This window comes from Actinotalea sp. Marseille-Q4924 (genome assembly GCF_916618755.1).
Taxonomy (GTDB): Bacteria; Actinomycetota; Actinomycetes; order Actinomycetales; family Cellulomonadaceae; genus Actinotalea.
On the sequence record NZ_CAKAKB010000005.1, the window covers coordinates 1 to 57,671 of the forward strand.

Here is a 57,671-nt window from a genome sequence, read left to right on the forward strand (position 1 = left end):
ACGTGACGCTGCCGACGACGACCGGTGTGGTCTACACCGAGGTGCGTGAGGGCAGCACGGTGACGGTGACCGCGGCCGCCGCGGAGGGCTACGTGCTGGCCGACGGTGCGATCACGGAGTGGGTGTTCGAGTTCACGGACGTCCCCTGCCAGCCGGGCACGGTCGAGATCCCGGTGCCCGCTGCGCCGGCTCCGGTCGGCCCGACCTGCTCGGCGCCGGGTTCGCTCACGCTGGTGGACGGCGCGTCCTTCACGTGGGCCGGACCGCGGGTCCTGGGCGCCGGCACGCACACGGTGACGGCGACGGCGAAGGACGGGTTCGTGTTCGTCGGCGGCAAGGCGACTGTGTCCTACACGGTCACGGTGCTTGCGGCGACCGGCTTCCAGTCGACCGACGCGAGCAAGCCGTGCTACGTGGCTCCCTCGACCGTGTCGAAGCCCGTGGTGCCCGCAAAGCCGGCTGCGGTGGTCGTGCCGCCGCGGCGCCCCACGCCCCAGCTCGCCGCCACCGGCGCCGAGGGTGTCCTGGCGGCCGGCGCCACGGCGGCCGCCCTGGCTCTCATGGGTGCCCTGGGCATCGCGTGGTCCCGACGGTCAGCGCGCAGCTGAGTGAGGTGTGTACGGAGGGGCGGGTCGCAGTCGCGGCCCGCCCCTCCGGCGTCCTACCAGCAGACCGCTGCAGCGGCGCGTCGGTATGCGTCCGCACAAGGAACGATCTTGGCGCAAGCGCCTGATCGGGTGAATCTCCTCATTCAGGGTGCAGGTGTGTATACCGCGGAATAGCGTCGATATCGGGCATCCCGCCCAGTACGGGTCGGGATCGTCGGAGATGGGCTGGCCGTTCGAGGGCGGGCGGAGATCGACGCGCACGGGGGCGCGGAGGTGTCCGGGCGCACATCACCATCGCAGCAGATGGTGGGGACGACACCTGGCTCCACGGGCGGCACCCGGACACCTACCGGGACCCGTTCGCCCGACCACCGGCCGACCGGCCGAGGGTCCGGCAGATCTGGGTGGGGGAACGCGATGAGACGAGTACTGGCAGTAGCGACAGCGGGGCTCATGGCCCTCGCTCTCGCAGGTCCCGCGGTCGCGACCGTGGGTACCGACGAGCAGTCCACCGACGGCGTCGTGGCCGTCGAGCCGGCACCGGTGGTGGAGGAAGCCCCCGCGGTGACCGAGGCCCCTCCGGCGGTCGAGGAAGCACCTCCCGCAGCCGAGGAGGCGCCGCCTGCAGTGCAGGAGGCAGCGCAGCCCGCCCCAGCCCCCGCCGCACAGGAAACCTCCGGTGAGGCTGCTGCCGCGATGGCCAAGCCCGCGGTCAAGCCTGCCGATCCCGGCAACTCCGGCAACGACAACGGCGGGGTCTGTCCTGACACCTTCGTCGAGGGCGTTGGCGGCTGGTTCAAGTACGACGGCCTGAACGGCGAGACGTTCTCCGTGCCCGCGATGGACGGCTACGTCGTCGCCGAGGTCTGCTACAAGGCCTCCACCGAGGTCGTCTACCTCGGCGCGGTCACCTCCGTCACCTCGACCGTGCTCAACGACAACGGCAAGGCCCAGGCCCTGAGCCACGTCTCCGTCCGTTACGTGCCGGTCACCCAGCCGACCGTCGTCACCCCGGGCATCCCGCAGTTCGTGGAGCTCTGCGGCACCGAGGACGACGACGTCGTCCTGCCGACCACCGCCGGCGTCGTCTACACCGAGACGTGGGACGGGCTGACCGTGACGGTCACCGCCACGGCAGCGGCCGGCTACACGTTGGCCGTGGGCGCCGTGACGAGCTGGACCCACACCTTCACCGACCTGCCGTGCGACTACGTGCCCGTCGTGGTGACACCCGAGGTGCCCGAGTTCGTCGACGAGTGCGGCACCGCCGACGACGAGGTGATCCTCCCCGAGGACACCGAGTACGTGACGTACGAGATGACCCGCGACGGCATGGTCGTCACCGTGACGGCCGTCCTCGTCAACGAGGCCGACGTCTTCGCCGACGGCGTGGACACCGAGTGGGAGTTCACGTTCACCGACGTCGCGTGCGACACCGACACGGTCGTCAAGGTCCCGCTGTGCCACGCGACGGGCTCCGAGACGAACCCGTACGTCTTCATCGAGGTCAGCGTCGCCGCGTTCTTCCAGGCCGGCCACATCGACCACGAGGACGACATCTTCGACTCCTTCACCTACGTGAAGCACGGTGAGACCCTCACGGTCGACGCCCAGGGCGACCTGTCCCTGCTGGAGAACGAGTGCGACACCGGCGGGGTCGTCGTCCCCGACGAGGTGACCCCGTCCGTGATGGTCGAGGACACCGTGTGCGTGCCTGGTGAGTTCCAGCTCATCGGTGGGTCCATCACCCTCGGCGACGAGGACGGCGTGACCTACGTCGTGACCCTGGACGGTGAGGAGGTCACCGACCTGACCGACCTGGAGCCGGGCCACTACGTCGTGACGGCCATGCTCGAGGACGGCTACGAGTTCGGCGAGCTCGGTGCCGGCTGGACGCTGGACGAGGACGGCAACGCCGTCTTCCACGTGATGATCACCGATCTCCCGTGCGAGCCCGGCCTCCTGGGCGTCACCCCGTCCGTGTCGGTCGTGGACGCCGTGTGCGTGCCCGGCGAGACGGAGCCCGTCGGTGGGTCCATCACCGTCGGCGACGAGGACGGCGTGACCTACGTCGTGACCATGGACGGGGAGGTCGTCACCGACCTCACCGACCTGGCGCCCGGCGAGTACACGGTCACCGCCATGCTCGACGAGGGCTACCAGTTCACGACGCTCGGCACGGGCTGGATGCTGGACGAGGACGGCAACGCCGTCTTCACCGTCGAGATCTCCAACCTGTCCTGCGGCGTCGTCGGTGGTGTCTTCGGGCCGATCGTGACCATCACCACGCCGATCTGCGTCGAGGAGGACGACGAGCTCTTCGGGGCCGTCGACATCACCCTCGACAACTCCGACTCCACCACAGCCGTCACGTTCGTGATCTGGGTGGACGAGGACGAGGTCGACGAGATCGAGCTCGCGGCCGGTGAGATGGAGACCGTCGAGCTGCTCTTCGAGGACGCCGCCACGTATGACGTCGTCGTCGAGGCGATCGGCGTCGACATCGAGGACACCGACACCTACGCGGTGTTCGAGACCACCATCGTCGTCGACTGCGCCGAGGACCAGCCGCAGAAGCCGGTCATCGTGACCCCGGTGGTCAAGCCGGTCGTCACCACGCCTGCCCGCCCGGCCGTGATCGTCTCGCCGACGATCCGCGGACCGCAGCGGCCGACGATGCTGGCGCAGACCGGCGTCGACGACACCACTCCGTGGCTGCTGGCCGGGGCTGCGGGCCTGATGGGCCTGGGCGGCATCGCCCTGGTCGTCGGCCGGCTCCGTGGCCGAGTGGAGGAGTGACCGCCCGCACCGGTCGCCCCTGAGGGCGTCGGTGTGAGGACAGGATGAGTGGAGGCCCCCGGTGCGTGACGCACCGGGGGCCTCCGTCCGTGCGCACGTAGACTTGCCCCACACCCCGTCCGATCCTCGGCCGGGGCCCGTCGTGCTGCCCCCGGCCTCTGACAGGACCCATGAACCTCACCGGTCTGCTGCCCCTCCTCCTCGCCGACCCGGCCGCCGCGCGCCTGCGCGAGCTGGCCGCGGCGAGCCCCGCCGCGCGGGAGGAGACCGTCGACGTCGTCGCGCCCGCCGGCACCCGGCCCCCGCTCCTGGCTGCCGTCGCGGCTGCGCTCGACGGGTCGACGGCGATCGGCACCTCCACGCCGCCCGTCACGGTGGTCGTCACCGCCACGACCCGTGACGCCGACGACCTGGCCGCCGCGCTGCGCTGCTTCCTCCCCGCCGACGACGTCGCGGTGCTGCCCGCGTGGGAGACGCTCCCGCACGAGCGGCTCTCGCCGCGCAGCGACACCGTGGCACGCCGTCTCGCCGTCTTCCGCCGGCTGGCGCACCCTGTGGCCGACGGCGGCCAGGCGGGCGCCATCCGCGTCCTCGCGGTCCCGGTGCGCGCGCTGCTCCAGCCCGTCGTCGAGGGTCTCGGCGAGCTCGAGCCCGTCTCGTTGCGCACGGGCGAGCGCGCCGACCTGCAGGACGTCGCCGAGCGACTCAGCGCTGCCGCCTACACGCGTGTCGACATGGTCGAGCGGCGCGGCGAGTTCGCCGTTCGCGGCGGCATCCTCGACGTCTTCCCGCCGACGGACGACCACCCGCTGCGCATCGAGTTCTGGGGCGACGAGATCGAGGAGATCCGCTGGTTCGCGGTCGCCGACCAGCGCAGCCTCGAGGTCGCCACCGAGGGTCTGTGGGCGCCGCCGTGCCGCGAGATCCTCCTGACCGACACCGTCCGGGGCCGCGCCGCCGCCCTCGCGCAGCAGCTCCCCGGCGCCGCCGAGATGCTCGAGAAGCTCGCGCACGGCATCGCCGTGGAGGGCATGGAGTCCCTCGCGCCCGTCCTCGTCGAGCGCATGGTGCCGGTCCTGGGGCTGCTGCCCGCCGGGTCGCTCGTCACCGTCGCCGACCCGGAGCGGGTCCGCCGTCGGGCGCACGACCTGCTCGCCACGAGCCAGGAGTTCCTGGATGCCGCGTGGACCGCGGCGGCTGCGGGCGGCAGTACCCCGATCGACCTCCGGGCGGCGTCGTTCGTCGAGTACGCCGACACGCGCGAGGACGCCCTGGCGCGCGGCCTCGGCTGGTGGTCCTTCAGCGCCTTCTCGCTCGAGGCAGCGGCGGCGCAGGACGACCTCCTTCCCGCCGCGGCGGGCCAGGACGGCCCCAGCACCGCCGCGCTCCAGGACGGCGCCCCGCGCGCGGCCGTCGTCGACGGCGACGAGGGGACCACCGTCGTCGTCGGTGCCCGGGACGTGCGCGGCTACCGCGGCGACGTGCCGGCGGCGGTCGCGGACCTGCGCACCCTGCAGCGCGAGGGCTGGCGTCTCGTCATGACGACCGAGGGCCACGGCCCGGCCCAGCGCATGGTCGAGCAGCTGACGGCCATGGAGGTCCCCGCCCGCCGGGTGGGCGAGGTGGCGGAGGCGCCGGAGGAGGGCGTCGTCGTCGTCACGCCCGCGCCGGGCGGCCGGGGCTTCGTCGCGCCGGCGCTCCGGCTCGCCGTCTTCAGCGAGTCCGACCTCACCGGGCGTGCGGGGACGTCCACCAAGGACATGCGGTCGATGCCGTCGCGGCGCCGCAACGTCGTCGACCCGCTCGCCCTGCGCCCGGGGGACTTCGTGGTGCACGAGCAGCACGGCGTCGGCCGGTTCGTCGAGCTGGTCCGGCGGACCGTCGGGACCGGCGCTGCCAAGGGCACGCGCGAGTACATGGTCATCGAGTACGCGTCGAGCAAGCGCGGGCAGCCCGGCGACCGCCTGTACGTCCCGACCGACCAGCTCGACCAGGTGACCAAGTACACCGGCGGGGAGTCCCCGACGCTCAACAAGATGGGCGGCTCGGACTGGGCGAGGACGAAGGGCCGCGCGCGCAAGGCCGTCAAGGAGATCGCGTCGGAGCTCATCCGCCTGTACTCCGCCCGCATGGCGACCTCCGGGCACGCGTTCAGCACGGACACCCCGTGGCAGGCCGAGCTCGAGGACGCGTTCGCCCACGTCGAGACCCCCGACCAGCTCGCCACGATCGACGAGGTCAAGGCGGACATGGAGAAGTCCGTGCCGATGGACCGGCTCGTCTGCGGCGACGTCGGCTACGGCAAGACGGAGATCGCCGTCCGCGCCGCGTTCAAGGCCGTCCAGGACGGCAAGCAGGTCGCCGTCCTGGTCCCGACGACGCTCCTCGTCCAGCAGCACCTCGACACCTTCTCCGAGCGGTACGCCCAGTTCCCCGTGACGGTCCGGGCGCTGTCCCGCTTCCAGTCCGACAAGGAGGCGAAGGAGGTCGTCGAGGGCATCTCGGACGGCACGGTCGACGTCGTCATCGGCACGCACCGCCTCATCACCGGGCAGGTCAGGTTCAAGGACCTCGGCCTGGTGGTCATCGACGAGGAGCAGCGGTTCGGCGTCGAGCACAAGGAGACGCTCAAGCAGCTGCGCACCGACGTCGACGTGCTGGCGATGAGCGCCACGCCGATCCCGCGGACGCTCGAGATGGCCGTCACGGGCATCCGGGAGATGTCCACGCTGGCGACGCCGCCGGAGGAGCGACACCCCGTCCTCACGTTCGTCGGGCCGTACGACGAGAAGCAGATCACCGCCGCGATCCGCCGCGAGCTGCTGCGCGAGGGCCAGGTCTTCTTCGTGCACAACAAGGTCGACAGCATCGAGCGGACGGCGGCGCGGCTGGCCGAGCTCGTCCCCGAGGCCCGGATCGCGACCGCGCACGGGAAGATGGGGGAGCACCAGCTCGAGCAGGTCATCGTCGACTTCTGGGAGAAGCGGTTCGACGTCCTCGTCTGCACGACGATCGTCGAGACGGGCCTGGACATCTCCAACGCCAACACGCTCATCCTCGACCGTGCCGACCGCATGGGCCTGTCCCAGCTGCACCAGCTGCGCGGACGCGTCGGCCGCGGTCGGGAGCGGGCGTACGCGTACTTCATGTACCCGCCCGAGCGGCCGCTCACCGAGACCGCGCACGACCGCCTCGCCACGATCGCCGCGAACACCGACCTGGGCTCCGGCATGCAGGTGGCCATGAAGGACCTGGAGATCCGCGGCGCGGGCAACCTGCTCGGAGGCGAGCAGTCCGGGCACATCGCCGGCGTGGGCTTCGACCTCTACGTCCGCATGGTGGGGGAGGCCGTCGCGGCCTTCCGCGGCGAGCCGGACACCCGCCCGGCCGAGGTCACCCTCGAGCTGCCCGTGGACGCGCACGTGCCGCACGAGTACATCGGGCACGAGCGCCTGCGCCTGGAGGCGTACCGCAAGATCGCCGACGCCACGACGGCCGAGCGGCTCGACGCCGTGCGCGCCGAGCTCGTCGACCGGTACGGGCTGCTGCCCGAGCCGGTCGACAACCTCTTCGAGGTGGCCGCGTTCCGCAACCTCGCCCGCGACACCGGACTCACGGACGTCACCGCGCAGGGCAAGTTCATCCGCTTCGCGCCCGTCGAGCTGCCCGAGTCGGCGCAGCTGCGGCTGCGGCGGCTGTACCCCGGCTCCATCCAGAAGCCGGCGATCCGCACGATCCTCGTGCCGTTCCCGACGACGGGCCGCATCGGCGGGAAGGCCCTCGCCGGCGGGGAGCTCCTCGCCTGGGCGCGGGACCTGGTCGACGGCGTGCTCCAGGGATCGATCGGCGCGGCGGCCCACGTCGCCCAGCCGACGACGACGGACGCCCGGTGACAGGGCCGGTCGGCCGCGCCGACCTGCGCTGGGCCTACGATGCTGGCGACGCTTCGACCCTGGAGGTACCCCGGTGAGCCTGACCACGCCGACGTGGAGCCGCACGCGGCGCCGTGCCGCCCGCACCGTCGCCGCCCTCGCGGTGGGCGCGGCGCTGCTGACCGGCTGCGCGCAGACGCCCGGCACCGCTGCGGTCGTCGACGGGCGGACGATCACGGAGGCGACGCTCCAGGAGGCGACCGCCGAGCTCGGGACGCTCATCCCCCAGGGCATCCCGACGCAGCAGGTGCTCATCAACCTCATCGCCGCGCCGTTCCTCCTGGACGCCGCCGCGGCGGCCGGTGCCGGGGTGTCCGAGGCCGAGGCCGTCCAGCTCGCCGAGCAGCTCGCCGCGCAGGCGGGTCTCGCGGAGACGCCGGAGCTCGGGGACGGCAGCCTCACAGTGCTGCGCTCCACGCTCGCGCAGCAGAAGCTCACGCAGTCGCCCGACGCCGCCGAGGTGTTCGCGTCCTTCGAGGAGGAGCTGACGAACGCCGACGTCGAGCTCAGCCCGCGCTACGGGAGCTTCGACCTGACCGCTCCGGGCGGCATCGTCGCCCCGGAGCGGCCCTGGATCGACGCGCGCTGACCCTCGTGCGCGAGTCCGTGGCAGACGCCGGGCCGACGGCCGACGGGCCTGCCGTGCCGCCCGCCGAGCCGTCCGCCGGCGCGGACCCTGAGGCGGGCGGTGGGATCGCGGATCTCGTCGCGGTCATGGACCGCCTCCGCTCGCCGGGCGGCTGCCCGTGGGACGCCGAGCAGACGCACGAGTCGCTCGTCCCCTACGCGGTGGAGGAGGTCGCCGAGGTCGTCGAGGCGGTCGAGACCGGCGACCGCGCGGGGCTGCGCGAGGAGCTCGGCGACCTGCTCCTGCAGGTGGTCTTCCACGCACGCGTCGCGCAGGACCACCCGGACGACCCCTTCGACATCGACGACGTCGCCCGCGGCATCGCGGCCAAGCTCCGTCGGCGGCACCCGCACGTCTTCGGTGACGTGACGGTCGCGGGCGCCGCGGAGGTCCACCGCAACTGGGACGCCATCAAGCAGACGGAGAAGAGCCGGGCGTCGGCGGTCGACGGGATCCCGCCCGCGCTGCCCGCGCTCGCCCGCGCGCAGAAGGTGCTGGGCCGCCTCCGGCGGGCCGGCCTGCCGGTCCCCGACCGCACCGCGCGGGACGCGCCCGACACCGCGCCCGACGACGCCGCGGCGGACCTCGGCGCCCGGCTGCTCGCGCTGGTGGTCGAGGCCGACGCCGCCGGTGTCGACGCCGAGCAGGTGCTCCGGGGGACGGTCCGTGAGCTCGAGGACCGCGTCCGTGCGACCGGCGCGTGAGCCCAACGTCCTGGATCCCGGCGACCGCCGGTTCTAAGGTCGCGTCGGTGGCGGCTGCCCCCGGCCGTGCAGTCGAGGAAGGCAGGCGATGAGGCGATGAGAGTCGGCGTCCCCCGGGAGCCGCGTCCCGGCGAGCGGCTGGTCGCCGCGACGCCCGCGACGGTCGCCCAGCTGCGCAAGCTCGGCTACGAGGTGCTCGTCGAGGCGGGCGCCGGCGTCGCCGCGTCCTTCCCCGACCAGGCGTACGCCGACGCCGGGGCCGCCGTCGTCGGCGCCGAGGAGGCGTGGGCGGCCGACGTCGTCACCACGGTCAACACCCCGCCGCACGATCGCCTCGCCCGGCTCATGCCGGGCCAGACGCTCGTCGCCATGCTCGGGCCGGCCGGGTCGCCGGGAGTCGTCGGCACGCTGGCCGAACGTGGTGCGACAGCCCTGGCGCTCGACGCCGTGCCCCGCATCTCCCGCGCGCAGGCGCTCGACGTGCTCAGCACGCTGTCCAACGTCGCCGGGTACCGCGCGGTCATCGAGGCCGCCGAGGAGTACGGCGGCATGTTCACCGGCCAGGTCACCGCCGCCGGGAAGACGGCGCCCGCGAACGTCTTCGTCATCGGCGCCGGCGTCGCCGGGCTGGCGGCCATCGGCGCCGCGGCCAGCCTCGGCGCGCAGGTCCGGGCGTTCGACGTGCGGCCCGAGGTCGGCGAGCAGATCGCGTCGATGGGCGGCCAGCCCGTGCGCGCGGAGGCGGCCCAGCAGCAGGTGTCCGCCGACGGCTACGCCGCCGCGCTGACCGAGGAGCAGGAGCTCCTGACCCGCCGCATGTACGCGGAGGAGACGGCACGCGCCGACGTCGTCGTCACGACGGCCCTGGTCCGCGGGCAGGCGCCGACCACGATCACGGCCGAGATGGTCGCTGCGATGCGACCCGGCAGCGTCGTCGTCGACCTCGCCGCGTCCGGCGGCGGCAACTGCGAGCTCACGGTGCCGGGGAAGCGCGTCGTCACCGACAACGGCGTCGTGGTGCTCGGCTACACCGACCTCACGAGCCGCATGCCGCGGCACACCTCGCAGCTGTTCGGTACCAACGTCGTCAACCTGCTGACCCTCCTCACGCCGGAGAAGGACGGCGAGCTGACCCTCGACCTCGAGGACCCCGTGCAGCGCGGCATGACCGTGACGCGGGCGGGCGAGGTGCTGTGGCCACCGCCGCCGGTGCAGGTCTCGGCGGCGATGGCGGCCCAGCCCGCCGTCGACCCCGTCGAGGCGGAGCGGCTGGCCGCCGAGGCACGGGCGACGGCAGCCGCCCAGGCGGCACGCCGCCGGACCCGCCGCACCGCGCTCACCGGGCTCGGCGCCGTGGCCCTGGCCCTCGCCCTCACGTTCGCGCCGGAGGAGACCCGTCAGCACCTCGTGGTGTTCGCGCTCGCGGTCGTCGTCGGCTACTACGTGATCTTCAACGTCACGCACGCGCTCCACACGCCGCTCATGGCCCAGACGAACGCGATCTCCGGGATCATCCTCGTCGGCGCGCTCCTGCAGATCGGCTCGGAGAACCTCGTCGTCTCCTCGATCGCCTTCGTCGCCGCGGCCGTGGCCAGCATCAACATCTTCGGCGGGTTCCTGGTCACGTACCGGATGCTCGGCATGTTCCGGAAGGGCGACTGACGTGCTCACCTCCCTCGCGCAGGCCGTGTACGTCGTCGCGGCGCTGCTGTTCATCGCGAGCCTCGCCGGCCTGTCCGGGCAGGCGACGGCGCGTCGCGGCAACGTCCTCGGCATGGTGGGCATGGGCCTCGCGCTCGGCGCGACGGTGCTCCTCGCCGCCGAGACCAGCGAGCGGCCCGTGCTCGTGACGCTCCTGCTCATCGCGCTCGTCTTCGCGATCGGGGCCACCGTCGGGATCTGGCGGGTCCGCAGCGTCGAGATGACGCAGATGCCCGAGCTCATCGCGATCCTGCACAGCTTCGTCGGTCTCGCCGCGGTGCTCGTCGGCTTCAACTCCTACCTCACCGAGGAGGCCGACGCCGTCCACCAGGTCGAGGTGTTCCTCGGGGTGTTCATCGGCGCCGTGACGTTCACCGGGTCGATCGTCGCCTACCTCAAGCTGGCGGGACGGCTCAGCTCGGCGCCGCTCGTCCTGCCCGGACGCAACCTGCTCAACCTGGCCGCCGTCGTCGTCTCCCTCGGCCTCATGGCGTGGTTCGTCGTACAGAACGCGCTCGTCCCGCTCGTCGCGATGACGGCGATCGCGCTCGTGCTCGGCTGGCACCTCGTGGCGGCGATCGGCGGCGGCGACATGCCCGTCGTCGTGTCGATGCTCAACTCGTACTCGGGCTGGGCGGCGGCCGCGGCGGGCTTCATGCTCGGCAACGACCTGCTCATCGTCACCGGCGCGCTCGTGGGCTCCTCCGGCGCGATCCTGTCGTACCTCATGTGCCGCGCGATGAACCGCTCGTTCATCAGCGTCATCCTCGGGGGCTTCGGCGTCGAGGGCGGGACCGTGGCGGCCGACGGCGAGCAGGGGGAGCACCGGGCGGTGCTCGCCCCGGAGGTCGCGCAGATGCTCACGGACGCACGGTCGGTCGTCATCACGCCCGGCTACGGGATGGCGGTGGCCAAGGCGCAGTACCCGGTCGCCGACCTCGTGACGCGGCTGCGGGCGCAGGGCATCCAGGTGCGGTTCGGCGTCCACCCGGTCGCCGGTCGTCTGCCCGGGCACATGAACGTGCTGCTCGCCGAGGCGAAGGTGCCGTACGACATCGTGCTGGAGATGGACGAGATCAACGACGACCTGGCGCAGACCGACGTCGTGCTCGTCATCGGCGCGAACGACACCGTCAACCCTGCGGCGCTGGAGGACCCGGGGTCGCCGATCGCCGGCATGCCGGTGCTGGAGGTGTGGAAGGCGAAGCAGGTGGTCGTCTTCAAGCGGTCGATGGCGACGGGCTACGCGGGGGTGCAGAACCCGCTGTTCTTCCGCGAGAACACGGCGATGCTCTTCGGCGACGCGAAGGACCAGGTCGAGGCGATCATCACGGCCCTGCAGACGCAGCCCGCACACGTCTGACGCCGCCCGCACGAGATCGGGCGGGTCCCATGAACGTCCCGCCCGGTGCGGCGGGATCCGCACTACTGTGGACCGCGGCCGGTTGACGACGACCGGCGGCAGGTCGGTCCGTCCGCCTCGCCGCTGGTCCGCGGAACCAGGACCAGCCCGGAGAAGATCCCCACCAGTCCGTACGAAGGAGCTTCCGTGGCCACAATCGAGGCCGTAGGCGCCCGCGAGATCCTCGACTCGCGCGGCAACCCCACCGTGGAGGTCGAGGTCGCCCTCGACGACGGCACGATCGCCCGCGCCGGTGTGCCCTCGGGCGCGTCGACCGGTGCGTTCGAGGCCGTCGAGCGTCGTGACGGCGACAAGGGCCGCTACCTCGGCAAGGGTGTCCAGGACGCGGTCAACGCCGTCATGGACGACATCGCGCCGGAGCTCATCGGGTTCGAGGCGAGCGAGCAGCGTCTCGTCGACCAGGCCCTCAAGGACCTGGACGGCACGCCCAACAAGGGCAAGCTGGGCGCGAACGCGATCCTCGGCGTCTCCCTCGCGGTGGCCAAGGCCGCGGCGGACTCCGCCGACCTGCCGCTGTTCCGCTACGTCGGCGGCCCCAACGCGCACGTGCTGCCCGTGCCGATGATGAACATCCTCAACGGCGGGTCCCACGCGGACTCCAACGTCGACATCCAGGAGTTCATGGTCGCGCCGATCGGTGCGCCGACCTACCGCGAGGCGCTGCGCACCGGCGCGGAGGTCTACCACTCCCTCAAGTCCGTCCTGAAGAGCAAGGGGCTCGCGACCGGCCTCGGCGACGAGGGCGGCTTCGCCCCGAACCTGCCGAGCAACCGCGACGCGCTGGACCTCATCCTCGTCGCGATCGAGCAGGCCGGGTTCACGCCGGGCACCGACGTCGCCCTCGCCCTGGACGTCGCCGCCACCGAGTTCTTCAAGGACGGCGCGTACCAGTTCGAGGGCAAGGCGACGTCGCCGGCCGACATGATCGCCTTCTACGAGAAGCTCGTGGCGGACTACCCGCTGGTCTCCGTCGAGGACCCGCTGTCCGAGGACGAGTGGGACAGCTGGACCGAGCTCGTCGCCAAGGTCGGGGACCGCGTCCAGATCGTCGGCGACGACCTGTTCGTCACCAACCCGGAGCGCCTGGCCAAGGGCATCCAGCTCAAGGCCGCGAACTCGCTGCTGGTCAAGCTCAACCAGATCGGCACGCTGACCGAGACCCTGGACGCCGTGACGATGGCGCAGCGCGCCGGCTTCACCGCCATGGTGTCGCACCGTTCGGGCGAGACCGAGGACGTCACCATCGCGGACCTGGCGGTCGCCACCAACGCCGGCCAGATCAAGACCGGTGCCCCCGCGCGCGGCGAGCGCATCAACAAGTACAACCAGCTGCTGCGCATCGAGGAGGAGCTGGACGACGCCGCGGTCTACGCGGGCGCCGGCGCCTTCCCGCGCCGCGGCTGAGACGCACCACCAGCGCCGCCCCGCGGCGCACCGGCAGGGCCCGACCGTCCCACGGTCGGGCCCTGCCCGCGTCCGGGTGACCTCGGCGGGGCAACGCGCCCGGCCGCCTGACGGTCCCGCCCCTCCGGAGCGGGCACAATCGAGGGCATGTCCCGCCGTCCTCCCGCTCCGGTGCGCCCCTCGGGCGCCAGCGCTGGGACCCGGCGACCCGTGCGCCCCACCTCCGGCCCGGCCGCCTCCGGCGGGGGCGCCCGGCCGGCGCCCCGACCGACCGCGGAGCGTGCCCCGTCCGGGCCGCGACCCGCGCCACCCGCCCGCCCGGTGCGCGCCACGGGCGCGACGGCGGAGGCCCGCCCGGTCCGGCTGGCCCGCCTGCTGTCCGTCCGGGCGATGGTCCTGGGCGTCGTCGGGCTCGTGGCGTTCACGCTGCTCTTCCCCTCCGTGCGCGCCTACCTCGGGCAGCAGGCCGAGCTCGACGCCCTCGAGCAGGATCTCGTCGCCGCCCAGCAGCGCCAGGAGGACCTGCGCGCCGAGCTGGACCGCTGGGAGGACCCGGCCTACGTGGAGGCCCAGGCGCGGTCACGGCTGTCGTACGTCATGCCGGGGGAGACCCCGTACCGCGTCATCGACCCGGAGGTCGTGGTCGAGACGCCCGTCGTCGAGGGCACGGCGTCCGCCGAGACGGGACCCGCGCTGCCCGTCGGGGGCTCCGGTACACCCTGGTACGCGACCATCTGGGACTCCGTCGAGGTCGCGGGCGAGCTGCCGGTCCCGGACGGCGAGGGGTGAGCGGGCACCGGGACCTGCCCGGTCCCCGCGGCGCCACGGCCGACGACGACGCCGCGGCTCCGGCCTCCCCGGCGGTCGCCGAGGAGCCGGGCACCGGCGCCTCGGGCAGGACCGGGCCCGGCGCGACCGAGGTGGTCACCGAGGCGGACGTCGCCACGCTGACCGCCCAGCTGGGCCGGCCCCCGCGCGGCGTCGTCGGCATCGCGGCCCGGTGCGTGTGCGGCCGGCCGACGGTCGTGCGCACCGCTCCCCGGCTCCCGGACGGCACGCCCTTCCCCACGACGTACTACCTCACCCATCCGCGGGCGGTGGCGGCGGTCTCCACGCTCGAGGCGTCGGGGGTGATGAGGGAGATGACGCAGCGGCTCGAGGACGACCCGGAGCTGGCCGACGCGTACCGGCGGGCGCACGAGCACTACCTGCGCAGCCGCGCGGAGCTCGGCGAGGTGCCGGAGATCGCCGGCATCAGCGCCGGCGGCATGCCGGGCCGGGTCAAGTGCCTGCACGTGCTGGTCGGGCACGCGCTCGCCGCCGGTCCCGGCGTCAACCCGCTCGGTGACGAGGCGCTGGCCCTGCTGGCGGAGCACTGGCGGCCGGACGTCTGCACCTGTTGACGCGGCATCGTCGTCGGCGTCGTGTGCGGCTGCTGAGCGGGCGCGACCCCGGCGCTCGACGGGTGGCACGCTTGCGGCCATGACGCGTGTTGCGGGCATCGACTGCGGGACCAACTCCATCCGTCTGCTGGTCGCGGACGTCGACCTCGGGGCCGGGACGTTGACCGACCTGGAGCGGACGATGGAGGTCGTCCGGCTGGGGCAGGGCGTGGACCGGACCGGCCGCATCGCGCCCGAGGCGCTGGAGCGCACGCTCGACGCGAGCCGACGCTACGCGCGCCGCTGCGAGGAGCTCGGCGTCGAGCACGTCCGCTTCGTCGCGACGTCGGCCTCGCGGGACGCGGAGAACCGCCAGGACTTCGTCGACGGCGTCCTGGACGCGCTGGGTGTCGAGCCCGAGGTGATCAGCGGGCACGAGGAGGCGGAGCTGTCCTTCCGCGGGGCGACCGGCGTCCTCGCCGGCAGGCACCTCGGGCCGTTCCTCGTGGTCGACCTCGGCGGCGGCTCGACGGAGCTCGTGCTCGGGACCACGTCGGTCGTCGCCGCGCACTCGATGGACGTCGGCTGCGTGCGGATGACCGAGCGCCACCTGGCCGGCGACCCACCGACACCCGAGCAGGTCGCGGCGGCCAGCGCGGACATCGAGGCGGCGCTGGACGCGGCGGCGCGGGACGTCCCCCTCGGTCGCGCCGCCACGCTCGTCGGGCTGGCGGGCACCGTCACCACCGTGACCGCGCACGCGCTCGACCTGGACGCCTACGACCCTCAGGTCATCGACGGCTCCCTGCTGCCGGTGGACCGGGTGCTGACGTCCTGCCGCGAGCTGCTCACGATGAGCCGGGCCAAGCGGGAGCGCCTGCCGTTCATGCACCCCGGCCGCGTCGACGTCATCGGGGCGGGGGCGCTCGTGTGGTCGGCGGTCGTCGCGCGCGTCCGGACCGAGGTGGCCCGGTCCGGCGGGAACCTGCGGACGGTGGTGACCTCCGAGCACGACATCCTCGACGGCATCACGTGGAGCGCGGCGGAGCGGTCGGCCGACCGCGTCTGACCCGGGCATCATCGGGGGATGCCACCCACCTCCCTGCCGGACCCGCGCCTCCTGCCGCACCCGCGGACCGGCGCGGGGTTCCCCTCCCCGGTCCCCCCGGGCACGGGCTGGCCGGGGGACCCGGCCCACCCCTCGACGCCGGTCGCCACGACGGCTGACGGCGTCGCCGCGCTCGCGGACGCGGCGCCCGACCTCACGGCGCTCGACGAGGCGTCGTCGGTGTGCCGGGCGTGCCCACGCCTCGTCGCGTGGCGCGAGGAGGTCGCCGTCGTCAGGCGTCGGGCGTTCCGGGACCAGCCGTACTGGGGGCGCCCCGCGCCGGGCTTCGGTGACCCGGCCGCGCGCCTGCTCGTCGTGGGGCTGGCGCCGGCCGCGCACGGCGCGAACCGCACCGGCCGGCTGTTCACGGGGGACCGGTCGGGGGACTGGATCTTCGCGGCGCTGCACCGTGCGGGGCTCGCGTCCCAGGCGGAGTCCGTGGACGCCGCGGACGGCCTCACGCTCACGGACGTCCGCATGGTGCCCGCCGTGCGCTGCGCCCCGCCCGACAACGCGCCGCTGCCGGTGGAGCGGGACACCTGCGCGGGGTGGTTCCGGCGCGAGGTCGAGCTGACGGCGGGCACCGTCCGCGCGGTGCTCGTCCTCGGGGCGTTCGGCTGGCGTTCGATGCTCGGCGCCGCCCGCTCGTTCGGCTGGGAGGTCCCGCGGCCCGCGCCCGTCTTCGCCCACGGCGCGCACGCCCCGCTGCGCCGGCCCGACGGCGTCGTGGTGCACCTGGTGGGCAGCTACCACGTGTCGCAGCAGAACACGCAGACGGGCCGCCTGACGGAGGGGATGCTCGATGAGGCGATCTCGACCGCGGTCCGTCTCGCGCGGCACCCGGAGCCCTCCGCGGAGACCTGACCCCCTCTGCCTCGAGCGCCCACCTTGTGTGGAGAGCTCACCGCGTCTCGCGCGGGTGACCCTCCACGGTGTGTCGCTGCCGTGGCGGGCCCGGGCCGGCTGCAGGTGGAGCGCCGGGTCGGAGACCGGCGAGAGGTGCGCGAGACATGGGACGACTGTGGCCCGACTCACGGTCCGAGCCGTGAGAAACGCTTGTGAAGTGTTTCACAAGAGCGCATCCTGGGACCTATGGCCTCCACGACCGACGCCGTGCTGCCCTCCGGCGCCCCCCGTCCGCGCAAGGTGCCCCGCATCGTCGTCCTCGGCGGCGGGTACGTCGGCTTCTACACGGCGCTGCGCCTGCGCCGACGGCTCGGTCGGCGCGACGCGGCGATCGTCGTCGTCGACCCCCGGCCCTACATGACCTACCAGCCCTTCCTGCCGGAGGCGGCGGCCGGCTCGCTCGAGCCGCGGCACGTCGTCGTCGCGCACCGGCGTGAGCTCGACGGCGTCGACAGCCTCACGGCACGCGTCACGCAGATCCGGCACGCCGACCGCACGGTCCGCCTCCAGCCGGACGAGGGCGAGGCGTACGAGATCACCTACGACCACCTCGTCGTCGCGCTCGGCTCCGTGGCCCGCACGCTCCCCATCCCGGGCCTGGCGGAGGAGGCGATCGGCTTCAAGCAGGTGGAGGAGGCCATCGCGCTGCGCAACCACGTGCTCAGCAAGATCGACCTGGCCGCCTCCACGTGGGACCCCGACCTGCGCCGTCGCCTGCTGACGTTCACCTTCGTCGGCGGCGGCTTCGCAGGCATCGAGGCGATCGCCGAGGTCGAGGACATGGCCCGCGACGTCGTCCGGTACTACGACTCGCTGTCGATCGACGACCTGCGCTTCGTCATGATCGAGGGTTCCACCCGGATCCTGCCCGAGCTCGGGGAGGAGATGGGCGGGTACGCGCTGGAGCAGCTGCGCAAGCGGCACATCGAGGTGCACCTGTCCACGTTCCTCAGCTCGTGCGTGGGCGGGCACGTCGTCACGTCGACCGGGCTCGAGCTGGACTCCGCGACCATCGTGTGGACCGCAGGCGTCCGTGCCAACCCCGTGCTGCAGGACTCCGACCTGCCGCTCGACGCGACGGGCCGGCTCATCGCCCTGCCGACCCTCCAGGTCGCGCACGAGGACGGCACGGTCGTCGAGGGTGCCTGGACCGCCGGCGACTGCGCCGCCGTCCCGGACCTCGCCAACCCCGGCATGCTCTGCTCGCCGAGCGCGCAGCACGCCGTGCGTCAGGCGCGGCACCTGGGCGACAACCTGGCGCGGGCGCTGCGCAGCGCGCCCGTCGAGCCCTACAAGCACAAGCACGTCGGCACCGTCGCGTCCCTCGGCCTCGGCAAGGGCGTCGCGCAGGTCTACGGCGTCAGGCTGCGCGGCTGGCCCGCCTGGTTCATGCACCGGACTTACCACATGGCCCAGATGCCGACGATGAACCGCAAGGTCCGGATCGTGCTCGACTGGACACTCGCGATGTTCTTCCGCCGCGAGATGGTGGCGCTGGGCCGCCTGCACGACCCGCGCGCCGAGTTCCGCGAGGCCTCGGCGCCGCGGCCGAAGGCGACGCCCCAGCCCGCGGACAAGTCCCGGGGCGCGACGGCACCCGCGACCGTCTGAGGCGTCCGGCCGGTCGGGCCGACGACGGCGCCCCTGGCAGGATGGCCTGCGCGTCGCCCCCGTAGCCCAACCGGCAGAGGCAGCCGGCTTAAACCCGGTCCAGTGCGGGTTCGATCCCCGCCGGGGGCACGCCACGCCACGCCCGCCAGACTGTGCGCCACCTCTCGCCGCGCGCGGGAACTCCGGCGGGGCCCGTCGCGTTCCCTAGGATGTAGTGAACGGCCAGCGACAAGTGTCCGCCCGCAAACCCGCGGGCGGAGGCCGCCGCGACCAGGAGGTTCCGTGTCCAACCCAGTCCTGAGCAACAACGCCGTCTTCGGCGAGCGTCGCGGCCGGGGGGCTGCCCAGGCCCCGTACGGTCAGCCGCAGCGGAACCCGTACGGCGAACCGCAGTACAGCCCGGCCGAGCTCGAGCAGATGTACGGCTCGCCGTCGGCCACCACGCGTGACACCGGCCGCCTGACGTACGACGACGTCATCGTCAAGACGGCGGGCCTGTTCGCGGTGCTCCTGGTGACGGGCGCCCTGACCTGGATGCTGGCGCCGGGGCTCTTCTTCATCGGGATGATCGTCGGCCTGGTCCTCGGCCTGGTCAACGCGTTCAAGAAGAACCCCAGCCCGCCGCTGATCATCGCCTACGCCGCGGCGCAGGGAGTCTTCCTCGGCGGCATCAGCTACATGTTCGAGGCCCAGTGGCAGGGCATCGTCCTGCAGGCCGTGCTCGCGACCGCGTCGACCTTCGCCGCCTCGCTGGTGCTCTTCCGCTCCGGGAAGATCCGCGTGACGCCGAAGTTCACGCGCTGGCTCATCATCGCGATGTCCGGCTACCTCGTCTTCTCGCTGGTGAACTTCGGCCTGGTCATGTTCGGCGTCCTCGACGGCTTCGGCCTGCGCGAGGGCCCGTTCGGCATCCTCATCGGCCTCTTCGCGGTCGGCCTCGCGGCCTTCTCGCTCATCGTCGACTTCGACGCGATCAAGCGCGGTGTCGAGCAGGGCGCCCCGGCGAAGTTCGCCTGGACCGCGGCGTTCGGTCTCATGGTCACGCTGGTCTGGCTCTACGTCGAGTTCCTGCGCCTGCTCGCGATCCTGCGCGGCAGCGACTGACGTCGGCAGCCAACCTCCCACCCGGACCGCCCCGGTGCCTCGTGCACCGGGGCGGTCCTGCGTCACGGGCCGGTGGCCGCACCGGACGACGCGGTACGTGCGTCCCGTTGCCTAGAGTGGGCGCCGCAGACCACCCCTGCCCCGAGGAGCCCGCGCCGTGACGTACGCCCAGCACATCTCCGAGCTCGTGGGCGGCACGCCCCTGGTCCAGCTGACGTCCGTGACCCAGGGGCTCGCGGCGACCGTGCTGGCCAAGGTGGAGTACCTCAACCCCGGCGGCTCCGTGAAGGACCGCATCGCGCTGAAGATGATCGAGGCGGCGGAGGCGTCCGGCGAGCTGCGCCCCGGCGGCACGATCGTCGAGCCCACGAGCGGCAACACCGGCGTCGGCCTGGCGCTCGTCGCCCAGCGCAAGGGCTACCGCTGCGTCTTCGTCTGCCCGGACAAGGTGTCCCAGGACAAGCGTGACGTCCTTGCGGCCTACGGCGCCGAGGTCGTCGTCACGCCGACGGCGGTCCACCCCGAGGACCCGCGCTCGTACTACTCGGTCTCCGACCGGCTGGCGCGCGAGATCCCCGGCGGCTGGAAGCCCAACCAGTACTTCAACGTCAACGGCCCGGCGAGCCACTACGAGTCGACGGGGCCCGAGATCTGGGGCGACACCGACGGCACCGTGACCCACGTCGTCGTCGGCGTCGGGACCGGCGGCACCATCACCGGGACCGGCCGCTACCTCAAGGAGGTCAGCGCCGACCGTCCCGCCGACGCAGGCGGCCCCGTGCGCGTCGTGGGCGCCGACCCGGCCGGCTCGGTGTACTCCGGCGGTGACGGCCGCCCGTACCTCGTGGAGGGGGTCGGCGAGGACTTCTGGCCCGGGGCGTACGACCCCACCGTGCCTGACGAGATCATCGCCGTCACCGACGCCGAGTCGTTCGCCATGACGCGCCGCCTCGCGCGGGAGGAGGGGCTGCTCGTGGGTGGCTCGTGCGGGATGGCCGTCGTCGCCGCGCTGCGCCTCGCGGAACGGCTCCAGCAGGAGGACCCCGAGGCCGCCGCGCGCGCGACGATCGTGGTGCTCCTCCCCGACGGCGGTCGCGGCTACATGTCCAAGATCTTCTCCGATCGTTGGATGCAGGAGCACGGCTTCCTGGCGGAGGAGGTCGGTGCCGGGCAGGACGCCGGCGCCGGTCCGTCCGTCCGCGCCGTCGCCGAGGCCGTCGTCGCGCGCCGCGCCGGCGTCTTCCCGCACGTGCGCGCCGACCAGTCGGTCGGCGACGCCGTCGCGGCGCTCCGGGAGCAGGGGCTGCCCGCGGTGCCGGTGGTCACCGCGCCGGTGCCGGTGAGGCTCGGCGAGGTGGCGGGCTCGGTCAGCGAGCGTGGCCTGCTCCGTCTCCTCGCCGACGGCGGCGCACCGTCCGACCCGGTCGCCGACCACCTGGAGCCGGCCCTGCCCCTCGTCGGGCACGGCCAGAGCCTCACGTCGTTGCGGGCGGCGCTGAGCGATGCCGTCGCCGTCGTCGTCACCGCCGACGGCAACCCGGTGACCGTCGTCGGCCGCGCCGACCTCCTCGCCGACCTCACCCCGTGACCCGGTCCGGAGCGTCGGTCCGCCGCGCCGCGCCGCCCATGGCGAGCTAGCGGGTTCTCCTCCAGGCAGCGGGTCGGAACCCGCTGTCTCGCGTCGCACCCGCTGTCTCGCGGTGGGGGAGAGGGAGCAGGCGGCCCACGCGCTGGTGGGCGGTGCGTGGTAGAACGATTTCCGCTGCCGGAGGCGAGTCGCCTCGGGACCGTGGCGACCGTCCGTGAGGAGATGCCGTGCCCCTGATCGACCTGCCCGTCGAGGAGCTCCGCCGTTATCGCGCGCCGCTGACAGAGCCCGACGGCCTCGACGACTTCTGGGCGGGGACGCTGGCCGAGGCACGCTCGCACGACCTGGCGCTCGTCGCCGACCGCGTCGACGTCGGCCTGCCGCTGGTCGAGGTGCGGGACGTGACGTTCGCGGGGTTCGGCGGGCACCCCATCAAGGCGTGGCTCACACGCCCTGCCGGAGCGACGGGGGACCTGCCCGCCGTCGTCGAGTACCTCGGCTACGGCGGGGGCCGGGGCCTGCCGCACGAGCACACGCTCTGGGCCGCCGCCGGGTACGCGCACCTCGTCATGGACACCCGCGGCCAGGGCAGCGGCTGGGGCTCGGGCGGCGCGACGGCGGACCCGGTGGGCGCGGGCAACGCCACGCCGGGCGTCATGACCCGCGGCGTCGAGGACCCTCGCGACCACTACTACCGGCGCCTGTTCACGGACGGGGTGCGCGCCGTCGAGGCGGCCCGGGCGCTGGACGGCGTCGACGCGTCGCGGGTGGCGGTCAAGGGGATCAGCCAGGGCGGCGGCATCGCGCTCGCGGTCGCCGGGCTCGTGCCCGACCTGGTCGCGGTGATGCCCGACGTGCCCTTCCTGTGCCACGTCCGACGGGCGCTCGACGTCACCGACGCGTTCCCGTACCAGGAGCTCGCGACCTACCTGTCGGTGCACCGTGACCGGGTCGAGACCGTGCTGCGGACCTTCGACCACCTCGACGCCCTGCACCTGGCCCGTCGCGCGACGGCGCCCGCGCTGTTCTCCGTCGCGCTGCGGGACCGCACGTGCCCGCCGTCCACGGTCTACGCGGCGCACAACCACTACGGAGAGCTGACGGCGGAGCGCGGCGGCACGCGGCCGACCGCCGAGATGGTCGAGTACCCGTTCAACGAGCACGAGGGGGGCCAGCAGCACCAGCTCGCGCGGCAGCTGCGCTGGTTCGCCGAGCGGCTCTGACGCGCGCGCACCTGCCCAGGTCCTCCCGCCCCGGATGGGGCACGATGGACGACGGCCGCGGCTCGACCGCGCGGCGAACCGACACGAGAGGCGACCCATGCCCGAGAACCTGCCCACCGCGTCCGGCTCCTTCGGGGACAAGCCCGTCCTGACCTTCCCCGACACCCCGGCACCGCACGACCTCGCCGTCCACGTCCTGCACCAGGGCTCGGGCGACACGGTGGAGGCCGGGGACGACATCGAGGTCAACTACTACGGCCAGGTGTGGGGCGGCCGGATGTTCGACAACAGCTACGACCGGGGCTCGTCCATCTCGTTCGGCATCGGTGTCGGCCAGGTCATCGCCGGCTGGGACGAGGGCCTGGTCGGCCAGCAGGTCGGCTCCCGCGTCCTCCTGTCGATCCCGCCGCACCTCGGCTACGGGGAGCGTGGCATGCCTGCCGCGGGGATCGGTGGCTCGGACACCCTGGTCTTCGTCGTGGACGTCGTCGGCACGCGCCACTGACCTCCTGCGCCACCGACGCGCGCTCCTGGGGCGCGCGCCCGGCGTGCCCGCAGCGGCCCGGTCCCCCCGTGTTGGACCGGGCCGCTGCGTCACCCCACCAGGCCGTGCCGCTCGAGGAACGCGTTGTGGAAGCGGCCCTGCGGGTCCAGCCTCGCCGCCAGCGCGCGGAAGTCGTCGAACCGTGGGTACGCGGCGCGCAGCGCGGTCGGGGAGCCCGCGCCGGAGACGGTGAAGAGCTTCGCCCAGTGCGGTCGCGGGGAGAAGGGACCGAGGGCCTCCTCGACGTGCGGCAGCAGCGCAGCGACCGCGTCGACGTCCAGACGCCAGGTGAAGTGGAACCCCACGGTCGGGCCCCCGTACGCGCCGCTGAGCCACTGCTGGTCGCCCGCCATGGTGCGGACCTCGGACACGAGCAGGGCGCCGGCCAGCCGGGGACCGAGCCGGCGCAGCGCCCCGATCGCGTCGACGGCGTGCTCCCGCGGGACGAGGTACTCGGTCTGCAGCTCCTGCCCGTGGCTGGGGGTGTGCTCCATGCGGAAGTGCGACAGGCGCTCGTGCCACGGTCCCGGCACGCCGAGCTGCGCGGTGGTGCTGCGCGGGTCCACGTCCTCCAGCGGGTGCAGCTCGACCGTCGACCGGGGCACACCGAGCAGGCTCGTGCGCGGCTCCCAGCCCGCCACCACACGACTCTTGCGCCACACCTGCCCGATCGCGCCGGAGCGCCAGTCGGTGAAGAGGCTGACGCTGTCGGCGCTGCCGGTGACCGCGTCGAGGTCGGCGAGCGCGTCGTCCCACGGCACGCCCGGGTAGACCTCCTGCGCCACGTCGAACGTCGGCTCGATCGCGAGCGTCACCGCGGTGACGACGCCCAGAGCCCCGAGCCCGACCACGGCGGCGTCCAGGTCGACGTCGGGGAGCTGCCGCGCCACCGCTCCGTCACCTGCCGCCTGCGCCGCGCCGACGCCGACGACCTCGCCGTCGGCGGTCACGAGCTCCAGGCCGCGGACCGCGGTCGCGAGCGTCCCGCTGCGGTCGCCCGAGCCGTGCGTCCCCGTGGCCACCGCGCCGGCGACGGAGATGTGCGGCAGGGACGCGAGGTTGTGGACCGCCCAGCCGCGCTCGTGCAGAGCCGCCGCGAGCGTGCCGTACCGCGTCCCGGCCGGTAGCCGCACGGTGCCGGCGTCGGCGTCGACCTCGATGTCGCCGGGCATCCGGTCCAGGCTGACGAGGGCGTCGCCGTCCGCCACATCGGTGAACGAGTGCCGGCTGCCGAGGGCACGCAGCCGCGGCTCGCGCACGACGACGTCACGCAGCTCCTCGAGCGAGCGCGGCTCGTGGAGCTGCTGCGCGCGGTAGGCGAGGTTCCCCGCCCAGTTCCTCCCGGCCGGGCCGGGTGCCTCGGCTCTCGCCGCGTCCTCGTTCATGCGCCACCCGCCAGTCCGGTCTCGTACGCCAGGACCACCGCCTGGACCCGGTCGCGCACGCCCAGCTTGGCCAGGATGCGGCCGACGTGCGTCTTCACTGTGGCCTCCGAGAGGAAGAAGCGCGCGGCGATCTCGGCGTTGGACAGTCCCTCGGCGACGGCGCGCAGCACCTCGAGCTCGCGCGGTGTGAGGCCCGACAGGCGCGGGTCGGGACCCGCCGCGCTGCCCGGCTCCGCCGACGCCGGCAGCCGGTCCGCGAACATCTCCAGCATCCGGCGCGTCACCCTCGGCGAGACCACCGCGTCCCCGGAGGCCACCGCGCGGATCGCCGCGACGAGCTCGGCAGGGCGGGCGTCCTTGAGCAGGAACCCGGACGCGCCGGCCCGCAGCGCGGCGAACGCGTACTCGTCGAGGTCGAACGTCGTGAGGATGAGGACGCGCACGCCGGGGTGCTCGGCGACGATGCGCTCGGTCGCGTCGATGCCGTTCATCCCCGGCATCCGGACGTCCATGAGGACGACGTCGGGGCGCAGCGCCGCCACCTGCGCGAGGGCCGCACGCCCGTCGCCGGCCTCGCCGACCACCTGGAGGTCCTCCTCGGCGTCGAGGACCAGCGCGAAGCCCATCCGCAGGAGGGCCTGGTCGTCGACGAGGAGCACACGGATCGGTGCCCCGGGCTGCGTCGTCATGTCCCCGTCCCCGTCCCCGTCCCCGTCGGTACCCCCGGACCCGTCGTCGTGCTGGCGCGGCTCGCGCCGTCCCACGGCAGGCAGGCGCGGACGCGCCACCCCGCACCGTGCGGGCCGGCCTCGACCCGCCCGCCGTACACCGCCGCCCGCTCGCGCATGCCGATGAGGCCCTGCCCGGCCCCTCCCGTGTCGGCGCGGGACGCGTCGGACGCAACGGCGGGGCCGGCGTCGATCACCTCCACCACGACGTCCCCCTCCTCGCGGCACAGCGACACGTCCACCCGGTCGGTGCCCGGGGCGTGACGCAGGGCGTTGGTGAGCGACTCCTGGACGATGCGGAACACGGCGAGCTGGAGGCCGGCGTCGGGCGGCAGCGGCGTGCCGAGACCCGTCGTCCGCACCGGGAGGCCCGCGGTCCGGAACCGCTCGACGAGAGCGCCGAGGTCGACGGCGCCCGGCTGCGGCTCGAGCGGCGCGTCGACGTCCTTGAGCACCCCGAGGATGCGCCGCATGTCCGCCAGTGCCGACCGCCCCGTCTCCGACAGCTCGTCCAGCGCGGCGCGGGACCGGTCGGGCGAGCGCTCCAGGGCGGCGGACGCGCCGTCGGCGAGGGCGATCATCACGGACAGGCTGTGCGCGACGACGTCGTGCATCTCGCGGGCGATCCGGGTGCGCTCACCGGCGAGCGCGAGCTGCGCCTGCCGGTCCCGCTCCCGCGCCACGGCGTTGGCCCGCTCGACCAGGTCCGCGAGGTGGACCCGACGGTTGCGGACGCTCGTGCCGATGGCCATCGCGGCGAGCGCGAAGACGAGGATCCCCGTCACCTCCGCCACGCGACCCTGCGGCGAGAGCGGAGCACCCGGGACGAGCACCTCCCGGTCCCCGATCGCGAGGATCGTGATCGCCATGATGCCGACGCCCGCCCCGGCGACGGGCCACGCGACCCGGCCCGGCCGCAGGGAGGCGACGGCGTAGAGCCCCAGGGCCAGGGCGAGGTCGAACCCCGTGAGGGCGTCGGTCAGGACCATCGTGAGCGACCCGAGCAGCGCGAGGGCGATCGCGACGGCGGCAGGCGCCCGCCGCCGCGCCGCGAGCACCGCGCCGCCGGCGAGCACGAGGACGACGGTGAGCGCGACCGGCCGGCCGGGCGTGGGGTCGAAGGCCGCCGCCAGCAGGCTGGGCACGGTGAACCACGCGACGACGACCGCGTCCATCGCGCCCGGGTGCCCCAGGAAGAAGCGGCGGAGCCAGCCGGCGCGCTGCGCGCCCTGGAGCGTGAAGAGGGTGCCTGGCGCGGGGGCTGCCACCACCGGCGACGCGGCGGGCGCCGTCGTCGGCCCGCTCGCGTCACCGGTGGTGCTCATGCCCTCACTCTCCCAGGCGGGTGCCCGGCGAGGTGCCCGTCAGGCGTCGCGCCGGCGCAGGAGGACGGCGGCGCCGCCCAGCAGCACCACGACCCACGCGAGCATGACGCCGTAGCCCTGCCAGGGCGTGAGGACCGCACCGCCCTCGTTCATGGTGTCGAGCATGGCCAGCATCGAGCCGTCGTACATGATCCGGGCGCCCGCGGTCGCGGGCAGGAACGGGCTGATGACCTCGAACAGGCGCAAGGGCACGAGCATGAAGACGTTCTCGATGACGAGCAGCAGGCCGACGACCGTCGCGATGGCACCGGCGGAGCTGCGCAGCAGGGCCCCGAAGCCGAGGGCCAGGAGCGCGACGGCGACGAGGTACAGCGGCAGGCCAAGAGCCATGCGGACGGTCTCGCCGTCGGAGAGGTCGAGGGTCGCACCGAGCGCGTCGTGGAACGGGAGCGTCGTGACGTAGGACAGGCCCATCGAGACGAGGCTGACCACGAGCGTCACCGCTGTGAGCACGAGCGCCTTCGCGGCGAGCGTCGGCAGGCGGCGCGGGACGGCCGCGAACGTCGAGCGGACCATGCCGGTGCTGTACTCGGTGGTGACGGTGAGCACGCCGAGCACCGCGACGACGAGCTGCGCCATGGAGACCCCGGAGGCGAGCAGCGTCACCACGTTCGCGGTGCCCGGGCCCGCCTGCGCCTCCGCGGGCGCCATGGACATGGCCCACGCGCCCAGGGTGTTGATCCCGACCATCGCCACGATCGTGACGAGGACGGTCCAGACGGTGGAGCGCACGGTGCGGAACTTGATCCACTCGGCCGCGACGACGCGCGGGAACGTGACCGGGTGGACGACGGTGCGCCCGGGTCTGGTCGGGGCGTGCCCGGACGGGGTGGTGGTGGCGAGCGTGGTCATCGCAGGGCGCCTTCGGTCGTCGGCGCGGTGGCGCCGGAGGGGGTGGGTGGGGTCGCCGGGGGTTGCCGTGCGGCCCGTCGCGGTCGGGTCGGCGTGGTACTCGACCTCGTCCGCCGTGAGCTGGAGGTACGCGTCCTCGAGCGACCCGTGGACGGGCGTGAGCTCGTGCAGGGCGATCCCGGCCGCGGCGGCGGCGTCGCCGATCCTCGCCGCGTCACCGCCGGTCACCTCGAGCAGGCCGTGCTCGGTGGAGGTGACGGCCAGGCCCTGGCGGCGGAGCACCTCCTCGAGCGGCCCCGCCTGCGGGCTGCGGACGCGCACGGTGGTGCCGGAGGCGAGGCCGACGATCTCCTGGACGGGCGCGTCGGCGAGCAGCCGGCCGCGTCCGACGACGACGACGCGGTCCGCCGTCACCGCCATCTCGCTCATGAGGTGGCTGGACAGGAACACGGTCCGGCCCTGGCCGGCCAGGTACCGGACGAGGTTGCGGACCCACAGCACGCCCTCGGGGTCCAGGCCGTTGACAGGCTCGTCGAGGATGAGCGTCGCCGGGTCGCCGAGCATCGCCGAGGCGATGCCGAGGCGCTGCCCCATGCCGAGCGAGAACCCGCCGACGCGTTTGCGGGCGACCGGACCTAGGCCCGTCATCTCGATGACCTCGTCGACCCGCCTGCGGCTGATGCCGTGCGTCGCCGCCATCGCCAGCAGATGGTTCTGCGCGGTCCGGCCGGTGTGGACAGCCTTGGCGTCCAGCAGGGCGCCGACCTCCTGCAGCGGGGCGCGGTGCTCGGCGTAGCGGCGGCCGTTGACGGTCACCGTGCCGGCGGTCGGCCGGTCCAGGCCGACGACCATGCGCATCGTGGTCGACTTCCCGGCCCCGTTCGGGCCCAGGAAGCCGGTCACCTTCCCCGGCTGGACCGTGAACGTCATGTCGTCCACCGCGGTCTTCGAGCCGTACCTCTTGGTCAGGCCCCGGGCCTCGATCATGTGTGTCCCCTCCTCTGGTTCGACATCTCGAACCTAGGCAGGGGCGCAGGACCGGGGGACCCCCTGCGGGCGTAACCTCACGCGCCGCGGCCGTACCTCTCGAGGATGATCTCGTCCGTCTCGGGGCGGGGGAGCGGGTTCCCGGCGCCTCGCGTCAGGAGGTTCCGGCGGGCGCGGTCAGGACGGCAGCGGGCACGCGACGCCGGTCGCGTGGACGGGGCAGTAGCCGTTGGGCACCTTGTGCAGGTACTGCTGGTGGTAGTCCTCGGCGTACCAGAACGTGCCCGCGTCCTCGACGGGCCGGATCTCCGTGGTGATGTCCCCGTAGCCGTTGCGCCGCAGCTCCGGGGCGTAGAGCTCGCGGGTGGTCCGCGCGAGCTCGGCCTGATCCTCGGTCGTGGTGAAGATCGCCGAGCGGTACTGGGTCCCGACGTCGTTGCCCTGCCGGAAGCCCTGCGTCGGGTCGTGCAGCGTCCAGAAGTGACGCAGCAGCTCGGCGGTGGGCAGCCGCTCGGGGTCGTACGCGACGAGGACGGTCTCGGTGTGGCCGGTCAGCGCCGAGCACACCTCGTCGTACGTCGGGTTCTCGGTGTACCCGCCCTGGTAGCCGGCGGCGGTCGTGACGACGCCGGGGAGCTGCCACATCTCCTTCTCCGCCCCCCAGAAGCAGCCCATGGCGAGGTGCAGCACCTGGGTGCCCTCGGGCCACGGGCCGCGCAGCGGCGTGCCGAGCACGGCGTGGGTCTCCGGCACGGAGTACACCGGCTCGGGGCGGCCCTTGAGGGCGCGCTCCGCGGTGACCATGGTGGTGCGCATCGTGGAGCCGAACAGCGATCCGAACACGGGGTTCCCTCCTGCAGACGGCGTCGGGCGACGCTCGCGCGTCTCCCGGGCAACGCCCGACGGCGGGGTCCGTGTTCCCCGACGTCCGCCACGCACCCGCTGCCGTGGGCCCCGGAGTTGCCGCAGGCCCCCGCCGGGCCGCGCGTCGACCCACGTGTCGCCGGTGACAACTAGCCTGGGCGCGTGACCTCATCGACGCCGAACGACTGGACCGACGCCGGGTTCGCGACCCGTGCCATCCACGCCGGGCAGGACCCCGACCCGACCACGGGCGCCGTCGTCCCGCCGATCCACCAGGTCTCCACCTACAAGCAGGACGGCGTCGGTGGCCTGCGCGGCGGGTACGAGTACTCCCGGTCGGCGAACCCGACGCGCACGGCGCTCGAGGAGGCCCTCGCGGCCGCCGAGCGGGGGTCGCGCGGGTTCGCCTTCGCGTCCGGGCTCGCGGCCGAGGACACGCTGCTGCGCGCCGTCCTGCGGCCCGGTGACCACCTCGTCGTGCCCGACGACGCCTACGGCGGCTCGTACCGGCTCATCGCACGGGTGTTCGCGCCCTGGGGCGTGGAGCACACCGCGGTGGACCTGGCGGACCTCGACGCGGTGGCGGCGGCGATCCAGCCGGGCCGGACGAAGGTGGTGTGGGTCGAGACGCCGACCAACCCGCTGCTGGGCGTCAGCGACATCGCGGCCATCGCCGCGCTCGCCGGTGCGGCCGGTGCGGTGCTCGTCGTCGACAACACCTTCGCGACGCCGTACCTGCAGCAGCCGCTGGCGCTCGGCGCGGACGTCGTCGTGCACTCGACGACCAAGTACATCGGCGGCCACAGCGACGTCGTCGGTGGAGCGCTGGTCGTGCGCGACGGGGCCCAGCTGCCGGTGGGCCTGGAGGGGCCGACCGGCTCCAGCGACCTCGCGGCGACCATCGCCTTCCACCAGAACGCCTCGGGCGCCGTGGCCGGGCCGTTCGACGCGTGGCTCACGCTCCGCGGCCTGCGGACCCTCGCGGTCCGGATGGACCGGCACTGCGCCAACGCCGACGCGGTCGCCCGCTTCCTGGAGGGGCACGCGGCCGTCCACCAGGTCATCTACCCCGGGCTGGCCTCCCACGTGGGCCACGAGCTCGCGGCCCGGCAGATGTCGGGCTTCGGCGGCATGGTGTCGTTCCGCGTCGGCAGCCGCGACAAGGCGCTCGAGGTGTGCGACCGGACCCGGGTCTTCACGCTGGCGGAGTCCCTCGGCGGCGTCGAGTCGCTCATCGAGCACCCGGGGCAGATGACGCACGCGTCGGTCGCCGGCTCCCCGCTGGAGGTGCCGGACGACCTGGTCCGGCTCTCGGTCGGGATCGAGGACGTGGCGGACCTCGTGGCGGACCTGGGCCAGGCGCTCGCATGACGGTCGCGCCCGGGGGGGACGCCGCCCCCGAGCGGCCGGTCCTGGAGTCCGTGCCACGGTCGGTCCAGGTGGCCGCCGCGTGGGCCTGGCGGCTCATCGTCATCGCGATCGCGCTGGCCGTCGTCCTGCTCGGGCTGTCGGTCGGCAAGGTCATCTGGGTCCCCGTGGCGATCGCCCTGCTGCTCACCGTCCTGCTCAACCCCCTGGCCGAATGGCTCGTCCGGTGGGCACGGATGCCGCGCGTGCTCGCCGCGGCCCTGTGCGTCGTCGGGCTGCTCGTCGTGGTGGGGAGCCTGCTCACGCTCGTCGGCCGGCAGCTCGTCATGGGCTTCGGCGAGCTCTACGGCCAGGCGCAGGAGGGGTTCTCGGCGCTGCTCGTCTACCTCGCCGACAGCCCGCTCGGCATCGACACCGCGCAGATCGAGGCCTACATCGACGAGGCCCAGGCGCAGCTCCAGGCGAACAGCGACTCGCTCGTCTCGGGTGCGCTCGCGGTCACGACGACCGTCGGCAGCGTCCTCGCCGGGATGATCATCTCGCTGTTCGTGCTGCTGTTCTTCCTCAAGGACGGCCCGATGATCGGGGCCTGGCTCGTGCGGCTGCTGCCGGCGGGAGCGCGCCACCGCACGTGGGAGGCGTCCCGGCGCGGTCTGGTGACGCTCTCCTCGTACGTCCGGGCGCAGATCCTCGTCGCGTTCGTCGACGCGGTCGGCATCGGCCTCGGGGCGGCGCTCCTCGGACTGCCGCTCGTGGTCCCGCTCACGGTCCTCGTGTTCCTCGCCTCCTTCATCCCCTTCGTCGGCGCGATCGCCACGGGCGCGATCGCCGTCCTCGTGGCGCTCGTCGACCAGGGTCCGGGCGCAGCGGTGATCATGCTCCTCATCGTCCTGGGCGTGCAGCAGCTCGAGGGGAACGTCCTGCAGCCCCTGCTCCTGGGCCACGCCGTCTCCCTCCACCCGGTGGCCGTGCTGCTGGCGGTGACCGCCGGCTCGCTGACGGCCGGGATCCTCGGCGCGCTCCTCGCCGTCCCCGTCGCCGCGACGATCAACACCGTCGTCCTCTACCTGCACGGGAGGGACAAGTTCCCCCGGCTGGGCAGGGACCCCGACGGGCTCGACACCCGCCTCGCGCGGCTCGGCGGGCCGCCGCCGGAACCCCGGCGACCCCGGCGTGGCCCGCGCCGGGACGCCCAGGGGCGCCCCATCACCACCGGGGCGACCGCCGCCGGAGCGACCGTGCCCGGACGTCGGGCCGGACCGGCCTCCGAGCCGGCCCCGGCGGCGACCGCCGGGTCGGACGGGTCGACCCGGTCCGGTGACGTCCGGTGACCACACCGCCCGTGGGCCCGGACGACGTCGCGGCCGCGGCGGAGCTCGTCGCGGGCGTCGCGCGACGCACGCCCGTGCTGGACAGCCGAGCGGTGTCGACGCTCGCCGGCGGTCCCGTCCTCCTCAAGTGCGAGAACCTGCAGCACTCCGGCTCTTACAAGGTCCGGGGCGCGTACGTCCGGCTCGCCCGCCTCTCCGACGAGGAGCGCGCCCGTGGGGTCGTCGCCGCCAGCGCAGGCAACCATGCCCAGGGCGTGGCCCTCGCCGCGGGCCGCCTGGGGGTCCGGGCGACGGTCTTCATGCCCCAGGGCGCGGCCCTGCCCAAGGTCGCCGCCACCCAGCAGTACGGGGCGCACGTGGAGCTCGGCGGGGACTCGGTCGACGAGGCGCTCGCCCACGCCCGGGAGCACGCCGAGCTGACCGGTGCGGTGCTCGTCCACCCGTTCGACCACGTCGACGTCGTCGCCGGTCAGGGCACGGTGGGCCGCGAGATCCTCGAGCAGGTGCCCGACGTCCGCACGATCGTCGTGCCCGTCGGCGGCGGAGGCCTCGCCGCGGGGATCGTCGCCGCGCTGGGGGACGACCACCCCCAGGTCGAGGTCGTGGGAGTGCAGGCCGCCGCGGCGGCCGCCTACCCGCCGTCCCTGGACGCCGGCCGGCCGCTGACGGTGCCCCTGCACTCGACGATGGCCGACGGCATCGCGGTCGGGCGCCCGGGCGACGTCCCGTTCGCGCTGCTCCACGGCCGCCACGTCCCGGTGCGGACCGTGTCCGAGGAGGAGCTGTCCCGGGCGCTGCTCATGCTCCTCGAGCGCTCCAAGACGGTCGTCGAGCCGGCCGGCGCGGCCGGGGTGGCTTCGATCCTCGCCGGCCACCCGGTGCGGACCCCGGCGGTCGTGGTCCTGTCCGGCGGGAACATCGACCCGCTCCTGCTGCTGCGCGTCGTGCGGCACGGGCTCGCGTCGGCCGGGCGCTACCTCCAGCTCCGGGTGCGCGTCGACGACCGGCCTGGCCGTCTCGCGGCCATGGTCGGGGAGGTGGCCGCGGCGGGGGGCAACATCACCCACGTGGGCCACGTGCGCACCGGGGTGGACCTGGCGATCGACGAGGTCGAGGTCGGGCTGCAGGTCGAGACCCGCGGACCGCAGCACAGCGGCGAGGTCGTCGAGCGGCTCCGCGCGGCGGGCTACCGCGTCACCGACGCCTGAGTCCCTCGGGAGCCCGGGTCCCCCCGGGACGCCGACCGGCCCCGCCGCACGAGGCGTCGGGGCCGGTCGATGCCGAGGGCCGCGTCAGGACTGGAAGGGCTTCGCCTCGTGGATGACCACGGGGATGGTCCGGCCGTTCGGCGCCTCGTACGACGTCTCCTCGCCGGCGGAACGGCCGATGATCGCGGCACCGAGCGGCGACTTCTCGGAGAACACCTCGATGTCCGTGCCGTCGGCGACCTCGCGGGAGCCGATGAGGAACGTCATCCGGTCGCCGGCGACCGACGCCGTGACGACCATCCCCGGCTCCACGACGCCGTCGTCGGGCGGGGCAGCACCGACCACGGCGTTGCGCAGGATCTGCTGGAGCTGCTGGATGCGCGCCTCCTGCTTCGCCTGCTCCTCCCGCGCAGCGTGGTAGCCGCCGTTCTCCTTGAGGTCGCCCTCGGAGCGCGCGGACTCGATCTTCTCCGCGATGTCGCGCCGGCCGACCGTGGTGAGCTGCTGGAGCTCGGCGCTCAGGCGGTCGTGCGCCTCCTGGGTCAGCCAGGTGACGGTGGTGGACTCGGTCACGGTCGCTCCTTTCGAGCTTCTCGTCGTGCGGCGCGGTCGGCGCCGTGCACTCCTCGTTGCTGTGTCTGGTCGCTCCGGGCGGTCGCGGGCTCCGCGAGCCACCCGGATCTGTCGTGGTCACGTCCTGAGGCGCAGCACGCGACGCCGGGCGCCGGGTGGTCGTGGCCCGTGCCCCTCCGGGCCGGGTGCCGCGTGTGCGCGGCGACCCCGGCGCGACGCGGGCGCAGGTCACACCACCGTGTGCAACGCCCTCGGGCGCGGGAAACGACCAGTGTAGCCCTCGTGTCTCAGCGGTCGACGACGACGCAGGTGTCCACGATGCCCGTGACCGCCTGCTCGGACGTGCGGACGGTCGTGCTGAGCCGCACCGCCGTCGCGGTGGCGGGCGGCACGTCGACCTCGACCAGGCCCACCTGGGCGTACTGCTGGTTGAGGGCCTGGACGGTGCACCGCACCGGCACCGACGGGTCGGTGCGCGCGACCTCGAACACCACCTCGACCCGGTCCGCGCCGTCGAGCGAGAAGCCGACGTCGGTCCACGTGACGGGTGTCCGGGCGGCGCCGACACCGATCCACAGGGCGCCGGCGACCCCCAGGGCACCCAGCACCCACAGCGCGGCGCGCCCGGCGCGTCGGCGACGCTCGTCCGGGATCGGCCCGTAGCGGCCCGGCGGCGGCCGCAGAGGTGTCTGGTCCATGGCGGCGCCGTCTCCTCGGGTGTCGGTCGGTGGTGCGACCATTGTCCCCGACGTCACAGGCGCCGACGGCGCTTCGGGACCGGACGGCACACGCGCAGGACGACAGGAAGCAGAGGTGGGACGGTGACCGCAGCGGGGTCCGCCGGGCAGCACGAGGACCGCACGGCGGGGGAGCCGGACGCGGCCGTCGCGGCAGCGGGCTCCCGCCGGGGTCTGCGGCTCATGGCCGTGCACGCGCACCCGGACGACGAGTCGAGCAAGGGTGCGGCGACGACGGCGCGCTACGCGGCCGAGGGCGTCGAGGTGCTCGTGGTCACGTGCACCGGCGGTGAGCGCGGCAGCGTCCTCAACCCTCGGTACGTCGACCCGCCGACGTCGACGGAGGAGCTGGCCGCGGTCCGCCGCGACGAGATGGCCCGGGCCGCCGTGGCCCTGGGCGTCCGTCAGCACTGGCTCGGCTTCGTCGACTCCGGCCTGCCGGAGGGTGACCCGCTGCCGCCGCTGCCGGAGGGATGCTTCGCGCTGGTCCCGCTGGAGGAGGCGGCGGCGCCGCTGGTGGAGCTCGTGCGGTCCTTCCGCCCGCACGTCATGACGACGTACGACCCGAGCGGCGGCTACCCGCACCCGGACCACATCATGTGCCACAAGGTCGCGTTCGAGGCCTTCCACGCGGCCGGCGACAGGGACCGGTACCGGGGCCGCGGCGAGCCGTGGCAGCCCCTGAAGCTGTACTACAACCACGACTTCTCGCTGCAGCGCATGCGGACCGTCCACGAGGCGCTCCTCGAGGCGGGGCAGGAGTCGCCGTTCGGCGACTGGATCGAGTCCCGCGCGATGCGCGAGGTGCCGGAGCGCCCGGTGACGACCCGCGTGCCGTGCGCCGAGAAGTTCACGGCACGTGACGAGGCGCTGCGGGCGCACGCGACGCAGATCGACCCGGAGGGGTTCTTCTTCGCGGTGCCCCGGGAGGTCGAGGCGCGGGTCTGGCCCGTCGAGGAGTACGAGCTCGCCGTCTCGCACGTGCCGACCACGACGTCGCCCCCCGAGGACGACCTGTTCGCCGGTGTCCACGCCGACGACGTCGCGGGCGCCCGCTGATGGGCCCGCTCGTGGGCGTCATGGCCGGAGCCCCCGTCGACGCCGTCGTGGCGCTGCTCGTCCTGGCCGGGGCCGAGGACGGGCTGCGCCCCGACCTGGAGCCGACGGACGTCACGCCCGGCGTGCTCGGCTTCGCCGTGACGGCCCTCGTCGTGGTCGGGCTCATCGGCCTGCTCCTGTCCATGGTCGTGAAGCTGCGGCGGGTCAACCTGGGCACGGAGCGTCCCGCGCCGCCATGGGCTGCCCCCGCCCCGCGGGACGAGCCGCAGGACCGGACGACACCCGCCCGGGACGAGACGCAGGACGGGACGGACCCGCAGGGGCCGGTCGACGGCCGGGGGAGCCGACCGGCGGACCGGACGCCGGGGACGACGGACCCGGACGCCGACCGGTGAGCGTGCGCGCCCACGCGGTCGCCTTCAGCAGCGGCCGCGACGTCGGCGCCAACCGCGCCGCCGCGGTGGCCGCGGTCGAGAGCGCGGCCGAGGACGGGGCTGCACTGGTCGTGCTCCCGGAGTACGCGGCCCTGTTCGACCCGAGCGGCGTGCCGCCGGAGCTGGCCGAGCCCCTCGACGGTCCCTTCGTGACCGCGCTGCGCGAGGCGTCGTCGCGCACGGGGGTCACCGTGGTCGCCGGCACGTGCGTGCCCGGCTCGCGCCCGGACCGGGCGCAGAACGCGGTCGTCGTCGTCGCGGGTGGTGAGGTCGTCGGCGACTACCGCAAGGTGCACCTCTACGACGCCTTCGGCCACCGCGAGTCGGACAGGCTGGAGGCCGGGGCGGCCGACGCGGACGCGGTCGTGGTGGAGGTCGGGAGCCTGCGCGTCGGTGTCATGACCTGCTACGACCTGCGCTTCCCGGAGGCGGCGCGCCGCCTCGTGGACGCCGGCGCCGACGTCCTCGTCGTCCCTGCCGCGTGGGCGTGGGGTGAGCACAAGGCCGACCACTGGCTCACGCTCCTGCGCGCCCGCGCCATCGAGAACACCGCGTACGTCGTCGCGGCGGCCCAGCAGGGGCACGGGGTGACCGGCGCGTCGGTGGTCGTCGACCCTCTCGGGGTGGTGCTCGCGGATGCGGGTGCCCCCGAGCGCGAGCCGGCGCCGGCCACCGGGCTGCTCGGCGGCGCCCCGTCGGGCGCGGCCTCACCGACGGCCCCGGCGGCGGTCGCCGACCTCCGTCCGGAGCACGTCGCCGCCGTGCGGGAGAAGAACCCCTCCCTGCGCAACCGGCGCTACCGCGTGGTCCCGGCCTGAGCCGTCGTCGTCGTGGTGGTGCTCGTCGTGTGCGGCGCGGTGGCGCTCGCGGCAGGCCGAGGGGCGCGCGGCGGACGGCGCCGTCAGCCGGCGGCGTGCACCGCGATCGTCACGGCGGCGTAGTGGCAGCCGTACCCGATGACGGTGAGCACGTGGAAGATCTCGTGGAACCCGAACCACCGCGGGCTGGGGTTCGGCCGCTTCGTGCCGTAGACGACGGCGCCGACGGTGTAGGCGAGGCCGCCGACACCGACGAGCCACGCGATCGCCGCACCGCCGGATGCCGCGTAGTCCGGCAGGAACCAGACGGCGACCCAGCCGAGGGCGACGTACACCGGAACGTAGAACCAGCGCGGTGCGTGCAGCCAGAAGACGCGCGCCAGCAGGCCGGCGATCGCCCCCGCCCACACGACGACCAGCAGGTTCCGGTTGAGCGGCCACGGCAGGAGCAGCGCCGTCAGCGGCGTGTACGTCCCCGCGATGATGAGGAAGATGTTGGTGTGGTCGAGCCGTCGCAGCACGGCGCCCGTGCGGGGGGACCAGGTCCCGCGGTGGTAGACGGCCGACGTGCCGAACAGGAGGACGGCGCTCACGCCGAAGATCGTCGACGTGACCCTGCCGGCCGTGGTCGGCGCCATGACGACCAGCACCACCGAGGCGACGACGACGATCGGCGTCACGCCCGCATGCACCCAGCCGCGCAGGCGCGGCTTGATGCCGTGGTGCGTCGCGGCGGGCGCGTCCCCGACGCTGCCCGTGGGCACGCTCATGTCACCCTCCGGTCCTGGTGCCGGTCGTCGGACCGACGCTCCTGGCGGCCTCGGATCCAGCGTGCCATCTCGCCGGACCACTCGTCAGCCTCTCCTACGCAAGCGTAGGTTACTGGACCGTAGGTTCGTCTTCACCACACCTCCACGCGGCGCCGCGGACCTCTACCGCCTGCGACCGCCGACGCGCCGTCGGCCCGGCCGCGCGAGCGCTACCGTGTGCTCGTCCGGACCACGCTCGGAGGACCCCTGCATGCGTCTGCCCCACCCGGTCTACGGGCTGTACGAGCGGCGGCTGGCCGCGTCGCTGCCCAAGGACGCCATCCCGCGGCACATCGGGGTGATCCTCGACGGCAACCGGCGGTGGGCGCGGAGCCTCGGCGAGTCCGCCTCCCACGGGCACCGTCGCGGAGCGGACAAGATCGTCGAGCTGCTGGAGTGGTCGGAGGAGGCAGGCGTCGAGGTCGTGACGCTGTGGATGCTCTCCACCGACAACCTGTCGCGGGCGTCGGACGAGCTCAGCGAGCTGCTCGGCATCATCCAGGACGCCGTCAGCGACCTCGCCGCGCGGGGTCGGTGGTGCCTGCAGGTGGTCGGCGCCCTCGACCTGCTGCCGCCCGGGGCGGCCGCGACGCTGCGCGAGGCCGAGCGCCGGACGTCGAACGTGCCGGGGCTGCACGTGAACATCGCGGTCGGGTACGGCGGACGTCGTGAGATCGCCGACGCCGTCCGCGCCATGCTCCGGGCGCACGCGCACGACGGCACCGCGCTGGAGGACCTGGCCGAGAGCTTCGACGTCGAGCACATCGCCGAGCACCTCTACACGAGAGGTCAGCCGGACCCGGACCTCGTCATCCGCACGTCGGGGGAGCAGCGGCTCGGCGGCTTCCTGCTGTGGCAGAGCGTCCACACCGAGTTCTACTTCTGCGAGGCCTACTGGCCGGACTTCCGGCGCGTGGACTTCCTGCGGGCCCTGCGCAGCTACGCCCAGCGCGAGCGGCGGCTCGGGCGCTGAGGCCGGCCCGCGCGTCGTCGGCCGGGTGACCGTCGTACGACGTCCGGGTGAACCCCCGCGCCCGGGCGTGTCGTGCGGCGTGTCACGGCGCGCGACGCGCGGAGGGCGGGCGTACGTTCCGAGATGTCAGGACGACATCCCGCCGTCCTCGGGAGGCCCCATGGAGCACAGGCTCCGGGAAGGGGGCCGGTCCCGGCCCTCGTGGCCGACCGACCCCCACCCAGCCGTCGAGCGCCGGACGACCGGCGCGAGGTGGCGCGAACGGCGCTGAGGCGCCGGAGGGAGCCTGCCGTGGCCACGACAGCCGGTACGAGCCGTACGACCGCCGAGGACCGGGACCCGCAGGTGCGGCGCACGTTCGTGCTCGACACGTCAGTCCTCCTCTCCGACCCGCGCGCGATGCTCCGCTTCGCCGAGCACGCCGTCGTCCTGCCCGTCGTCGTCATCACCGAGCTCGAGGGCAAGCGGCACCACGCCGAGCTCGGCTACTTCGCCCGGAGCGCCCTGCGACTGCTCGACGAGCTGCGCGTCCAGCACGGGCGCCTGGACGAGGCGGTGCCGGTCGGCGACCAGGGCGGCACGCTGCGCGTCGAGCTCAACCACGTCGATCCGCAGGTGCTGCCCGCGGGCTTCCGCCTCGGGGACAACGACACCCGGATCCTCGCCGTCGCCCGGAACCTCGCTGACGAGGGCGCCGAGGTGACGCTCGTGTCCAAGGACCTGCCGCTGCGGGTCAAGGCGTCCGCGGTGGGGCTGACCGCGGAGGAGTACCGCGCGGAGCTCGCCGTGGACTCCGGCTGGACGGGGGTGACGCACCTGCAGCTCGGGGACGCGCAGATGTCGGAGCTCTTCACGGCCGAGCAGATCGACCTGGCCGACGTCGACCTCACCGGTCAGGACACGGGTCCGCTGCTGTGCCACACCGGCGCGGTCGTCACGTCGACCCGTGGCTCGGCGCTGGCCAGGGTGACCGCGGACAAGCGGCTCCGGCTCGTCCGCGGGGACCGCGACGTCTTCGGGGTCCACGGTCGCAGCGCCGAGCAGCGCATCGCGATCGACCTGCTCATGGACGAGGAGATCGGGATCGTCTCCCTCGGCGGCCGGGCCGGGACGGGCAAGTCGGCCCTGGCGCTCTGCGCGGGGCTGGAGGCGGTCCTCGAGCGGCGCAAGCACCGCAAGGTCATGGTGTTCCGGCCGCTGTACGCGGTGGGCGGCCAGGAGCTCGGCTACCTGCCGGGCAGCGAGGCCGAGAAGATGAACCCCTGGGCGCAGGCGGTGTTCGACACGCTCGGCGCGCTCGTCGCGCCCGAGGTCGTCGAGGAGGTCATGGCCCGCGACCTGCTGGAGGTCCTGCCGCTCACCCACATCCGCGGCCGGTCGCTGCACGACGCGTTCGTCATCGTCGACGAGGCGCAGTCCCTCGAGCGCAACGTGCTGCTCACCGTGCTGTCCCGGATCGGCCAGAACTCGCGCGTGGTGCTGACGCACGACGTCGCGCAGCGCGACAACCTCCGCGTGGGGCGGCACGACGGCGTCGCGGCCGTCATCGAGGCGCTCAAGGGCCACCCGCTCTTCGCGCACGTGACGCTCACCCGGTCCGAGCGGTCGCCGGTCGCCGCGCTGGTCACGGAGATGCTGGAGGGCATCGAGGCCTGAGCGAGGCGGCGCGCGTCCCCGGACGCGCACGCAGGATCGGGGAAGGCCGGTTGCGGATGCTGCAACCGGCCTTCCCCGTTCGCGTGCCCGGCCTCGCTCCCGCGGTCACTCCGGGTGGTCGCGCAGGAGCGCCGCAGGTCCGCGGTCCGCCCGGCCGTGCCCGGCGGGCTCGTGGGTGTGCCCGCCACCGTTCTCACCGTGCCCACCGACGTGCACGTCCCCGTGCCCACCCGCGTGCACCGCCTGGTGGACGCCGTGGGCCCACACCTGCAGGCTCAGCATCGCCTCGACCCAGCGACGGGCCTGCGGGACGCCGTCGTGGACGTCCTCGGCCGCGGCGGTCGCCACGCCGAGCCGCCGCTCGGCCTCCGCGCGGACCTCCTCGGTGAGCAGCGCGACGAGCGCCGTGGCGTCGCCGTCGGCGAGCGCCTGCTCGGCGAGCGGGATGGCGGGGCCGACGTCGAGGCCCGCCGGCTTGAGGCCCGTGAACGGGGCGCCTTCACCGGCCCGGTGCACCCGGACCACCGTCTCGAAGAGCAGCCGGTCCGCGACCTCGCGGGCCGTGACGCCCTCGCGCCGGGCGGTGCGCACGAGGGCGAACACGTCGCGCACCTCGTCCTCGCCCTCGGTGTGGACGTAGGGCAGGAGGAGGTTGACGTCGTCGGCCTCCAGCGCGCGCCGCGCAGCGGTCACGACGGGGCCGTCCAGGGAGTCGCAGTGCGGGGGCATGGCAGGTCCTCTCGTCGACCTCTCCAGCGTCCGTCCGCCCGGGTGGCTCGGGGAAGGGACCGACGTCCCCTCGCGTCCGCGACCGGACGCACGCCGTCGTCGCCCGACGGGACCGACGTGCCTGCCGTCACCCCTGGGGCGGCCGCGTCATGGACAGGACGTCGAGGGCCTCGTCGAGCTGGGCCTCGGTGACCTCGCCCCGCTCGACGAAGCCGAGGTCCACCACGGCCTGGCGGACCGTGACACCCGTCTTGACGGCGTGCTTGGCCACCTTCGCCGCAGCCTCGTACCCGATGACGCGGTTGAGCGGCGTGACGATCGACGGCGAGGACTCCGCGTACGCGCGCGCCCGCTCCTCGTTCGCGGTGATGCCGGCGACCGTCCGGTCAGCGAGGAGCCGCGCCGCGTTGGCGAGCAGCCGCTCGGACTCCAGCACGCCGAGTGCCATGACCGGGATCTGCACGTTGAGCTCGAAGGAGCCGCTCGCCCCCGCCCAGGCGACGGTCGCGTCGTTGCCGACGACGCGCGCCGCGACCATGAGCACGGCCTCGGGGACGACCGGGTTGACCTTTCCGGGCATGATCGAGGACCCCGGCTGGAGGTCCGGGATGAAGATCTCGCCCAGCCCGGTGTTGGGGCCCGACCCCATCCAGCGCAGGTCGTTGCAGATCTTCGTCAGGCTCACGGCGATCGTGCGCAGCGCGCCGGACAGCTCGACCAGGCCGTCCCGGGCGCTCTGCGCCTCGAAGTGGTCCCGCGCCTCGGTGATCGGCAGGCCGGTGTCCTCCCGCAGGAAGTTGATCACATGGGCGGGGAAGCCGGCCGGGGTGTTGATCCCGGTGCCCACCGCCGTCCCGCCGAGCGGGACCTCCGCGACGCGGGGGAGCGCCGCGTGGAGCCGCTCGACGCCGTACCGGACCGCCGCGGCGTAGCCGCCGAACTCCTGGCCGAGCGTCACCGGCGTGGCGTCCATGAGGTGCGTCCGGCCGGACTTCACGACGTGGGCGAGCTCGGCGGACTTGGCCTCGAGGGCCGCGGCGAGGTGCTCGAGCGCGGGGACGAGGTCCCGTGCCAGTCCGGCCGTCGCGGCCACGTGCACCGACGTCGGGAACACGTCGTTGGAGGACTGCGAGGCGTTGACGTGGTCGTTGGGGTGCACGGGGCTGCCGAGGCGCTGCGACGCCAGCGTGGCGAGCACCTCGTTCATGTTCATGTTCGACGACGTGCCCGAGCCGGTCTGGAAGACGTCGACGGGGAAGTGCGCGTCGTGCGCGCCGTCGGCCACCTCGTCCGCCGCGGCGGCGATCGCCTCGGCGAGGTCCTGCGGCAGCACGCCGAGCGCGGCGTTGGCGCGGGCGGCGGCCTTCTTCACCCGCGCCAGCGCCTCGATGTGCCCGCGCTCCAGGGGTGTGCCGGAGATCGGGAAGTTCTCGACGGCCCGCTGGGTCTGCGCGCGGTACAGCGCGTCCTCGGGGACGAGGACGTCGCCCATGGTGTCGTGCTCGACGCGGTACCCCGGCGGCGGCGTGGTGGGGTCGGGAGCTGCTGGGGTGACGGCGCTGTCGGTCATGGGACCCATTCTGGCAGCGGTGCGCGGGTGGTCCGGCGGTGGCTCAGTCCTCGACGGAGCCCGCGACCTCGACGACGCGCACGCGTCCCTCGGCCAGGGCGTACTCGGCGCCGACGACGGCCACACGGCCCGCCTCGACGCCCTCGCGCAGGTATGCGGAGTAGCTCTGCAGCATGCGGACCGTCACGCCCACGTGCTCCTGGCCGAGCTCCGCCGCGGTGGGCGTGAGCGACCCGCCGCCGGCCCAGCCCTCGGCCGGTGGGCGGGTGAGGGAGACGACGCTGGGGATGACCCGGTCCACGACCGCGCGGACGAACCCGGTCGGCATCACCCCGGTGCGCAGGGCCTCCACGGCGGCACCGACCGCCCCGCACGAGTCGTGCCCCAGGACGACGACGAGCGGTGCGCCGAGCACCTGCACCCCGTACTCGATGGAGCCGAGCACGGTGGTGTCGACCACGTGGCCCGCGGTCCGGACCACGAAGAGGTCACCGAGCCCCTGGTCGAAGACGAGCTCGGCGGCGACCCGGGAGTCCGAGCAGCCGAAGACGACCGCGAAGGGCTCCTGCAGCGAGCTCACCGCCGACCTGCGGTCCAGCCCCTGGGAGGGGTGCTCCATCGCGCCGTGCAGGAAGCGCTCGTTGCCGTCGCGCAGCGCGCGCCAGGCCTGGGCCGGGGTGAGGGTGCTCGACACGCGGGCCAGTGTGGCGCACCTCCGCCGGCGGCGCCGCCCGACGGCGGTGCCCGACGGCCGGGCCCGGCCACGCCCCGTGCGCGCCGGCGACGACAGGGACGTGCGGCCCTGGCCCGTGCCCTCCGGGGTTGCGTAGGGTGCAGCGGTGCCCCTCGCCCGACGTCGTCGTCGCCTGCTGGTCGGCAGCACGGCGCTCCTGACGGTCGGGTTCCTCGCCACGGGTGCCAGCAGCCCTGCCGAGCCCGCACACGCCCGGATCGCCCTCTACTCCGACGGGGTCGCGCTCGACGCCGACGGCGTGCCGCGGCTCGTGGAGGTCGGGGCCGACGTCGTCGACGACCCCGTGCAGCGGGCGCGGCAGGACGCCTGGCTCGCCGCGGGACGGGTCCCGGGACCGGAGCGCTACCGGGACATGGCGGAGCAGGCGCTGCGCGACCTCGACGCGCTGGTGCTGGACGACGGCGCGGCCCTCGCGGCCGGGAGCCCCTACTGGCGGTACGTGTGGCCCCGCGACGCGTCCTTCACGGCAGCGGCGCTGGCGCGCACGGGTCACGCCGACGACGCCCACCGGGTGCTCACGTACCTGGCGCGGATGCACGAGCGCAGCACGGTGGACGGCGTCCTGCAGGCGCGCTACCTGCCCGACGGCTCCGGCGGCACGCCCGACGCCCGGGCGCCCCAGCTCGACGGCAACGGCTGGGTGCTGTGGGGCGTCGCGCAGTGGTACGCGGCGGCCGGCCCCGGCCGCGACGCGCAGCTGGAGGAGCTGCGGGGCCTCGTGACGGGGTCGCTGGCGACGATCCGCGCGCACGTGGACCCCGTCACCGGTCTGCCTCCCGCGTTCCCCGACTACTGGGAGGTGCGCGAGAGCCGCCCGACGCTCGGCACGGCCGCACCGCTGCTGGCCGGTGCGCGCGCGGCCGGGCCGGTGCTGGCGGCGCTCGGCGAGCCGCCCGTCGGCGACCTCGTCGCGCTGCTGGAGCGGGGCGTCGAGGGGAACTTCGCGCCGCACTACCCGCGGCGCCTCGGCGGCCGCGCGCAGGACACGGCGGTCGCGTGGCTCATGCCGCCGTTCGGGGCCGCCGACGACCAGGTCACCTCGGCGTGGCGGGACGCCGCGGCGGGGATGGCCCGGCCTGCTGGCGGCCTCGCCCCGGGCGAGGACTGGAAGAACGACGGCGTCTCCTGGACCCCCGAGACGGCGATGTGGGCGCTGACGGCGGCCGCGTCGGGGGAGGTGGAGCTGGCGGAGGACCGGCTGGACTGGCTGGACCGGCACCGCACGGACCGCGGGTCGCTTCCCGAGAAGGTGCTGCACGACGGCTCGCCTGCTGCGGTTGCGCCGCTGGCGTGGACGGCGTCCACTGTTCTCCTGGCACTGGACGAGCTGGACCGACAAGGTGCAGGCTCGGGCCCCTGAGGCGGATGCCTCGTCGGCACGCAGCGGACGCGACCCGTCCGCGCCGGTTCACCGGCGACGTGCAAGGAGTGGTCGACCGGCCACACAGAGCAGGTGGGTTGTCGCCGACGGCGAGGGGGCCGAGATGGCACAGGCACGTGCAGCACGGGTCGGCCGCGAGGCCGAAGGTCAGCGGCTCGTCGTCCTCAAGGCGATCCTCGTGGTGGCCGTGACGGTCGCGCTCGCCGGTGTGGCCGCGGCGGCCGGTCTGGGCGTCACGGTCCCCGGCGCGGACGTCGACGTGGTCGTGCCCGTCGGGGAGTGACCCGGACGGCGGGCGGTCCGGCAGCCCCCGTCACAGGGGCGTGGTGAGCTCGTCGGACGTGGGCGGGTTCGCCCCCGGCCGGCTCACGGTGATGGCGGCGATCTCTGCGCAGCGGGTCAGCACCGACCTCAGCACCGTCTCGTCAGCCTCGCGCAACGCGTCCCGGTGGGCGGCGCCGAGCAGGCCGACGGACCACAGGCCGTCGATGAGCCCACCCATGAACGAGTCGCCCGCGCCGACGGTGTCGGCGACGGTCACGCGTGGTGCCGCCACGTCGATGACGCGTCCGTCGACCGTCACCGCGGTCGCGCCCTCGCCGCCGCGCGTGACGACGACCAGCGCCGGGCCGCTCGCGGCCCACCGGAGGGCGACCTCGGTCGGGTCGGCCCCGGGCTCGAGCCAGGCGAGGTCCTCGTCGCTGACCTTGACCACGTCCGCGAGGGCCACGAGCCGCTCGACGACCGGGCGGGTCACCTCGGCCGGCGGCATGAGGGAGGGCCTCAGGTTCGGGTCGTACGTCACCGTGGCCGAGCCGCGCAGGGCCTCGAGGATGCGCGCGACGTCCGGGCCGCCGGGCTCGAGGACCGCAGCGATGGACCCGGTGTGCACGACCACCGGCGCTCCGGACGGGGCCGACCACCGCGCCGGGACGTGCCACGAGAGGTCGAAGTCGTAGGTCGCGACGCCGTTGGCGTCCACGTGCGCGACGGCGACCGACGTGCGGTCCGCCGTCTCGCTGCCGGCGACGACGGTGACACCGGAGGCCTCCAGGTGCCGTCGCAGGAGCGCGCCGTGCGCGTCGTCGCCGAACCACGTCAGCAGGTGGGCGTCGCGTCCGAGGCGCGCCAGCCCGAGCGCGACGTTGGCGGGGCTGCCGCCGGGGTGCTCGGCCACCGCGCCGTCGGACGTGCGGACCACGTCGATGAGGGCCTCGCCCACGACGAGGGCCACCCCCTCGTCACCGGCCACGGCCACCTCGCCGAGGTCGGGCTCGGAGGCGGAGTCGAACGCCCGCTCGCGGGTGCCCGTGCTGACGACCCCGCTGGGCGGGGCGTCCACGCCGGCCTCCGGGGTCCCTGGCTCGGCGGGAGGGGCGGTGGGGGTGCCCGCAGGGTCCGACGGCGCCGTGGGCGTCGAGGACGTCGGCGACGCGACGGTCGTGGCGCGAACCGGCACGGTGGGCGCGTCCTGCTGCGGTGCTGCGTCGGTGCGGTCGTCGCTCATGAGCCGTCCTCGGGGTCGGTCGGGTCGTCGTGGCTGTCGGCGGTGCGGGGTCCGGCCGAGGCGGCGGGCGCCGCCGCGACGGGACCGCCCGCGCGAGCCTGCTCGAGGCGCCGTCGTGCGCCGTCGAGCCACTCCTGGCACCGCTGGGCGAGCGCCTCGCCCCGTTCCCACAGTGCCAGGGAGCCCTCCAGGGTCTCGCCACCGGCCTCCAGGCGGGACACGACGGAGGTCAGCTCGTCGCGGGCCTGCTCGTAGCTGAGCTCCTCGACGGGTACGGGCTGCTCCGCACCGGTGGTGGGCCTGCTCGTCGGCGTGTCGGTCGGCACGTCACTCCTCCTGGGCGGGGGGCCGTCGGCGGCCCGCACGGGGCTCAGTAAACCGTGGTGGGGCTCCGGGTGCGCCGGTGCTCGCGGCGCCGAGCTCGCCGGCGGCGAGGCGGAGGCGAAGCGGCGTCCCGGTCGGGGCGTCCTGCGGGGTGCGCACGACGGCGCCGTCCTCGGACCGCTGCACGACGGCGTAGCCGCGCTCGAGGGTCGCGGCGGGGGAGAGGGCCCGGACCTGCGCCTCGAGGCGGGAGACCTCTGCGTGCCCTGCCCGGATCCGGTCCTCGAGGGCGCGGCACGCCGCTGCGCGGAGACGTTCGACGTCGTCGTGGCGACCCTGCAGGAGCAGCTCGGGACGGGCGAGCACGGGGCGGGACCGCAGCGCGGCCAGCCCGTCCCGCTCCCGGTGGAGCCGGTGGCTGACGGCCGACCGGACCCGACCCCGCAGCTGGACGAGCCGCGCCCGCTCCTCGCCGACGTCCGGGACGACCCGCTTGCCGGCGTCGGTGGGCGTCGACGCCCGGTGGTCCGCGACGAGGTCGAGCAGCGGGCTGTCCGTCTCGTGCCCGATGGCGCTCACCAGGGGCGTCCGGCACGCCGCGGCGGCGCGCACGAGGGCCTCGTTGCTGAACGGCAGGAGGTCCTCGACGGACCCGCCGCCGCGCGCGATGACGATGACCTCGACGGCGGGGTCGGCGTCGAGCTCGCGCAGGGCGGCCGACACCTCGGGCACGGCCGCGACGCCCTGCACGGCGACCTCACGGATCTCGAACCGGACCTGCGGCCAGCGCGCCCGGGCGTTGACGACGACGTCGTGCTCCGCCTTGGACTCCCGTCCGCAGACCAGCCCCACGACGTGCGGGAGGAACGGCAGCGGCCTCTTGCGGGAGGCGTCGAAGAGGCCCTCGGCGGCGAGGACCCGTTTGAGGTGCTCGATGCGGGCCAGGAGCTCCCCGAGGCCGACCGGCCGGATCTCGTCCGCCTCGAGCTGCAGCGTGCCCCGTTTGGCCCAGAACCGCGGGGTGGCGTGGACGACGACGTGGGCGCCCTCCTGCACCGGCGCGGTGGCGGCGTCGAGGACCTTGACGTGCACGGACACCGGGAGCGACACGTCCGCCTCCGTGTCCCGCAGCGTCAGGAACGCCAGGGTGGTGCCCGGCCGGCGGTTGAGCTGCACGACCTGGCCCTCGACCCAGACGCCCGGCATCCGGTGGACGTACTCGGCGATCCGCGCGGACAGGTGGCGGACCGGCCACGGCGCATCCGGGGCGGTGTCGAGCGCCCGGGGAGGCAGGCGGCGCCGGGGCGTCGTCGTCGGCTCGGTCACGGCGACCACCCTGCCACCTGTCACCGACGCGGGATGCCGGGGACGGTCGCACGGGGCGTCGGCCGGCCCGCCGGGTACCGGACTTCGCCCGTAGCGCACAGCGAGCCCGCAGGCGCGGTCGCCGGCGGGGCGTTCCGTAGACTGAGGCGGTGAACCCCTCCACCTCTGCCAAGCGTGTGCTGCTCGCCGCGCCCCGCGGCTACTGCGCCGGGGTCGACCGTGCCGTCATCGCGGTCGAGAAGGCGCTGGACCACTACGGCGCACCGGTGTACGTCCGCAAGGAGATCGTGCACAACAAGTACGTGGTGGAGACGCTCTCCCGGCGGGGTGCGGTGTTCGTCGACGAGACGGACGAGGTCCCGGAGGGCGCCCGTGTCGTCTTCTCGGCCCACGGCGTCTCGCCCGCCGTGCACGCGGCCGCCGCGGCGCGCTCGCTGCAGACGATCGACGCGACGTGCCCGCTGGTGACGAAGGTCCACAAGGAGGCGGTCCGGTTCGCCCGGGACGACTTCGACATCCTCCTCATCGGCCACGAGGGGCACGAGGAGGTCGAGGGCACGATGGGGGAGGCCCCCGACCACGTGCAGCTCGTCAACAGCCCCGACGAGGTCGACGACGTCGTGGTGCGCGACCCCGACAAGGTCGTCTGGCTGTCGCAGACGACCCTCTCGGTCGACGAGACGATGGAGACGGTTCGCCGGCTCCGGGAGCGCTTCCCGAGCCTGCAGGACCCGCCGAGCGACGACATCTGCTACGCCACCCAGAACCGCCAGGTCGCGGTGAAGAAGCTCGCCCCGTCGTGCGACCTCGTCATCGTCGTGGGGTCCGCGAACTCCTCCAACTCCGTCCGGCTGGTCGAGGTGGCGCTGGACGCGGGGGCGCGCGCCTCCTACCGCGTGGACCAGGCCTCGGAGATCGACCCGGCGTGGTTCGACGGTGTCAGCACCGTCGGCCTCACGTCGGGCGCCTCCGTGCCGGAGATCCTCGTGCGGGACGTCCTGGACCTGCTCGCGCGGCACGGGTACGCCGACGTCGAGGAGGTCCGCACCGCGACCGAGGACCTGATGTTCTCGCTGCCGCGCGAGCTGCGGGCGGACCTCAAGGCGGCCGGACAGGCCCCCGCCCGGCCGCAGCGCGGCGGGCGTCACGCGCTGACGGTCGACCCCGCCTGACGGCCGACGGCCCGAAGGGGTCCGACGCGCCGGACCGGACCTGACGGGCTCGACCGGGTCAGCGCTCGGCGGCCTGACGCCGATCGTCGAGGTCCGGCTCACCGTGCACGTCGACGTGCGCGTCGGCGTGGCCGTCGATGGCGACGACGCGCGCGGTGGCGGACGCGACGAGCTCCGGTGCCTGCACCTGTCGCGTCACGCGGTCGAGCTGGGCGGGCGCCTCGAGGTCCGCGTCGGTCACCTGCAGGTCGGCGAGACGACGGGCGCTCACGAGCACGCGGGACTCGAGCGACGCCACGGCGTCGTTGTAGGAGCGCACGGCCCCGTCGAGCTGCCGACCGAGCCGGCTCACGTGCCCCCCGAGGGTCGCCAGACGGCTGTGCAGCTCCCGGCCGAGGACGAGGACCTGCTGGGCGTTCTCCGCCAACGCCTCCTGCCGCCATCCGTACGCCACCGTCCGCAGCAGAGCGACGAGCGTCATCGGGCTGGCCAGGACGACGTCCCGCTCCATGGCGTACTCGTAGAGGCTCGGGTCCACGTCGAGTGCCGCGTGCAGGAACGGCTCCGCGGGGACGAACAGCACCACGAACTCCGGCGCCGGGGAGAACTGCTCCCAGTACGCCTTCGACGCCAGGTCGTCGACGTGACGGCGCAGGTGGCGGGCGTGGGCCGTCATGCGCGCGGCGCGCTGGGCGTCGTCGTCGGCCTGGACGGCCTCGAGGTAGCCGAGGAAGGGCACCTTGGCGTCGACGACGACGTTCTTGCCCCCGGCCAGACGCACCACCATGTCCGGCCGCTGCACCCCGTCGTCGGTGCGGGTCGAGGCCTGCTCGACGAAGTCGACGTGGGGCAGCATCCCGGCCGCCTCCACCACCCGGCGCAGCTGGAGCTCACCCCAGCGCCCTCGCACGTGCGAGGCGCGCAGCGCCGTCACCAGACGGCTCGTCTCCGAGCGGAGCTGCTCGGACGTCTGCTGCATGGCCCGCACCTGCTCGCCGAGCGCCGCGTGTCCGGTGGCCCGCGCCTGCTCGGCGACGGTCACCTGGGTCCGCACCTCCTCGAGCACCTTGGTGAGCGGCTCGACCATCTGCCGGACCGCCTCCTCGCGCTGGGCGAGCGTCGCCGCGTGGGTGCGCTCGGTGGCCCCGAGTCGCTGCTCCGCCAGGCCGAGGAACTGCTCGTTGCTGCGCTCGAGCACCTCCGACGCCACCGAGCGGAACTGGTCGACGAGACGGTCGTGGTCCGCCCGTGCGGCGTCGAGGCGCTCGGTGCCGACCCGCCGCTCCGCCTCGAGCTCCGCCCGCAGGCCGGCGAGCTCGACGCGCGCGTCGGCGAGCGCACGGGCCGACCCCGGGGCGCCCGCCGCCGCGTCACCGGCGGCACGCCGCGCCACCGCCACGACGTAACCCACGACGCACCCGAGCACGAGCCCGACCAGGAGCAGCATCACCTCGACCATGACGTCACCGTGCCACCGCCCACCGACACGACGCGTGAGGCGGTGCCCGGGAGGTGCCGGATCGGCTCGGGGCGCCCGTGGCGACGGCCTGAGCAGCCACGCCCGTAGACTTGCCGCCCGTGGCTCTAACCATCGGCATCGTCGGACTGCCCAACGTCGGCAAGTCCACCCTGTTCAACGCGCTGACCCGCGCGGGCGTCCTCGCGGCGAACTACCCGTTCGCGACGATCGAGCCGAACATCGGGGTGGTGTCCCTGCCTGACCCGCGCCTGGACCGGCTGGCCGAGATCTTCGACAGCGAGCGGATCGTGCCGGCCACGGTGTCCTTCGTCGACATCGCCGGCATCGTCCGCGGCGCGAGCGAGGGGGAGGGCATGGGCAACCAGTTCCTCGCCAACATCCGCGAGGCGGACGCCATCTGCCAGGTGGTGCGGGCCTTCACCGACGAGGACGTCCACCACGTCGCGGGCAAGGTGGACCCGGCGGACGACCTGGAGACGATCAACACGGAGCTTGTCCTCGCCGACCTGCAGACGGTGGAGAAGCAGATCCCGCGGCTGGAGAAGGAGGTCCGCGGCAAGAAGACCGACGCGGCCGTCCTCGCGGCCGCGCAGCAGGCGTACGAGGTGCTCGCCGAGGGCACCACCGTCTTCGCCGCGCGGGACCGCCTCGCGAAGGCCGGTGTGGACGCCGCGGCGCTGAAGCAGCTGCAGCTGCTCACCTCCAAGCCGTTCATCTACGTCGTCAACACCGACGAGGCGGGCCTCGGGGACGAGGCGATGAGGGCGCGGATGCGAGAGCTCGTCGCACCGGCCGAGGCGATCTTCCTCGACGCGAAGCTGGAGTCCGAGCTCGTCGAGCTGGACCCGGAGGACGCCGCCGAGATGCTGGCCTCCACCGGTCAGGAGGAGTCCGGCCTCGACCAGCTCGCGAGGGTGGGGTTCGAGACCCTCGGCCTGCAGACGTACCTCACCGCGGGCCCCAAGGAGTCCCGCGCGTGGACGATCCGCAAGGGCTGGACCGCTCCTCAGGCGGCGGGCGTCATCCACACCGACTTCGAGCGGGGATTCATCAAGGCGGAGGTGGTCGGTTTCGACGACCTCGTCGAGGTGGGGTCGATCGCGGCTGCCCGCGCGGCGGGCAAGGCGCGCATCGAGGGCAAGGAGTACGTCATGGCCGACGGCGACGTCGTGGAGTTCCGCTTCAACGTGTAGCGCCGGCGCCGACCGGGGACTCCTCCATCACCGAGGTCCACCGGGTCCGGAGACGCACCCCGGACGCAGCGTGCTGGAGCCCCGCCCCGGGTCGTTCGCCGCGGGGTCACCGTGACCCCGTCGAGGGCTAGTCTGGGGTCGTGCTCGGGGGTCCGTCCGTGAACCTGCGCCAGGTCCGTGAGGCGGACGTGGACGCGCTGTACGACGCACACACGAACATCCGCAACCGCGGTGCGTTCTTCCCGCTGGGCGTCATGTCGCAGACCGACTTCCGTGGCGAGTTCGCCAAGCACGGGTTCTGGCAGAAGTCCGAGGGGATGCTCGTCATCGAGTCGCCGGACGGCGAGATCGCGGGCCACATCGAGTTCTTCCGCCCGGTGTCGTACTGGGACGCGTTCGAGCTGTCCTACCAGCTCTACTCCGACCAGCACGCCGGACGCGGGTTCGTGACCGAGGCGGTCCAGCTGCTCGTGGACTACCTCTTCGCGACGAAGAAGGAGCACCGGATCCACCTGGTCATCGTCCCGGAGAACTCTCCCTCCCGACGCATCGCGGAGAAGTGCGGCTTCGTGCTGGAAGGAACCGTACGAGGCGCGTTCTTCAACGACGGCCGCAACCAGGACGTCCTGCTCTACTCGCTGCTGAGGACCGACCCGCGACCCTGGCACGGAGCGGCAGCCGGCAACGCCCCGAGCCCGGCCACCTGACACGGTCGGACTGTCGGACCCGGCCCGGGCAGGCCGTGCGTGCCCTACTCTCCGGACACGCACGGCCGAACGACGAGAGGGACGCACCCATGGACCACATCGAGGTCGCACGCCACGTCGCCGCCCCGCCCGAGCGGGTGTGGGCGCTCGCGACCGACCTGGCCGGCGCGCCGCGGGTCCTCAGCGGCGTCGAGCGCGTCGAGGTGCTGACCCCCGGGCCGTTCGGCGTGGGCACCCGGTGGCGGGAGACCCGCACGATGTTCGGCCGGGAGGCCACGGAGGAGATGGCCGTGACGGCCGTGGAGCCGCAGCGCAGCTACACCGTGGAGGCGGACGGCTCGGGCGCCCACTACGTCTCCACCTTCACGTTCGCGCCGTCCGCCGGGGGCGGCACCGACGTCGTGCTCACGTTCGGCGCCCGGCCGACGACGCGGGTCGCGCGGGTGCTCTCGGCGCTCACCGGCCCCCTCGCGCAGCGGTCCGTCGCGAAGGCGCTGCGCGGTGACCTGGAGGACCTGGCGCGGGCGGCGGAGGCCGGCTGACGGGGCCCGTCGGCGGACCCGGGAGCGCCTCCCGGGCGGTGCACGACGGCCACCGAGCGGGCCGGTCCCCGTCCACCGACTGCACCGTGGACACGCCTGTTCTCGCCAGGTGAGCGATTCCGCCTCCCACGCTGCGGGCCAAGATCAGCGCGCGTAGTGTCGAGCCACTGCACTCGACCGAAGGGGACAGCGATGGAGCTGCCAGCGGCCACCGGCGTCGACCTCCCGCCCGCGGACCCCGCACCGACCGTCCCCGAGGACGCCGGCTCGGTGACGGTCGACCGCCTCGACGACCACGTCCTCGTCGTCCTCGTGGGGGAGATCGACGTCGAGATGAAGGACGAGCTGTTCGACGCCCTCCAGGAGGCGGCACGGCACGGCGTGCCGGTGACCGTGGACTGCTCCGCCGTCCTCTTCATCGACTCCACCGGCATCAGCGGCCTCGCGTGGCTGGCGAACCTGGCCGCGGAGCCCCCCTGCCTGGTGGCGGTGCCCCAGGTGATGTACGAGCTGCTGCAGCTCACCGGGATGGAGCACGTGTTCCGTTTCGCGACCTGACGTCGCCCGACGCCGGCACGGGCGGTACCTGACCACCCCGCGCCCGGCACTGCGCCTTGACCGCACCGGGGCACGCCTGGAGGGTGCCCACCATGTCCGTCTCACTCCACCCGCTCGACGTCCGCGGCGCCGACCGAGCAGCCCTCGTCGAGCTGCTCACCCGGAACCACTTCCCCTTCCACGTCGTCCCGCGCCCGACCGTGGACGGCGTCGAGCGCTGGATCGTCTCCGGCCGGTACGACGACGAGGACCACGCCGCCTCCTGGGTCGACGTCGAGGGCCAGGGACGCGTGGGACTCGTCGTGCTCGAGGACCTCACCGACGACGCGCCGCTGTTCGACCTGCGGCTCGCCGAGCGCTTCCGTGGTCGGGGGCTCGCCGCGCCGGTGCTGCGCGCCGTGACCGCCCACGTGTTCGCCACCCGCCCGCGTGTGCACCGGTTCGAGGGGCAGACCCGGGAGGACAACGTGGCGATGCGCCGGGCGTTCGTGCGGTGCGGGTTCGTCAAGGAGGCGCACTACCGCGACGGCTGGCCGGTCGAGGGCGGCGACCCGGTCGCGTCCGTGGCGTACGCCGTCCTGCGCCGCGACTGGGTGTCGGGGACGACGACGCCCGTGCCCTGGTCCGACGAGCCGTGAGTCCTCAGAAGCGGAACGGGACGGGGATGCCGCCGCAGCAGCACACCCCCTGCACGTTCGACTCCCGCAGGAGCGCCGCCGCCTGGTAGCACGCCAGGAAGCGCACCGCGGTGGGGACGGCTCCACGGAGCAGCCCCCGCTGGCTGAGGATGCGCTGCACTGCCGCGGAGCACGACGTGCCGCCGTGGGCGACGAGGTGGGCGCACGTGAAGCCCTTGCGCGCGGACAGGTGACGCTGGTAGCCGCGGATGAGGGCGTCGACGGCGCGGGCTGCTGAGGGCATGGCGTGCACGGTAGGCGCCGTAGGGGCGGTGCGCGCGGTGGGAGTCAGCGGGTCGGTGCCGGCCCGGCGGCCGGGACGTCGGGGTCCTCCGGCACGTCGGGCGGGACGACGTTCGGGCCGGCCTCGGCGGGGCGCTCGCGGTCCTGCGGGTGGAGGCGGACCGCCACCAGGGCGACGTCGTCGTCGGGGTGGCCCGGCACCAACCGGGCGAGGAGCTCGTCGCACAGGTCGGTCAGCGGCAGCCCCGCGAGATCGCCGAGGGTGTCCTGGAGCTCGCGGAGGCGTTCGAGCAGGTCCGCGCCGCGGCGCTCCACGAGACCGTCGGTGTGCAGCAGCAGGGTCGCGCCCCGCTCGATCGTCACCACGGACTCGCGGCGCTCCGTCTCGGCGTCCACCCCGAGCAGCAGGTCCGAGCGCTCGCCGCGCAGCACGTGCACCGCGCCGTCCGCCGTCACGAGCAGCGGCGGGAGGTGACCCGCGCTCGACCAGCGGACCCGCGAGACGCCCGCGGCGCGCTCCTCGACGGTCTGCTCCAGCCGCGCGACGAGCGCCGTCGCGAGGGTCGGCGCCTGGAGGGTGCGCATCGCCTCGTCGACCTCGCGCAGCAGGTCCGCCGGGCCGGCGCCCGTCGCGACACCGATGCCGCGCAGCAGCGACCTGAGCTGCCCCATGGACGCGGCCGCGGCCATGTCGTGCCCGACGACGTCCCCGATGACGACGACGGTGCCGCCGTCCCGCTGGAGGAACGCGTCGTACCAGTCACCGCCGATCTGCGCCGCCTCGGCGGCGGGCTCGTACCGCACCGCGATCTCGACGTGGTCGGGCTCTGGCGGGTCGGTGAGCATCGAGCGCTGCAGCGCCTCGGCGAGCAGCCGCTGCTGGCGGTAGAGCCGCGCGTTGTCCAGCGCCAACCCCGCGCGCCCGGCGACCTCCCAGGCGGTGGTGAGGTCCTCGGAGGTGAACGGTCCGTGCTCGACGTCGCGGAAGAGGCTGAGGATCCCCACGATCCGGCCGCGGGCGCGCAGCGGCAGCAGGACGGCGTGCTCCGGCCGCAGCACGGCGAGCATGTCCCGGGCCTCGCCGGGCGCGAGGAGCGCAGCGATCGCCTCGTGGGCCGGCTCCGGGACCGGCTGGGCCCGCCGGGTCTGGATGACGCGGTCGACGTAGGAGCCGGGCGCCAGGGCCTGGAGGCGGTGGGCCGTGTAGCGCTCGACCGCGTCGCGCAGGGCCGGGTCCGCGTGCCAGCAGCCGATGTCGGTGAGGTGCCGTCGGTCGACCGCCTCGTCCTCGTCGCCGGTGAGGGTGACGATGCACCAGTCGGCCAGGGCAGGGACCGTCAGCTGGGCGAGCCGGCCGACGGCCTCCTCCGCGTCGAGCGTCTCGACGAGGGACGCCGTGACGTCGGCGATGAGCTGCGCCCGCCGGGCGGCGCGCGCGAGCTCCTCCTGCTGGCGGTGCCGCTCGGTGACGTCGACGAAGTACACGGACAGCCCGTCGGGACCGGGCCAGGCACGGACCTCGAACCAGCCGTCGAGCGGCGCGGGGTAGTACGCCTCGAAGGCGACGGGGCGACCGGTCTCGACGGCCCGGCGGTACTCCCGCTCGAAGTGCGACGTGACGGCGGCGGGGAAGAGGGTCCACACGGACCCGCCGACCAGCTCGCCGCGGGTCACGCCGAGGAGCTTCTCGGCCTCGGCGTTCACGTAGGTGAAGCGCCAGTCGTCGTCGAGGGAGAAGAAGGCCGACGGCATGCTCTCCAGGACGCGGACGACGCGCGCGTCCGCCTCGACGTGCGCCGTCGTGTCGAACGCGGCACCGAGCACGTGGGCGGCGCGTCCGTCCGGGCCGGCGATGGCGCGCCCTCGCGCCGTCACCCAGCGGACCGTGTCGCCCGGCAGGACGATCCGGTACTCCGCGCCCCAGTCCGAGGAGGCTGCGATCGCCGCGTCCAGGCCCTCGCGGACGCGGGCCCGGTCCTGGGGGTGCACCCGGGCGTCGAAGGCGTCGATCGTGCCGTCGAACGTCTCCTGCGTGTACCCGAAGAGCGCCAGGAGGTGGTCGTCCCAGGTGAGCCGCCCGGTGGTGAGGTCCCAGTCGTAGAAGCCGATCCCGGCGGCCTCCATCGCCAGCCGCTCGAGGAGCCGCAGGGCTTCCTGCACGCGACCGCCTCCTCGTCCTCGACCCCCGGGGGGCCGTGCCTCACGGAACGCTATCGCGGGGCCCCCGGCCGGGGCACGTCTCGTGACGGGCACCTGGGTCGTCACAGGTACGCGGTCGTACCGTGTGGCGGTGAGCGCGGGCAGTGGTCGTCCCGAGCCCGTCGAGCTGACGGACGAGACGGTCCCTACCGCGCCCGACGACGTCGCCCGCGCACCTCGGCCGCCGGCAGCCACCGCGTCCCGCTGGTGGGCCGCCGCCCTGCTGCTGGCGCTCGCGGCGGCCCTCGTGGTGGGTGCCCTGGTGTCCGCCGGGGCGGACAACCGCGACGACGACGACGTCGCGCGGCTGGCGGGTGTGCAGGGCTTCACCGGCTCACTGCGTGAGCCGCTGGTCGAGCTGTGGAGCACAGGCGACCGGGTCGTGGGCCACGGCGCGGGCCTCGTCCTCCTCGAGGACCGCGCCGCGCCGTCGTCGGTGCGGGCGGTCGAGGCGGGGACGGGCACGACGCGCTGGCGCGGCGGCTGGACGTCCCGGACGGGCGTGACGCACTGCGAGGCCGCCTCGGGGGTCGTCCTCTGCGAGGTGCTCGGGACGGGCTTCGGGTCGCCGAACACCGACGAGATGCTGGGCGAGGTGCCCGGGCGGCTCCTGGCCGTCGACGCGGGCGACGGCACACTGCTGGGGGAGACGGCGCTGGACGGCAGGACGGTGGGCTGGGCCGTGGTGGGCGGCGACGCCGTGGTGGCACGGCGCGACGGCGACCGGCTGACCGTGTCGCGCCTGACCGTGCCGACCGGCGCCCCGGGGAGCAGCGGCCCGTCCGCCGGCCCCGGTCCTTGGGAGACCGTGTGGACCACGCGGTTCGCCCTGCCGGGCCGTGTCACGGCGAACCAGCTGACCCTCCGGGTGGAGCGGGGCTCGGTCGTCGTCGACGGCCGCCTGGGCGTCGTGCTCGACGTGGTCGACGGGTCGATCACGGTCGCCCCGCAGCAGGCGGCGGGAGGCGGGTCGGTACGCGTCGTCGTCGCCACGACCGGTGCGGGGGTGTGGACCGCGCCGGGCACCGGGACCTGGCACGACCGGCGCGGCACCGTGACGACGCTCGACGGGGATCCGGTCGCCGAGGCGCCCCGCGACGACTCGGCGCCCGACGTGGTGCTGCTGGAGGGCTCGGCGGGGCTGCGCGCCGTGGACGTCGTGTCGGGGACGACCCTGTGGGAGCGGCCCGCGCAGCCGTGGCGCAGGGTGGCCAGGGTCGGGGGGTCCGTGGTGCTCGTCGAGCCGGGCGCGCTCGCGGTGGTCGACGTGCTCTCCGGCGCGGAGTCGTGGCGGCGGTCGCTGCCTGCCGCGCCGGACGGCCCTCCGGCGGCCGCGGCGTTCGTGCTCGACGCCCGCCGGGTGCTCCTCGGCGGCGCGCTCACCGGGGCGGGCCCGGTGGTCCTCGACCTCGACGACGGCGTCCAGCTGTGGGCCGCCGACGCGCCCTCCGCGGGCACCCTGCGCCCCGGGACGGGG

Annotated in this window: 49 protein-coding genes, 1 tRNA gene and 2 pseudogenes (1 of these 52 running past the window's edge); 35 read left to right on the forward strand and 17 right to left on the reverse strand. The window is 74.3% G+C overall.

The features are described from left to right. From LG379_RS14800 to LG379_RS14885, 18 genes and pseudogenes are all read left to right on the forward strand, one after another. Nucleotides 1-608, forward strand: a pseudogene (locus LG379_RS14800) (hypothetical protein); the annotation flags it as partial. A gap of 489 nt (nt 609-1,097) precedes the next feature. Next, on the forward strand, nt 1,098-3,407 hold the full coding sequence (locus LG379_RS14805) for a hypothetical protein (protein WP_225755372.1): 2,310 nt from the start codon (nt 1,098-1,100) through the stop codon (nt 3,405-3,407). Between the two features lie 170 nt (nt 3,408-3,577). Next, nucleotides 3,578-7,300: a transcription-repair coupling factor gene (gene mfd / locus LG379_RS14810; protein WP_225755373.1), complete on the forward strand. Its 3,723-nt coding sequence runs from the start codon at nt 3,578-3,580 to the stop codon at nt 7,298-7,300. 73 nt (nt 7,301-7,373) lie between these two features. Further along, nucleotides 7,374-7,928: a hypothetical protein gene (locus tag LG379_RS14815; RefSeq protein WP_225755374.1), complete on the forward strand. Its 555-nt coding sequence runs from the start codon at nt 7,374-7,376 to the stop codon at nt 7,926-7,928. Between the two features lie 5 nt (nt 7,929-7,933). Further along, nucleotides 7,934-8,671, forward strand: a complete 738-nt coding sequence (locus LG379_RS14820; protein ID WP_225755375.1) for a MazG family protein — start codon at nt 7,934-7,936, stop codon at nt 8,669-8,671. A 96-nt stretch (nt 8,672-8,767) separates the two neighbouring features. Next, nucleotides 8,768-10,333 carry a Re/Si-specific NAD(P)(+) transhydrogenase subunit alpha gene (locus LG379_RS14825; RefSeq protein WP_225755376.1) on the forward strand — a complete coding sequence of 522 codons (1,566 nt, stop codon included), beginning with the start codon at nt 8,768-8,770 and terminating at the stop codon, nt 10,331-10,333. 1 nt (nt 10,334) lies between these two features. Next, the gene (pntB, locus tag LG379_RS14830; RefSeq protein ID WP_225755377.1) at nt 10,335-11,735 is read left to right on the forward strand and encodes a Re/Si-specific NAD(P)(+) transhydrogenase subunit beta; all 1,401 of its coding nucleotides are present in this window, start codon (nt 10,335-10,337) and stop codon (nt 11,733-11,735) included. 186 nt (nt 11,736-11,921) lie between these two features. Beyond that, nucleotides 11,922-13,199 (forward strand): phosphopyruvate hydratase, encoded by a 1,278-nt coding sequence (eno, locus tag LG379_RS14835; protein ID WP_225755378.1) that lies wholly within the window; start codon nt 11,922-11,924, stop codon nt 13,197-13,199. Between the two features lie 321 nt (nt 13,200-13,520). Further along, nucleotides 13,521-13,988, forward strand: a complete 468-nt coding sequence (locus LG379_RS14840; RefSeq protein WP_225755379.1) for a septum formation initiator family protein — start codon at nt 13,521-13,523, stop codon at nt 13,986-13,988. A gap of 131 nt (nt 13,989-14,119) precedes the next feature. Beyond that, the gene (locus tag LG379_RS14845; RefSeq protein WP_225755426.1) at nt 14,120-14,602 is read left to right on the forward strand and encodes a DUF501 domain-containing protein; all 483 of its coding nucleotides are present in this window, start codon (nt 14,120-14,122) and stop codon (nt 14,600-14,602) included. Nucleotides 14,603-14,681: 79 nt separating this feature from the next. After that, the gene (locus tag LG379_RS14850) at nt 14,682-15,650 is read left to right on the forward strand and encodes a Ppx/GppA phosphatase family protein (RefSeq protein WP_225755380.1); all 969 of its coding nucleotides are present in this window, start codon (nt 14,682-14,684) and stop codon (nt 15,648-15,650) included. A gap of 18 nt (nt 15,651-15,668) precedes the next feature. Continuing rightward, the gene (locus LG379_RS14855; protein ID WP_225755381.1) at nt 15,669-16,553 is read left to right on the forward strand and encodes a uracil-DNA glycosylase; all 885 of its coding nucleotides are present in this window, start codon (nt 15,669-15,671) and stop codon (nt 16,551-16,553) included. 228 nt (nt 16,554-16,781) lie between these two features. Further along, entirely contained in the window at nt 16,782-18,206 is a 1,425-nt protein-coding gene (locus tag LG379_RS14860) for an NAD(P)/FAD-dependent oxidoreductase (protein ID WP_225755382.1), read from the forward strand. Between the two features lie 55 nt (nt 18,207-18,261). Continuing rightward, nucleotides 18,262-18,335, forward strand: a tRNA-Leu gene (locus tag LG379_RS14865). A 153-nt stretch (nt 18,336-18,488) separates the two neighbouring features. Continuing rightward, nucleotides 18,489-19,310: a Bax inhibitor-1/YccA family protein gene (locus tag LG379_RS14870; protein WP_225755383.1), complete on the forward strand. Its 822-nt coding sequence runs from the start codon at nt 18,489-18,491 to the stop codon at nt 19,308-19,310. A 157-nt stretch (nt 19,311-19,467) separates the two neighbouring features. Continuing rightward, complete coding sequence (locus LG379_RS14875) at nt 19,468-20,898, forward strand: cystathionine beta-synthase (protein WP_225755384.1); 1,431 nt, start codon at nt 19,468-19,470, stop codon at nt 20,896-20,898. A 227-nt stretch (nt 20,899-21,125) separates the two neighbouring features. After that, nucleotides 21,126-22,121: an acetylxylan esterase gene (locus tag LG379_RS14880; protein ID WP_225755385.1), complete on the forward strand. Its 996-nt coding sequence runs from the start codon at nt 21,126-21,128 to the stop codon at nt 22,119-22,121. Nucleotides 22,122-22,218: 97 nt separating this feature from the next. Next, a complete protein-coding gene (locus LG379_RS14885; protein WP_225755386.1) occupies nt 22,219-22,626 on the forward strand; it encodes an FKBP-type peptidyl-prolyl cis-trans isomerase in 408 nt (135 codons plus the stop codon). An 89-nt stretch (nt 22,627-22,715) separates the two neighbouring features. On the opposite strand, the gene LG379_RS14890 is transcribed toward LG379_RS14885, so the two are convergent. The 5 genes and pseudogenes from LG379_RS14890 to msrA all read right to left on the reverse strand — a co-directional run bounded on the left by LG379_RS14890 (nt 22,716) and on the right by msrA (nt 28,806). Further along, complete coding sequence (locus LG379_RS14890) at nt 22,716-24,050, reverse strand: FAD-binding protein (RefSeq protein WP_225755387.1); 1,335 nt, start codon at nt 24,048-24,050, stop codon at nt 22,716-22,718. After that, on the reverse strand, nt 24,047-24,739 hold the full coding sequence (locus LG379_RS14895) for a response regulator transcription factor (protein WP_225755388.1): 693 nt from the start codon (nt 24,737-24,739) through the stop codon (nt 24,047-24,049). The genes LG379_RS14890 and LG379_RS14895 overlap by 4 nt, the downstream gene beginning before the upstream one ends. After that, nucleotides 24,736-26,103, reverse strand: a complete 1,368-nt coding sequence (locus tag LG379_RS14900) for a sensor histidine kinase (RefSeq protein ID WP_225755389.1) — start codon at nt 26,101-26,103, stop codon at nt 24,736-24,738. The genes LG379_RS14895 and LG379_RS14900 overlap by 4 nt, the downstream gene beginning before the upstream one ends. A gap of 987 nt (nt 26,104-27,090) precedes the next feature. Beyond that, nucleotides 27,091-28,002, reverse strand: a pseudogene (locus LG379_RS14905) (ABC transporter ATP-binding protein); the annotation flags it as partial. Between the two features lie 177 nt (nt 28,003-28,179). Further along, on the reverse strand, nt 28,180-28,806 hold the full coding sequence (gene msrA, locus LG379_RS14910; protein ID WP_225755427.1) for a peptide-methionine (S)-S-oxide reductase MsrA: 627 nt from the start codon (nt 28,804-28,806) through the stop codon (nt 28,180-28,182). Nucleotides 28,807-29,028: 222 nt separating this feature from the next. Here msrA and LG379_RS14915 point away from each other — a divergent pair, with 222 nt between their 5' ends. From LG379_RS14915 to ilvA, 3 genes are read left to right on the forward strand one after another with little or no spacing between them, the layout of a single operon-like run. Further along, nucleotides 29,029-30,237 (forward strand): cystathionine gamma-synthase, encoded by a 1,209-nt coding sequence (locus tag LG379_RS14915; protein WP_225755390.1) that lies wholly within the window; start codon nt 29,029-29,031, stop codon nt 30,235-30,237. Then, nucleotides 30,234-31,565 carry an AI-2E family transporter gene (locus tag LG379_RS14920; protein ID WP_225755391.1) on the forward strand — a complete coding sequence of 444 codons (1,332 nt, stop codon included), beginning with the start codon at nt 30,234-30,236 and terminating at the stop codon, nt 31,563-31,565. The genes LG379_RS14915 and LG379_RS14920 overlap by 4 nt, the downstream gene beginning before the upstream one ends. Next, nucleotides 31,562-32,773 (forward strand): threonine ammonia-lyase, encoded by a 1,212-nt coding sequence (gene ilvA, locus LG379_RS14925; protein ID WP_225755392.1) that lies wholly within the window; start codon nt 31,562-31,564, stop codon nt 32,771-32,773. Before LG379_RS14920 ends, ilvA begins: the two co-directional genes overlap by 4 nt. A gap of 84 nt (nt 32,774-32,857) precedes the next feature. On the opposite strand, the gene greA is transcribed toward ilvA, so the two are convergent. Then, a complete protein-coding gene (greA, locus tag LG379_RS14930; RefSeq protein WP_225755393.1) occupies nt 32,858-33,346 on the reverse strand; it encodes a transcription elongation factor GreA in 489 nt (162 codons plus the stop codon). A gap of 287 nt (nt 33,347-33,633) precedes the next feature. Then, on the reverse strand, nt 33,634-34,044 hold the full coding sequence (locus tag LG379_RS14935; protein ID WP_225755394.1) for a DUF4307 domain-containing protein: 411 nt from the start codon (nt 34,042-34,044) through the stop codon (nt 33,634-33,636). 222 nt (nt 34,045-34,266) lie between these two features. Between LG379_RS14935 and mca the strand changes: the two genes are divergently transcribed. Genes mca through LG379_RS14950 form a run of 3 tightly spaced genes read left to right on the forward strand, consistent with a single transcriptional unit; the run spans nt 34,267 to nt 36,394 of the window. Continuing rightward, entirely contained in the window at nt 34,267-35,142 is an 876-nt protein-coding gene (gene mca / locus LG379_RS14940; RefSeq protein WP_225755428.1) for a mycothiol conjugate amidase Mca, read from the forward strand. Between the two features lie 20 nt (nt 35,143-35,162). Further along, the gene (locus tag LG379_RS14945) at nt 35,163-35,537 is read left to right on the forward strand and encodes a hypothetical protein (protein ID WP_225755395.1); all 375 of its coding nucleotides are present in this window, start codon (nt 35,163-35,165) and stop codon (nt 35,535-35,537) included. Beyond that, nucleotides 35,534-36,394 (forward strand): nitrilase-related carbon-nitrogen hydrolase, encoded by an 861-nt coding sequence (locus tag LG379_RS14950; protein ID WP_225755396.1) that lies wholly within the window; start codon nt 35,534-35,536, stop codon nt 36,392-36,394. Before LG379_RS14945 ends, LG379_RS14950 begins: the two co-directional genes overlap by 4 nt. A gap of 83 nt (nt 36,395-36,477) precedes the next feature. On the opposite strand, the gene LG379_RS14955 is transcribed toward LG379_RS14950, so the two are convergent. Next, nucleotides 36,478-37,164 (reverse strand): hemolysin III family protein, encoded by a 687-nt coding sequence (locus tag LG379_RS14955; protein WP_225755397.1) that lies wholly within the window; start codon nt 37,162-37,164, stop codon nt 36,478-36,480. Between the two features lie 250 nt (nt 37,165-37,414). On the opposite strand from LG379_RS14955, the gene LG379_RS14960 reads away from it, so the two are divergent. Both LG379_RS14960 and LG379_RS14965 read left to right on the forward strand, forming a co-directional pair. Further along, nucleotides 37,415-38,176 carry an isoprenyl transferase gene (locus LG379_RS14960; protein ID WP_225755398.1) on the forward strand — a complete coding sequence of 254 codons (762 nt, stop codon included), beginning with the start codon at nt 37,415-37,417 and terminating at the stop codon, nt 38,174-38,176. Nucleotides 38,177-38,575: 399 nt separating this feature from the next. Next, a complete protein-coding gene (locus tag LG379_RS14965) occupies nt 38,576-39,832 on the forward strand; it encodes a PhoH family protein (RefSeq protein ID WP_370634541.1) in 1,257 nt (418 codons plus the stop codon). Between the two features lie 105 nt (nt 39,833-39,937). Here LG379_RS14965 and LG379_RS14970 read toward each other — a convergent pair whose 3' ends face one another. The 3 genes from LG379_RS14970 to LG379_RS14980 all read right to left on the reverse strand — a co-directional run bounded on the left by LG379_RS14970 (nt 39,938) and on the right by LG379_RS14980 (nt 42,825). Next, nucleotides 39,938-40,561, reverse strand: a complete 624-nt coding sequence (locus LG379_RS14970) for a DUF6448 family protein (RefSeq protein ID WP_225755400.1) — start codon at nt 40,559-40,561, stop codon at nt 39,938-39,940. Nucleotides 40,562-40,688: 127 nt separating this feature from the next. Beyond that, complete coding sequence (locus LG379_RS14975; protein ID WP_225755401.1) at nt 40,689-42,131, reverse strand: aspartate ammonia-lyase; 1,443 nt, start codon at nt 42,129-42,131, stop codon at nt 40,689-40,691. 43 nt (nt 42,132-42,174) lie between these two features. Further along, nucleotides 42,175-42,825, reverse strand: a complete 651-nt coding sequence (locus LG379_RS14980; protein WP_225755402.1) for a carbonic anhydrase — start codon at nt 42,823-42,825, stop codon at nt 42,175-42,177. A 145-nt stretch (nt 42,826-42,970) separates the two neighbouring features. Here LG379_RS14980 and LG379_RS14985 point away from each other — a divergent pair, with 145 nt between their 5' ends. Both LG379_RS14985 and LG379_RS14990 read left to right on the forward strand, forming a co-directional pair. Further along, a complete protein-coding gene (locus LG379_RS14985) occupies nt 42,971-44,245 on the forward strand; it encodes a glycoside hydrolase family 15 (RefSeq protein WP_225755403.1) in 1,275 nt (424 codons plus the stop codon). Nucleotides 44,246-44,369: 124 nt separating this feature from the next. Further along, the gene (locus tag LG379_RS14990; protein ID WP_225755404.1) at nt 44,370-44,549 is read left to right on the forward strand and encodes a hypothetical protein; all 180 of its coding nucleotides are present in this window, start codon (nt 44,370-44,372) and stop codon (nt 44,547-44,549) included. 30 nt (nt 44,550-44,579) lie between these two features. On the opposite strand, the gene LG379_RS14995 is transcribed toward LG379_RS14990, so the two are convergent. Genes LG379_RS14995 through xseA form a run of 3 tightly spaced genes read right to left on the reverse strand, consistent with a single transcriptional unit; the run spans nt 44,580 to nt 47,423 of the window. Next, complete coding sequence (locus LG379_RS14995) at nt 44,580-45,773, reverse strand: PfkB family carbohydrate kinase (RefSeq protein WP_370634540.1); 1,194 nt, start codon at nt 45,771-45,773, stop codon at nt 44,580-44,582. Beyond that, a complete protein-coding gene (locus LG379_RS15000; RefSeq protein ID WP_225755405.1) occupies nt 45,770-46,099 on the reverse strand; it encodes an exodeoxyribonuclease VII small subunit in 330 nt (109 codons plus the stop codon). The genes LG379_RS14995 and LG379_RS15000 overlap by 4 nt, the downstream gene beginning before the upstream one ends. A gap of 1 nt (nt 46,100) precedes the next feature. Beyond that, the gene (gene xseA / locus LG379_RS15005; protein WP_225755406.1) at nt 46,101-47,423 is read right to left on the reverse strand and encodes an exodeoxyribonuclease VII large subunit; all 1,323 of its coding nucleotides are present in this window, start codon (nt 47,421-47,423) and stop codon (nt 46,101-46,103) included. A gap of 149 nt (nt 47,424-47,572) precedes the next feature. Here xseA and LG379_RS15010 point away from each other — a divergent pair, with 149 nt between their 5' ends. Next, a complete protein-coding gene (locus LG379_RS15010) occupies nt 47,573-48,595 on the forward strand; it encodes a 4-hydroxy-3-methylbut-2-enyl diphosphate reductase (RefSeq protein WP_225755407.1) in 1,023 nt (340 codons plus the stop codon). Nucleotides 48,596-48,653: 58 nt separating this feature from the next. Here the strand turns inward: LG379_RS15010 and rmuC are convergent, their stop codons facing one another. Continuing rightward, the gene (gene rmuC, locus LG379_RS15015) at nt 48,654-50,054 is read right to left on the reverse strand and encodes a DNA recombination protein RmuC (RefSeq protein ID WP_225755408.1); all 1,401 of its coding nucleotides are present in this window, start codon (nt 50,052-50,054) and stop codon (nt 48,654-48,656) included. A gap of 119 nt (nt 50,055-50,173) precedes the next feature. Between rmuC and ychF the strand changes: the two genes are divergently transcribed. The 5 genes from ychF (at nt 50,174) to LG379_RS15040 (ending at nt 53,713) form a co-directional block, all read left to right on the forward strand. Next, a complete protein-coding gene (ychF, locus tag LG379_RS15020) occupies nt 50,174-51,268 on the forward strand; it encodes a redox-regulated ATPase YchF (RefSeq protein WP_225755409.1) in 1,095 nt (364 codons plus the stop codon). A 140-nt stretch (nt 51,269-51,408) separates the two neighbouring features. Continuing rightward, nucleotides 51,409-51,975 (forward strand): GNAT family N-acetyltransferase, encoded by a 567-nt coding sequence (locus tag LG379_RS15025; RefSeq protein WP_225755410.1) that lies wholly within the window; start codon nt 51,409-51,411, stop codon nt 51,973-51,975. Between the two features lie 89 nt (nt 51,976-52,064). Continuing rightward, nucleotides 52,065-52,517 carry an SRPBCC family protein gene (locus tag LG379_RS15030; protein ID WP_225755411.1) on the forward strand — a complete coding sequence of 151 codons (453 nt, stop codon included), beginning with the start codon at nt 52,065-52,067 and terminating at the stop codon, nt 52,515-52,517. A 192-nt stretch (nt 52,518-52,709) separates the two neighbouring features. Then, the gene (locus LG379_RS15035; RefSeq protein WP_225755412.1) at nt 52,710-53,075 is read left to right on the forward strand and encodes an STAS domain-containing protein; all 366 of its coding nucleotides are present in this window, start codon (nt 52,710-52,712) and stop codon (nt 53,073-53,075) included. A 92-nt stretch (nt 53,076-53,167) separates the two neighbouring features. Continuing rightward, a complete protein-coding gene (locus LG379_RS15040; RefSeq protein ID WP_225755413.1) occupies nt 53,168-53,713 on the forward strand; it encodes a GNAT family N-acetyltransferase in 546 nt (181 codons plus the stop codon). A 4-nt stretch (nt 53,714-53,717) separates the two neighbouring features. Here the strand turns inward: LG379_RS15040 and yidD are convergent, their stop codons facing one another. After that, on the reverse strand, nt 53,718-53,996 hold the full coding sequence (yidD, locus tag LG379_RS15045; RefSeq protein ID WP_225755414.1) for a membrane protein insertion efficiency factor YidD: 279 nt from the start codon (nt 53,994-53,996) through the stop codon (nt 53,718-53,720). A 44-nt stretch (nt 53,997-54,040) separates the two neighbouring features. Then, a complete protein-coding gene (locus LG379_RS15050) occupies nt 54,041-56,155 on the reverse strand; it encodes a SpoIIE family protein phosphatase (RefSeq protein WP_225755415.1) in 2,115 nt (704 codons plus the stop codon). 130 nt (nt 56,156-56,285) lie between these two features. Here LG379_RS15050 and LG379_RS15055 point away from each other — a divergent pair, with 130 nt between their 5' ends. Next, on the forward strand, nt 56,286-57,671 hold the 5' portion of the coding sequence (locus LG379_RS15055) for a PQQ-binding-like beta-propeller repeat protein (protein WP_225755416.1). It continues 63 nt past the right edge of the window; 1,386 of the gene's 1,449 nt are visible here — the first part of the coding sequence; the start codon lies at nt 56,286-56,288; its stop codon lies off the right edge, out of view.

Bases quoted from the DNA above. Each gene is read 5' to 3' on its own strand.
- rmuC (WP_225755408.1), bottom strand. From the start codon at position 50,054: ATGGTCGAGGTGATGCTGCTCCTGGTCGGGCTCGTGCTCGGGTGCGTC.
- msrA (WP_225755427.1), bottom strand. From the start codon at position 28,806: ATGGTCACCGCGGAGCGCGCCCTCAAGGGCCGCCCCGAGCCGGTGTAC.
- LG379_RS14885 (WP_225755386.1), top strand. From the start codon at position 22,219: ATGCCCGAGAACCTGCCCACCGCGTCCGGCTCCTTCGGGGACAAGCCC.
- LG379_RS14900 (WP_225755389.1), bottom strand. From the start codon at position 26,103: ATGAGCACCACCGGTGACGCGAGCGGGCCGACGACGGCGCCCGCCGCG.
- LG379_RS14855 (WP_225755381.1), top strand. From the start codon at position 15,669: ATGCCACCCACCTCCCTGCCGGACCCGCGCCTCCTGCCGCACCCGCGG.
- LG379_RS14860 (WP_225755382.1), top strand. From the start codon at position 16,782: ATGGCCTCCACGACCGACGCCGTGCTGCCCTCCGGCGCCCCCCGTCCG.
- LG379_RS14990 (WP_225755404.1), top strand. From the start codon at position 44,370: ATGGCACAGGCACGTGCAGCACGGGTCGGCCGCGAGGCCGAAGGTCAG.
- LG379_RS14965 (WP_370634541.1), top strand. From the start codon at position 38,576: ATGCTCCGCTTCGCCGAGCACGCCGTCGTCCTGCCCGTCGTCGTCATC.
- mfd (WP_225755373.1), top strand. From the start codon at position 3,578: ATGAACCTCACCGGTCTGCTGCCCCTCCTCCTCGCCGACCCGGCCGCC.
- LG379_RS14970 (WP_225755400.1), bottom strand. From the start codon at position 40,561: ATGCCCCCGCACTGCGACTCCCTGGACGGCCCCGTCGTGACCGCTGCG.
- LG379_RS14960 (WP_225755398.1), top strand. From the start codon at position 37,415: ATGCGTCTGCCCCACCCGGTCTACGGGCTGTACGAGCGGCGGCTGGCC.
- LG379_RS14850 (WP_225755380.1), top strand. From the start codon at position 14,682: ATGACGCGTGTTGCGGGCATCGACTGCGGGACCAACTCCATCCGTCTG.
- LG379_RS14935 (WP_225755394.1), bottom strand. From the start codon at position 34,044: ATGGACCAGACACCTCTGCGGCCGCCGCCGGGCCGCTACGGGCCGATC.
- LG379_RS14895 (WP_225755388.1), bottom strand. From the start codon at position 24,739: ATGACGACGCAGCCCGGGGCACCGATCCGTGTGCTCCTCGTCGACGAC.
- LG379_RS15040 (WP_225755413.1), top strand. From the start codon at position 53,168: ATGTCCGTCTCACTCCACCCGCTCGACGTCCGCGGCGCCGACCGAGCA.
- LG379_RS14945 (WP_225755395.1), top strand. From the start codon at position 35,163: ATGGCCGGAGCCCCCGTCGACGCCGTCGTGGCGCTGCTCGTCCTGGCC.
- LG379_RS15035 (WP_225755412.1), top strand. From the start codon at position 52,710: ATGGAGCTGCCAGCGGCCACCGGCGTCGACCTCCCGCCCGCGGACCCC.
- LG379_RS14975 (WP_225755401.1), bottom strand. From the start codon at position 42,131: ATGACCGACAGCGCCGTCACCCCAGCAGCTCCCGACCCCACCACGCCG.
- LG379_RS14955 (WP_225755397.1), bottom strand. From the start codon at position 37,164: ATGAGCGTGCCCACGGGCAGCGTCGGGGACGCGCCCGCCGCGACGCAC.
- yidD (WP_225755414.1), bottom strand. From the start codon at position 53,996: ATGCCCTCAGCAGCCCGCGCCGTCGACGCCCTCATCCGCGGCTACCAG.
- LG379_RS14920 (WP_225755391.1), top strand. From the start codon at position 30,234: ATGACGGTCGCGCCCGGGGGGGACGCCGCCCCCGAGCGGCCGGTCCTG.
- LG379_RS14825 (WP_225755376.1), top strand. From the start codon at position 8,768: ATGAGAGTCGGCGTCCCCCGGGAGCCGCGTCCCGGCGAGCGGCTGGTC.
- LG379_RS14995 (WP_370634540.1), bottom strand. From the start codon at position 45,773: ATGAGCGACGACCGCACCGACGCAGCACCGCAGCAGGACGCGCCCACC.
- mca (WP_225755428.1), top strand. From the start codon at position 34,267: ATGGCCGTGCACGCGCACCCGGACGACGAGTCGAGCAAGGGTGCGGCG.
- LG379_RS15030 (WP_225755411.1), top strand. From the start codon at position 52,065: ATGGACCACATCGAGGTCGCACGCCACGTCGCCGCCCCGCCCGAGCGG.
- LG379_RS14890 (WP_225755387.1), bottom strand. From the start codon at position 24,050: ATGAACGAGGACGCGGCGAGAGCCGAGGCACCCGGCCCGGCCGGGAGG.